Annotated in this window: 45 protein-coding genes and 1 pseudogene (1 of these 46 running past the window's edge); 18 read left to right on the top strand and 28 right to left on the bottom strand. The window is 58.8% G+C overall.

All coding sequences use genetic code 11. From position 1 onward, the window contains the following. On the top strand, positions 1-627 hold the 3' portion of the coding sequence (locus H6F59_RS00985) for a DUF4079 domain-containing protein (protein ID WP_190694414.1). It extends 63 nt beyond the left edge of the window; the window shows 627 of its 690 coding nt (coding positions 64-690); the start codon falls outside the window, past its left edge; its stop codon occupies positions 625-627. Between the two features lie 66 nt (positions 628-693). Beyond that, positions 694-3,825 carry a UPF0182 family protein gene (locus H6F59_RS00980; protein ID WP_190694412.1) on the top strand — a complete coding sequence of 1,044 codons (3,132 nt, stop codon included), beginning with the start codon at positions 694-696 and terminating at the stop codon, positions 3,823-3,825. A gap of 3 nt (positions 3,826-3,828) precedes the next feature. Here H6F59_RS00980 and H6F59_RS00975 read toward each other — a convergent pair whose 3' ends face one another. Beyond that, on the bottom strand, positions 3,829-4,266 hold the full coding sequence (locus H6F59_RS00975) for a hypothetical protein (RefSeq protein WP_190694410.1): 438 nt from the start codon (positions 4,264-4,266) through the stop codon (positions 3,829-3,831). A gap of 215 nt (positions 4,267-4,481) precedes the next feature. On the opposite strand from H6F59_RS00975, the gene H6F59_RS00970 reads away from it, so the two are divergent. Further along, positions 4,482-5,420, top strand: a complete 939-nt coding sequence (locus tag H6F59_RS00970) for a glycosyltransferase (RefSeq protein ID WP_190694408.1) — start codon at positions 4,482-4,484, stop codon at positions 5,418-5,420. Between the two features lie 68 nt (positions 5,421-5,488). Here the strand turns inward: H6F59_RS00970 and H6F59_RS00965 are convergent, their stop codons facing one another. The 4 genes from H6F59_RS00965 to H6F59_RS00950 form a co-directional block, all read right to left on the bottom strand. After that, on the bottom strand, positions 5,489-5,695 hold the full coding sequence (locus tag H6F59_RS00965; RefSeq protein WP_190524248.1) for a hypothetical protein: 207 nt from the start codon (positions 5,693-5,695) through the stop codon (positions 5,489-5,491). A gap of 366 nt (positions 5,696-6,061) precedes the next feature. Next, positions 6,062-7,057, bottom strand: a complete 996-nt coding sequence (locus tag H6F59_RS00960; RefSeq protein ID WP_242021200.1) for an SGNH/GDSL hydrolase family protein — start codon at positions 7,055-7,057, stop codon at positions 6,062-6,064. A gap of 199 nt (positions 7,058-7,256) precedes the next feature. Then, positions 7,257-10,127 carry a tetratricopeptide repeat protein gene (locus H6F59_RS00955; protein WP_190694406.1) on the bottom strand — a complete coding sequence of 957 codons (2,871 nt, stop codon included), beginning with the start codon at positions 10,125-10,127 and terminating at the stop codon, positions 7,257-7,259. A 94-nt stretch (positions 10,128-10,221) separates the two neighbouring features. Then, a complete protein-coding gene (locus tag H6F59_RS00950; protein WP_190694404.1) occupies positions 10,222-10,755 on the bottom strand; it encodes a pentapeptide repeat-containing protein in 534 nt (177 codons plus the stop codon). Positions 10,756-11,228: 473 nt separating this feature from the next. On the opposite strand from H6F59_RS00950, the gene H6F59_RS00945 reads away from it, so the two are divergent. The 4 genes from H6F59_RS00945 (at position 11,229) to H6F59_RS00930 (ending at position 19,340) form a co-directional block, all read left to right on the top strand. Then, positions 11,229-12,776, top strand: coding sequence for a SagB/ThcOx family dehydrogenase (locus tag H6F59_RS00945; RefSeq protein WP_190694402.1), 1,548 nt, complete (start codon positions 11,229-11,231; stop codon positions 12,774-12,776). A gap of 74 nt (positions 12,777-12,850) precedes the next feature. Continuing rightward, on the top strand, positions 12,851-16,774 hold the full coding sequence (locus tag H6F59_RS00940; RefSeq protein WP_190694400.1) for a PAS domain-containing protein: 3,924 nt from the start codon (positions 12,851-12,853) through the stop codon (positions 16,772-16,774). Further along, positions 16,771-17,193, top strand: coding sequence for a response regulator (locus H6F59_RS00935; protein ID WP_190694398.1), 423 nt, complete (start codon positions 16,771-16,773; stop codon positions 17,191-17,193). The genes H6F59_RS00940 and H6F59_RS00935 overlap by 4 nt, the downstream gene beginning before the upstream one ends. Beyond that, on the top strand, positions 17,190-19,340 hold the full coding sequence (locus H6F59_RS00930; RefSeq protein WP_190694395.1) for a bifunctional diguanylate cyclase/phosphodiesterase: 2,151 nt from the start codon (positions 17,190-17,192) through the stop codon (positions 19,338-19,340). Before H6F59_RS00935 ends, H6F59_RS00930 begins: the two co-directional genes overlap by 4 nt. 2 nt (positions 19,341-19,342) lie before the next feature. Here the strand turns inward: H6F59_RS00930 and H6F59_RS00925 are convergent, their stop codons facing one another. The 4 genes from H6F59_RS00925 to gcvT all read right to left on the bottom strand — a co-directional run bounded on the left by H6F59_RS00925 (position 19,343) and on the right by gcvT (position 23,716). Continuing rightward, positions 19,343-19,675, bottom strand: a complete 333-nt coding sequence (locus tag H6F59_RS00925) for a hypothetical protein (RefSeq protein ID WP_073609342.1) — start codon at positions 19,673-19,675, stop codon at positions 19,343-19,345. 153 nt (positions 19,676-19,828) lie between these two features. Next, positions 19,829-21,820: a chromosome segregation ATPase gene (locus tag H6F59_RS00920; protein ID WP_190694394.1), complete on the bottom strand. Its 1,992-nt coding sequence runs from the start codon at positions 21,818-21,820 to the stop codon at positions 19,829-19,831. Between the two features lie 114 nt (positions 21,821-21,934). Next, the gene (gene gcvH, locus H6F59_RS00915) at positions 21,935-22,327 is read right to left on the bottom strand and encodes a glycine cleavage system protein GcvH (protein WP_190694392.1); all 393 of its coding nucleotides are present in this window, start codon (positions 22,325-22,327) and stop codon (positions 21,935-21,937) included. 282 nt (positions 22,328-22,609) lie between these two features. Next, entirely contained in the window at positions 22,610-23,716 is a 1,107-nt protein-coding gene (gcvT, locus tag H6F59_RS00910) for a glycine cleavage system aminomethyltransferase GcvT (protein ID WP_190694390.1), read from the bottom strand. 215 nt (positions 23,717-23,931) lie between these two features. Between gcvT and H6F59_RS00905 the strand changes: the two genes are divergently transcribed. Further along, complete coding sequence (locus H6F59_RS00905) at positions 23,932-24,798, top strand: GGDEF domain-containing protein (RefSeq protein ID WP_190694387.1); 867 nt, start codon at positions 23,932-23,934, stop codon at positions 24,796-24,798. 7 nt (positions 24,799-24,805) lie between these two features. On the opposite strand, the gene H6F59_RS00900 is transcribed toward H6F59_RS00905, so the two are convergent. Beyond that, entirely contained in the window at positions 24,806-26,761 is a 1,956-nt protein-coding gene (locus H6F59_RS00900; RefSeq protein ID WP_190694384.1) for a hypothetical protein, read from the bottom strand. Between the two features lie 262 nt (positions 26,762-27,023). On the opposite strand from H6F59_RS00900, the gene H6F59_RS00895 reads away from it, so the two are divergent. Further along, entirely contained in the window at positions 27,024-27,737 is a 714-nt protein-coding gene (locus tag H6F59_RS00895; RefSeq protein WP_190694382.1) for a response regulator transcription factor, read from the top strand. A gap of 50 nt (positions 27,738-27,787) precedes the next feature. Here H6F59_RS00895 and H6F59_RS00890 read toward each other — a convergent pair whose 3' ends face one another. Both H6F59_RS00890 and H6F59_RS00885 read right to left on the bottom strand, forming a co-directional pair. Further along, positions 27,788-28,348 carry a hypothetical protein gene (locus H6F59_RS00890; protein ID WP_190694380.1) on the bottom strand — a complete coding sequence of 187 codons (561 nt, stop codon included), beginning with the start codon at positions 28,346-28,348 and terminating at the stop codon, positions 27,788-27,790. 8 nt (positions 28,349-28,356) lie between these two features. Then, positions 28,357-28,539 carry a hypothetical protein gene (locus H6F59_RS00885; protein WP_190694378.1) on the bottom strand — a complete coding sequence of 61 codons (183 nt, stop codon included), beginning with the start codon at positions 28,537-28,539 and terminating at the stop codon, positions 28,357-28,359. Between H6F59_RS00885 and H6F59_RS00880 the strand changes: the two genes are divergently transcribed. From H6F59_RS00880 to H6F59_RS00870, 3 genes are all read left to right on the top strand, one after another. Next, a complete protein-coding gene (locus H6F59_RS00880; protein ID WP_190694376.1) occupies positions 28,538-29,314 on the top strand; it encodes an RNA methyltransferase in 777 nt (258 codons plus the stop codon). The genes H6F59_RS00885 and H6F59_RS00880 overlap by 2 nt on opposite strands. A gap of 64 nt (positions 29,315-29,378) precedes the next feature. Beyond that, positions 29,379-31,277, top strand: a complete 1,899-nt coding sequence (locus H6F59_RS00875) for a serine hydrolase (RefSeq protein ID WP_190694373.1) — start codon at positions 29,379-29,381, stop codon at positions 31,275-31,277. A 66-nt stretch (positions 31,278-31,343) separates the two neighbouring features. Then, entirely contained in the window at positions 31,344-31,484 is a 141-nt protein-coding gene (locus H6F59_RS00870; protein ID WP_190694371.1) for a porin, read from the top strand. A 105-nt stretch (positions 31,485-31,589) separates the two neighbouring features. Here H6F59_RS00870 and H6F59_RS00865 read toward each other — a convergent pair whose 3' ends face one another. The 3 genes from H6F59_RS00865 to H6F59_RS00855 are packed head-to-tail and all read right to left on the bottom strand — an operon-like array spanning position 31,590 to position 33,254. Beyond that, positions 31,590-32,330, bottom strand: coding sequence for an SH3 domain-containing protein (locus H6F59_RS00865; protein WP_190694368.1), 741 nt, complete (start codon positions 32,328-32,330; stop codon positions 31,590-31,592). Positions 32,331-32,373: 43 nt separating this feature from the next. Next, positions 32,374-33,075 (bottom strand): class I SAM-dependent methyltransferase, encoded by a 702-nt coding sequence (locus H6F59_RS00860; RefSeq protein WP_190694366.1) that lies wholly within the window; start codon positions 33,073-33,075, stop codon positions 32,374-32,376. After that, positions 33,072-33,254: a hypothetical protein gene (locus H6F59_RS00855; protein WP_190524301.1), complete on the bottom strand. Its 183-nt coding sequence runs from the start codon at positions 33,252-33,254 to the stop codon at positions 33,072-33,074. The genes H6F59_RS00860 and H6F59_RS00855 overlap by 4 nt, the downstream gene beginning before the upstream one ends. Before the next feature lie 319 nt (positions 33,255-33,573). Here H6F59_RS00855 and H6F59_RS00850 point away from each other — a divergent pair, with 319 nt between their 5' ends. The 3 genes and pseudogenes from H6F59_RS00850 to H6F59_RS27480 all read left to right on the top strand — a co-directional run bounded on the left by H6F59_RS00850 (position 33,574) and on the right by H6F59_RS27480 (position 38,324). Next, the gene (locus H6F59_RS00850; protein ID WP_190694364.1) at positions 33,574-36,105 is read left to right on the top strand and encodes a mannose-1-phosphate guanyltransferase; all 2,532 of its coding nucleotides are present in this window, start codon (positions 33,574-33,576) and stop codon (positions 36,103-36,105) included. Continuing rightward, positions 36,102-36,569, top strand: a complete 468-nt coding sequence (locus H6F59_RS00845; protein ID WP_190694362.1) for a single-stranded DNA-binding protein — start codon at positions 36,102-36,104, stop codon at positions 36,567-36,569. The genes H6F59_RS00850 and H6F59_RS00845 overlap by 4 nt, the downstream gene beginning before the upstream one ends. Positions 36,570-37,038: 469 nt before the next feature. Beyond that, positions 37,039-38,324 (top strand): annotated as a pseudogene (locus H6F59_RS27480) (DUF3095 domain-containing protein). A 219-nt stretch (positions 38,325-38,543) separates the two neighbouring features. Here the strand turns inward: H6F59_RS27480 and H6F59_RS00835 are convergent. From H6F59_RS00835 to H6F59_RS00820, 4 genes are read right to left on the bottom strand one after another with little or no spacing between them, the layout of a single operon-like run. Beyond that, positions 38,544-39,203, bottom strand: a complete 660-nt coding sequence (locus H6F59_RS00835) for a pyridoxamine 5'-phosphate oxidase family protein (RefSeq protein WP_190694361.1) — start codon at positions 39,201-39,203, stop codon at positions 38,544-38,546. A gap of 28 nt (positions 39,204-39,231) precedes the next feature. Beyond that, complete coding sequence (locus tag H6F59_RS00830; protein WP_190694360.1) at positions 39,232-39,855, bottom strand: transglutaminase family protein; 624 nt, start codon at positions 39,853-39,855, stop codon at positions 39,232-39,234. After that, positions 39,856-40,347, bottom strand: a complete 492-nt coding sequence (locus tag H6F59_RS00825) for a GNAT family N-acetyltransferase (protein WP_190694359.1) — start codon at positions 40,345-40,347, stop codon at positions 39,856-39,858. Positions 40,348-40,385: 38 nt separating this feature from the next. Then, the gene (locus tag H6F59_RS00820; protein ID WP_190694358.1) at positions 40,386-40,829 is read right to left on the bottom strand and encodes a GNAT family N-acetyltransferase; all 444 of its coding nucleotides are present in this window, start codon (positions 40,827-40,829) and stop codon (positions 40,386-40,388) included. A 112-nt stretch (positions 40,830-40,941) separates the two neighbouring features. Between H6F59_RS00820 and H6F59_RS00815 the strand changes: the two genes are divergently transcribed. Then, on the top strand, positions 40,942-42,399 hold the full coding sequence (locus H6F59_RS00815; protein ID WP_190694357.1) for a PLP-dependent aminotransferase family protein: 1,458 nt from the start codon (positions 40,942-40,944) through the stop codon (positions 42,397-42,399). A gap of 162 nt (positions 42,400-42,561) precedes the next feature. Here H6F59_RS00815 and H6F59_RS00810 read toward each other — a convergent pair whose 3' ends face one another. Then, complete coding sequence (locus H6F59_RS00810; protein ID WP_190694355.1) at positions 42,562-43,332, bottom strand: SDR family oxidoreductase; 771 nt, start codon at positions 43,330-43,332, stop codon at positions 42,562-42,564. Between the two features lie 133 nt (positions 43,333-43,465). Here H6F59_RS00810 and H6F59_RS00805 point away from each other — a divergent pair, with 133 nt between their 5' ends. After that, a complete protein-coding gene (locus H6F59_RS00805) occupies positions 43,466-43,771 on the top strand; it encodes a hypothetical protein (RefSeq protein ID WP_190694354.1) in 306 nt (101 codons plus the stop codon). A gap of 256 nt (positions 43,772-44,027) precedes the next feature. On the opposite strand, the gene H6F59_RS00800 is transcribed toward H6F59_RS00805, so the two are convergent. From H6F59_RS00800 to H6F59_RS00775, 6 genes are all read right to left on the bottom strand, one after another. Beyond that, entirely contained in the window at positions 44,028-45,800 is a 1,773-nt protein-coding gene (locus H6F59_RS00800; RefSeq protein ID WP_190694351.1) for an ABC transporter ATP-binding protein, read from the bottom strand. A 90-nt stretch (positions 45,801-45,890) separates the two neighbouring features. Then, positions 45,891-47,669 (bottom strand): ABC transporter ATP-binding protein, encoded by a 1,779-nt coding sequence (locus H6F59_RS00795; protein WP_190694349.1) that lies wholly within the window; start codon positions 47,667-47,669, stop codon positions 45,891-45,893. A 186-nt stretch (positions 47,670-47,855) separates the two neighbouring features. Next, the gene (locus tag H6F59_RS00790) at positions 47,856-48,953 is read right to left on the bottom strand and encodes an Mrp/NBP35 family ATP-binding protein (protein ID WP_190694347.1); all 1,098 of its coding nucleotides are present in this window, start codon (positions 48,951-48,953) and stop codon (positions 47,856-47,858) included. Continuing rightward, complete coding sequence (locus H6F59_RS00785; RefSeq protein WP_190694344.1) at positions 48,946-49,923, bottom strand: HEAT repeat domain-containing protein; 978 nt, start codon at positions 49,921-49,923, stop codon at positions 48,946-48,948. The genes H6F59_RS00790 and H6F59_RS00785 overlap by 8 nt, the downstream gene beginning before the upstream one ends. Positions 49,924-50,039: 116 nt before the next feature. Then, positions 50,040-50,267: a ferredoxin family protein gene (locus H6F59_RS00780; RefSeq protein WP_017301328.1), complete on the bottom strand. Its 228-nt coding sequence runs from the start codon at positions 50,265-50,267 to the stop codon at positions 50,040-50,042. 175 nt (positions 50,268-50,442) lie between these two features. Further along, a complete protein-coding gene (locus tag H6F59_RS00775) occupies positions 50,443-52,146 on the bottom strand; it encodes a fumarate reductase/succinate dehydrogenase flavoprotein subunit (RefSeq protein WP_190694342.1) in 1,704 nt (567 codons plus the stop codon). A 431-nt stretch (positions 52,147-52,577) separates the two neighbouring features. Here H6F59_RS00775 and H6F59_RS00770 point away from each other — a divergent pair, with 431 nt between their 5' ends. Then, positions 52,578-54,620, top strand: a complete 2,043-nt coding sequence (locus tag H6F59_RS00770) for a LysR substrate-binding domain-containing protein (protein WP_190694339.1) — start codon at positions 52,578-52,580, stop codon at positions 54,618-54,620. 214 nt (positions 54,621-54,834) lie between these two features. Here the strand turns inward: H6F59_RS00770 and H6F59_RS00765 are convergent, their stop codons facing one another. Next, positions 54,835-56,109, bottom strand: a complete 1,275-nt coding sequence (locus H6F59_RS00765; RefSeq protein WP_190694337.1) for a VWA domain-containing protein — start codon at positions 56,107-56,109, stop codon at positions 54,835-54,837. Next, complete coding sequence (locus H6F59_RS00760; protein ID WP_190694335.1) at positions 56,106-56,786, bottom strand: MerR family transcriptional regulator; 681 nt, start codon at positions 56,784-56,786, stop codon at positions 56,106-56,108. Before H6F59_RS00760 ends, H6F59_RS00765 begins: the two co-directional genes overlap by 4 nt. Positions 56,787-57,671: the final 885 nt, after the last annotated feature.

Below are 57,671 nucleotides of genomic sequence, written 5' to 3'. Positions count from 1 at the left end.
CCGCTGATTGGCGTAGCCGTCTATTTTGCGGTGCAGACTCGCCAGCGGCGTTTGGCCGTTGCCGACAAAGCCAAAACCACTATTTCCCCAGTGGTGGGCAAAGAGCATGTGCGGGTTGGGCAATGGCTATCCGGGGCAGTGGTGAGTTTAGTGCTTTTGGGTTTAGCCCATCCCATTTTCAAGACCCTTTCCCAAGAAAATGTCTGGGCTGAGGACCTCTTTCGAGGGGTGTTTGTGGTGGCTATGTACGCCTTCACCCTGGGGGCTTTGGTGCTGCTGTATCGCTCCAGCAGCCGGGTTTGGCGGGGTACCTTTGCGACCCTGACCGGCATGGGGCTCTGGCTAGTGGGTATGCAGCCGGGGGTATTTCGGCGCGGTTATGAGTGGCCGGTGTCTCACTTTTACTTGGGTATGACAGCGGCCATGCTGATGATCTTCGCCCTCGCCACCCTGCCCGAGATTTACAAGTCCAAGAGCTGGCGGCTGACCCACGCGGCGCTCAACACGGTGGCAGTGCTGCTCTTCATTAGCCAGGGTATTACCGGCGTGCGCGATCTGCTCGAAATTCCGCTGCAGTGGCAAGAGCCTTTTATCTACCAGTGTGACTTTGAGAACAAGAGCTGTTGATAGCGGCTCAGCCCGGCGGCGCTACAATCTAGGCACTGCTGGGGTAGGTGTCGATCCGTAGGGCCCATGATCACTAAGGCATTTGCAAAAAGTCTGCCCCGATGGGGGTGGCTGGGTCTAGGGCTGCTAACTCTGATCTTTTTCGATGCGATTATTAATCTTCAAGCTGAGCAGCTTTGGTTTGGGGAAGTCAACTACCTAGAGGTGTTTTGGCTGCGGCTTAAGTCACAGCTGCTGCTCGGCATTATTCCTATTTTGTGCACCTTGGGCTTTACCTGGGGCAACCTGGCCCTGGCCGATCGCGCCCAGCCGATGGAGAAGCCTAGCGATCGCCGCGATCAGGCCAGCAGTTTAGGCCTCAGCGGGCTGCTGTTGCTGGGGGTCACCCTGAGCTTTTTGCTGGGCTTGCAGCTAATTTACCAGGGGCAAATTGCCGGCGATTTTTGGCAGCAGACCACCACCCTCTACGACTCCGCTACACCCCTCGCCCTATGGCCCAAGCTCCAGCTATTTAAGGTCGTTGGGCAAATTTTTATCACTCAGCCCTGGATGCTGATCGCCCTAGGCATTAGCACCGTGGCCTTTTTGCTATATCCGCGACAGCTGGGGCGACTGGCGGCAATGCTGATGAGCCTCGGCTACGGGCTGATTTTAGCCAAGCAGTGGCCAGCCTTGCTGCTTTCCCTCGACCCCGTACCCTATGGTCAGACAGAGCCGATCTTTGACCGAGACATTGCCTTTTACATCTTTCGGCTGCCGGTGCTGCGCCTGCTGGAGTTTTGGGTGATTGGCGGACTGTTTTTCACCCTGGTCAGCGTGTATCTGGTCTACTTGCTCAGAGGCCAAACCCTCAGTCAAGGGCGCTTCTATGGTTTTTCAGTCGCCCAGCAGCAGCACCTCTACAGCCTGGCCGGACTGCTGTTTTTGGCCACCAGCTTTAGTCACTGGCTAGCGCGCTACGAAGTGCTTTATGCGAGTGAAGGCGTGGTGTATGGCGCTGGCTACACCCACGTCAATGTGGTGCTGCCCGCGAACTGGCTGCTGTCGATATTCGCTCTGGGGATGGGGCTGGTCTTTTTAAGCCGAGGGCTGCTGTGGGCCCCAACCTATATCAACCCCATGCGCAGAACTTCTCCCACGGGTGCCGGCAAAGCGCCCTTGGGGTGGTGGGCAGGGATGGGGCGCACCAGTTTACTGATCAAAGGAATCTGTGGCTATTTGGCATTAACCCTGTTGGGTCTAGTGATAGCGCCTGCTGTGGTGCAAAGGCTAGTGGTGCAGCCTAACGAACTTCAGCGTGAGCGCCCCTACATTACCAACTCCATCGCCCTCACCCGCACCGCCTTTGATCTAGAGGCCATTGAGTCAGAACCCTTTGACTCTAGCGGTGATCTAAACGTCGAAGACATCCAGCAAAACGATCTCACCCTCGAAAACATTCGTCTGTGGGACCCACGGCCGCTGCTCGACAGCAACCGTCAGCTTCAGCAAATCCGCCTGTACTACGAGTTTAAAGATGCCGACTTCGATCGCTACAATATTTTGAACCAGGAGCGCCGCTCAGAGCGCCGTCAGGTAATGATCTCAGCGCGGGAACTCAACTATGAGCGGGTGCCCGAGATTGCTAAAACTTGGGTGAACGAGCACCTGGTCTATACCCACGGCTACGGCTTCACCATGAGCCCGGTGAATACCGCTGGCCCCGATGGGCTACCCACCTACTTTGTTAGCGGCATCAACAACCTGCCCAGCAGCGACCAGGTGCGTCAAAGCATTCCCATCGGTGAGCCGCGCCTGTATTTTGGGGAGCTCACCGACACCTACGTCATGACCAACACCCAACTGCTGGAGCTTGACTACCCCAGCGGCAACGAGAATGTCTATACCTCCTACCTGGGCCGGGGCGGCATTAACCTGGACAGCATTTGGCGACGGCTGTTGTTTGCTCGCTACCTGCTCGACTGGCGCATGCTGTTTACTGAAGACTTTACCGCCGATACGCGACTGCTGTTTCGCCGCAACATTGCCGATCGCGTTCGGGCGATCGCGCCTTTTCTGCGCTTTGACACCGATCCCTACCTAGTGGTCGCTGACATTGGCAACGCCTCGCGGCAATGGGGTACTGGCGTAGCTCACGGCAGCCGTCCCCCCAGCACGGTCAGCTTTGAGGGTTTTCGCGATCGCGACCCGAACCTCACCGTCGAAAACTACGATTCCCAAGACACCGAAGGCTACCTTTATTGGGTGATCGATGCCTACACCGTCAGCGGTCGGTACCCCTACTCTGACCCTAGCGACAACGATTTCAACTACATTCGCAACTCGGTCAAGGTGGTGGTCGACGCCTACAACGGGGCAATTAGCTTTTTTGTCACGGATCCCAACGACCCCATTATTCAGACCTGGGATCGGCTGCTGCCTGCCATGTTTGAGCCGCTAGAGGCCATGCCCGATAGCCTGCGCGCCCACATTCGCTACCCGCAGGATCTCTTCTCGGTACAAGCCAATTCGCTCATGACCTACCACATGACCGATCCCCAAGTGTTTTATAACCGGGAAGACCAGTGGCGCGCGCCTAATGAAATCTATGCGAACGAGGCCCAGCAGGTTGATCCCTACTACCTGATTATGAAGCTGCCCCAGGAAGACACCGAGGAGTTTGTGCTGCTGCGGTTGTTTACTCCCGATCAGCGCAACAATTTAATTGCCTGGCTAGCGGCAAGGTCGGACGGCGATCGCTACGGGCTGCGGCTGCTCTACCGCTTTCCCAAGCAGGATCTGGTGTTTGGCCCTGAGCAGATCGAGGCCCGCATCAACCAAGACCCCGAGATTTCCCAGCGCATCTCTCTCTGGGACACCCAGGGGTCCCAGGCCCAGCAGGGCAATTTGCTGGTGATTCCCATTGAACAGTCTCTGATCTACGTAGAGCCCTTGTATCTCGTGGCTGAGCAGAATCAACTGCCCACCTTGGCTCGGGTGATTTTGGTCTACAAAAACCGTATTGCCATGGCTCCCACGCTACAAGCGGTGCTGTCGGCGGTGTTTTTAGAGGAGCCCGAGCCAGCGACCCCAATTTTGCGCGAGCTGGGGGCAGAGACTCCCGAAACCGACCCGCTGCAACCGCTGCCGGGTATAGACACCCCCGCCGGAGCCCCGGCGGAAGGGGGCCTGCTGGAAGGACTGCCGGCGGAGGAGTGACCGTTATGGTCGATCTAAAAACTGCGCCAGCAGCTCTTTGGCGGGCTCAACCATCGCCCAGGTGCCATCGGCCTGGCGTCGGAGGGTGGCAAAGGCCACGGTGTTGCCGCTGCCAATAGGCTCACCCTGGGACAGGTCACCCAGCTTCACCTGGCGCAGCCCGCAGAGGCGAAACAGGTAGGCCGGCACATCGGGGCTCGATAAAATGATGCACTGGTCGGCGTTGCCTTTGGCAGGCTGCACCTGACCATCAAACGGCATAAACACTCGATTGCCCTTGAGATCGACCGTAATGTCGCCTAGGCCGCTCTGTACTGAGTATCCTGCCAGGCGATCGCCGGGCTGCAGCGCCCACTTTTGGTGCAGGGTGACGTTACGAGGGCTGGGGTCTGGGCGGGAACTGGAGCAGGCCGTAGTCAGCAGCACGAGGGCCAGAGTCATTCCCTGCCAAGGCCTCCACCCTAGTTGATGGCCGCTGTCTATCCTTGTCCTTAGCTCTGTCTTAGCGCCCATTGATCGTCGGCCATAAATACACATGAACTTTAGTTCATTTATACTGAATATGCCATTATTTTTTGGGATGGATAGGGGCATAGCCCAATCGCGTCTAGAGCAGGCCAAGGCGCTAGGATATTAGGGCCATTTGGAGGCCCGCCGTGTTTTTTAGCGTTGTTACCCCTACCTACAATCGCCAGCCCATTCTCGAAAAGTGCTTGCGTGCCCTTGAAAACCAGGTTTTTGACTCCGCCCTAATTACCGACTACGAACTGGTAGTGGTAGATGACGGCTCTACCGATGGCACGATTGAGTGGCTGCAAGCCGCTGCTGCCGAATTTCCCCATGTGCGGCTGGTGGAGCGTCACCACCAGGGGGCGGCGGCGGCCCGCAACTACGGGGTGCAGGTGGCCCAGGGGGACACTATTGTCTTTGTGGACAGCGATGTGATTATGCCGCCGGGCAGTCTCCAGGCCCATGCCCAGGCTCTAGTCGATGCCTACCAACGTTTAGGAGACGATCGCGTATTCACTGCCGGGCGCCTAGTGAACACCAGCAACTTTGAGCGGCCCACCGTCGAACCCGCCAAGGTGACGGACTTCTCCAACGCCTTTTTTGATACGGCTAACCTGGCGATCGCCCGCCACTGGCTGCTGACCGCTGGCCTGTTCGACACCGAGTTTAGCCAGTACGGCTGGGAGGATTTAGAACTGGGGGTGCGGCTCAAAAATCTGGGCGTCACTATGATCAAAGTGCCTGAAGCCGTGGGCTACCACTACCATCCACCCTTCTCCCTCGATCAAATTCCCAAGATGATCGACCAAGAAATTCAGCGCGGCCGCATGGGAGCGATCTTTTATCAAAAGCACCCCACCCGCGAGGTGCGCATGATGATTCAGATGACCTGGCTGCACCGACTGCTGTGGGGCTTGCTCACCGCGGGCGGGCGGTTGAACGAGCGCACCATGGCCCCCCTATTGCGCTGGCTGATTGCCCAAGGCAAGCCCCGGGTGGCTCTGGAACTGGCGCGGGTGTTTCTCAACTGGTATACGGTGCAGGGGGTGTATGCCGCCTATAGCGAACTTCAGCAGCAGGGATAGAGGGTGTAGGGTGCAAGGTGCAGGGTTCAGGGTCGGTCTCTAGCCTCATACCCTGGACCCTATATCTCTTACATCAGCCACATTTCAGCAGCACTGGCGATCGCCATCGCCAGCATCCCAACCGCCAGATATTGCATCAGGGGCGGCTTAGCTTGCCGCTGTCGCTCAGTAGAGCGCAGTGCACCGTAGATGTGGGGTGCTCCGATCAGAAAGAAGAACAGTTGGAGGATGTCGACCTTCCGCCGCTCCAGCGTGAAATCGGATTGGGGGTGCATCGGAAACTCTCCTTTGAGGTTGGCACTAAACGTTGGCCGTCGTGACCAGGCTCAATGTAACACAACATTAAAAAATGTTGTGTTATGTCGCAACATGATCTTCTGAGCTTTCACCCCAAGGACGGATCTATGGCAGAAGAATGAAAATAGAAGAGAAAAAATGGCTGACAGGCTTGAATTTTGGCATTTTTGGCTTTCCTAATCCAGAATTCACCTGTTGTCGCAGAAATTTGCAGTCAGCTTTGATTAAGCTCAATCGCAGAGCGGAAGTATCCGTAGCGCTGTCGTCTGGCTCTATGAGCGGCTTGACCGGTGAACCTATGAGAGTTTAGACCTAGATTGCCTGCTGCTGGAAGCAGTATTTTCTCACCACAGATCGCTCAAAGGCTCATGGGTAGATGGCAGAGCTGACTCGGAAGGACGGTTCCAAAGTTCGAGCAGGAGCTTAGCTAGAGCTTGGCTCACCCAGTCATTGCCCTCGGGGCTGAGGTGAATGTGGTCGAAGTAGAGCTGTTCGTGGGCCGTCTGCTGAAACAGGGGCAGACCGTCGAGGTAGGGAATCCCCTCATTTTGGGCAAAGGCGGTGAGGCGCTGGCGAGCCACCAATTCGTAGTCGCGGGGGCCATCGGAATCAAGCTCGCGGCGCAGGGGAGTCATGGCGATCGCCAGCCGCCCGCCCGCATCCTGCACCACCTGGTTGAGCTGGCGCAGGGCCTCTAGGTTGACCCCCACGCGATCGCCACCTTGGTCATGCAGCGCTTGCAGGGCTGGGCTGGGGGTATAGCTAAACCGACGCTGGACTACCTCCCACAGGGCTAGGGGCGGACGGCGGATGGGGTAGGCGGGGTTGCGACCCAGTTCGTAGCTGTTAGGGGCGATCGCAAACAGATCGTCAGTATTTAGCACCACCAGCACCAACTGGGCCTCAAAGGTGCCAAACCGCAGCAGATAGCCCAGCTCGTTGCGCGGCCCCCAGGAGTTGGCCGAGGCGTTGAGCACCTCCACCGTTTCTACTCCCGGTGGGTTGAGCGCAACGAGAGCCTGCTGCACCTTGACCGACAGCAGCTCGCTTTGATCGGTCCACCAGCCGCCGTTGACAATCGAGTCGCCCACCATCAGCACCCGCAGGGCATCGGTCGGTCTCTGGGGATCCACCGCTGGCCCCCGCATCGAATATTGGTTAATCTCAATGCGATTGCCCCGCCGCCGCAGGCTCTGGTTAGGAGCTAGGCGGTAGCCGGTACGGGCATCGGCGACGTAAAGAGGTGGGTTGCCCAGGCCATAGCGCACCCGCAGCAGCAGCTCGGCGATCGCGATCGCCAACACCCCAATTCCCAACGCCCAGAGCAAAATTTTGATCAAGGTTGCCCCTATTGCAGCACCACATTTTAGTCACATTCCCCAGGGTTGTGGCAGGGGATAGGGCGATCGCGCTTCACGTACGTTGGCTAGATAAATGCTGTAATGCTGATTATCCAAGAGAAATCCTGCTTACTGTTGGGCGATCGAGAACGAAAACTGGCCGTTTCAAATCACCTTCAGCGGCAGTCATTGACAAGCGCTATTCCACTAGCTCGCGGAACCAGTTGTCGCTCCACAACTCGTCAAAGGCAGGCTCGGTACGGGCTTCTTCGCGGTAGTCAGGGTCAAGGCGCACCGCCTGCTGTAGCGCTTCCATGGCATTGTCGAACTGGCGTTGAAGGGCGTAGCAGAGGGCCTTGTGATAGTGGGCCTTGGGGTAGTCAGGGTCGAGGGCGATCGCTCGATCAAAGCTCTTAATCGCATCCTCATCGCGACCCAGCTTCACCAGGGCCAACCCCCGGTTGTCCCAACCCTTGGGGGCATCGGGGTTGAAGCGGGTGGCTTTGTCAAAGCTGGCCAGAGCATCGTCGTAGCGCTCTAGCTCAATCAGCGACAGACCCCGATTGAGCCAGGCGATCGCATCGTTGGCCTGGTACTCCACCGCCTTATCAAAGGAGTTAAACGCCTCCTCGTGCTGCTGCAAAATGCCGTAGGACACGCCTCGGTTCACCCAGGCTTCGTGGTATTCGGGATGAATCTCTAACGCCCGGTCAAAGGCGGCGATCGCATCTTCGCGACGCTTAAGGCGGCTTAGCACCATGCCCCGGTTGAGCCAGGCCTTGGCGTCGTCGGGGGTGATTTCGGTAAGCTGGTCAAACACCACCAAGGCATCTTCGTGGCGGCGCAGCTCCCGCAAAATAAGCCCCTTTTGCAGCAGCGCTACGGTGTGTTTGGGCTCTAGCTCCAGGGCATGGTCGAGGGAATCGATCGCCCCCTCCAGCTGCTCTAGGGCCTGCTGGGCCGTAGCTCGGTTGAGCCACACCTGGGTGTTGACCGGCTGAATGTCGAGGGCTTTGTCGTACTCGGCCACTGCCAGGGCATAGTCGCCGTCAGCCAGGTAGCGATCGCCCCGGCCAATATATTCATCAGCGGTGAGAAACAGCTGGGGTCGGTTGGTCTCCAGCCGACCGATCTTGTCGGTAATCGTCTCGAACTGCTGCCGTGCCTCACTCATAAACGAGTCGGCCAGGTACTGGGGCGACACTTCGCCCAAGCGGCGCATAATCTCGTCTTTCTGATGTTGGGCTTCTGCCTGGATAGCCTCTAGCCGCACTTGGTAACTCTGCTGTAAATCGCCCAAACGACCCAGGCTAACCTCTCGCCCGGCCTCAATGTCGGCTTCCAAACGAGCAAAGCGCTCCGCCATTTCGGCCATTAGCCCGTCGAGCTGGGTGCGGGCCGCCGCCTCGCGCTCGGCGGTGGTGCTGCCTAGGGTAGCTAAATCTTCGCTGAGGCGAGCATCGAAGGTGTCGATTTTGTCGAGGATGCGATCGCGGCGGGTAAAAATAGTGCCGCGCACCTGATTGAGCTGCTCGGCAAAGGCCGCTTCCATCGCCCGCAGCCCGTCGAGCACCTGGAGCTGCTGCTCCCCTGCCGCCTCTTGCAGCACCCGCACCTGCTGGCGAAAGGCGTTGGCGGTGCCCTCCACATCGGCCAGCAGGGTCGATCGCTGAATCTCGGCCTCGGTGGCCATCTGGCTAAGCTGGCCCTGCAACGTCTGGGCCGTGCGCTGAAAGTCGTCGAGGGTGTTTTGTTGGCGAGAATCCACCTCGGCGCGGGTAGCCGTAAAGCGCTCCAAGGCCTCATCCGCCGCCCGGCGCAGGTCGCCCAGCAGCATATCCTGCTGCTTTTGAATATCGAGCTTCAGGCCACCAAACTGGGCCAAAAACTCGTCGGCTTGGCGGCGCAGGTCAGCCAAGATGCGGCTGCGCTGACCATCCACCTCGCCGCGCAGGTTGGCAAACCGCGAGGTGAATTCGTCGATGGAGCGCTGAATAGTTTGTAACGCTAAGTCGCGCTCGCCTAGGGCACTCACTTGCAGATCGCCCAGCTGGCGGCTGATCTCCTCAGTTTGGGTTTGCAGACGAGTGAGACTGCCCTGGCGCAGCGCCTCTAGGGCCTCGGCAATGGTGGCGGCCTGGCGCTCTACCTGGTCGCTGGCCTGGGTAGTGAGCTGCTGGCGCAGGTCGGCTAGGGCTACCATGACGCGATCGCGCTCTTCTTGCATGGCCAGGGTCATCGTGCCCATCTGGTCGGCAAAGCTGGTTTCGGCGTTGCCGATTTTTTGCAGCACCGCATCTTGATGCACTTCTACATCGCTGCGCAGTCGGTTCACATCGCGCAAAAAGCCGGTCTGATTTTCTTCGAGGGTGCGAAACACGACGTCGCGCTGAAGCTGGGTATCTTTGCGCAGGGTGGTGATTTCGTCATCGGCGGTTGCTCGCAGCCCGGTCAAGTGACCGACAAAGTTGGCCTCAGTCGACTCTAGCTTCACCTGCAAATCGCTCAGGGTCGACTGCCAGTCGTTGATCGTGCGCGCTTTGAATTCCGCCAGGTCATCCACCAGCCGGTTGAGCACCTGCTTTTTGGTAACAGCCTCTTCTTGGAAGCGATCGGTACGGCTGTCTAACTCGGCGGCTCGCTCTTTCGCCTGGTTGAGAATGTAGTCGAGGTCGCGGGTGGCCGTTTGAATTTTGGTTTCTAAATCGGTGATGTCGTTAATTTGGTTGCGCACAACAACCGAGACTTCTTGAATCACCGATCGCCGCATCAGCCACAGCATCACCACGCCAACGCTGAGCAGCAGCAGCAGCGTGCCCAGCATGACAAAGAATAGAGTGGTAGCGCGACGAAAGGCCAGATCGGCCTCGGTGCTCAGCCGTTCTAGCTCGGCGGTGGTCGCCGTCTGGGCTAGCCGCATTGGTTCCGGAGCTGAGGCAACGAGCTGAGGCTCGGCTTGTTGAGAATCTTGCGCGATCGCAGGCCGCACCACCCCGCCGCTGATCAACATCAGCGCCAGCAGCAACAGGGGTCGGGGAACATCGGCCAGGGAACGCATGGGCTGCCTCATCAGGACTGTCCTAATGGAATAGGACTAGGATACCTGATACTTCAAAGGGTTAGGGCAGGGGCCAGCAACATTTGGCTGGGGGTTTGTGGCCTTTCTAACGGCCATAGTTGTAACCATTGGGCAAAATTGTCGTGCCGTCGCAGCGGCTCTCGACTAGGTCGGCCCCCGTTGCCCGAAACAGGTTGCACCGGCTGAGATTAGCCCCGCTAAGGCTAGCTCCGCTGAGACTGGCCCCGCTGAGACTAGCTCCCTCCAGATTAGCGGCGCTGAGGTTAGCACCGCGCAGATCGGCCCCGCTGAGGTTGGCCCCGCGCAGATCGGCTTCACACAGATTGGCCCCGCGCAGATCGGCACGACCCAAGTCAGCCCCGGTCAGCAGGGCGGCTTGCAGGTCAGCCCCGTAGAGGTTGACGTCGCCCAAATGGGCTTTTACCAAGCTCGCGCCCCCCAGTTTGGCCCCGCTGAGATTGCTGTAGGGAATGTAACTCTCGTCTAGACAGCTACCCTGCAAGTCGATCTGACGCAAATCTACTTCGAACAATTCAGCCCCGGTCAAATCGATCGCTGCAAAGCATCGCTGACCGTTTCGGTATGCCGCCAGCAGGGCATCTTTTGTAAGTCGATCCATTGCTGTTGCTGAAATCAGGCCGTAAGCCTGAGTATTTGTGCTCAACTAAACGTCACCTGCCAATGTAAACGTTTACGTTTCGCAACATGAGCGCGTTAAGCTTCTCTTCAGGTTTTTAGCGCTGTGTTTGCTTGCTTGACAGGGGCTGATCTCGCTCTTTGAGCTCATTCCACTGAGCGGTTGTGTTTTGGTCGTCTAGCTCTCAGGACTCAAACCTTTGACGGTACCGATAGGCCTCAGCTGACGTAGCGTTTTCCCAGGAGCATGCCACGGACCGTTTTGAAGGCGTGCTGACCTGGTACTCAGTATCTAGCCAAGTGCTGAGTGCCCATCGGCTGATGCTCGATGGGGAGAGTCGCCGGGGGCCGCGATCCCATGCTTTTCCTGTAGGCTACACTGATCACACCTGCCCGGCGCGGCCCGCGATGGCCCTTTGGGTCGGCCTTTGATCATCGCACCCCTCCCCTCCGGCCATGCCCGACGCTCTGGTTTCCATCGCCCAGCACTATCACAGCCGTACCAAGTACGACCCCGACACTCTCGAGTCGAAGGCACGGCCCCTCGACTATAGTCGCCAGCCCACTCCTTTCAAGACCTACCGGGTGGGGACCGAGATTGACCTCAAACCCTATATAGACGAGAGCAACCCGCCGAAGCCAGACAGCGAGCGGGTCGATTGGATGCGACTGTCGCGGCTGCTGATCAACGCCTACGGGCTGACGGCCAAGTTTCCGACCGCCACGGGGCAGACTTTTTACCTGCGATCGGCCCCCTCGGCGGGAGGGCTGTATCCGGCGGAGATCTATATTATTTCGCGCGGTACTCGGCTGCTGCCAGCGGGCCTGTATAACTACCAGGCCCGCAGCCACAGCCTTTGGCGCTATTGGGATGACCACGGCTGGCAGAATTTACAGCGGGCCTGCTTTTGGCATCCGGCACTGGAGGCTACCCATTTGGCCCTGGTGGTGACGGGAGTGTTTTATCGCTCTGCCTGGCGCTACCAAGACCGCGCCTACCGCCGCATTTGCCTTGATGTGGGCCATCTATTGGGCAACCTGGAGCTGGCCTGCGCTCTGGTTGACTATCGCCCCCACCTGGTGGCCAGCTTTGCTGACGAGGCCGTGGCTGAGCTGCTCTACATCGACGCTACCCAGGAGGGGGCGTTGGCGGTGCTGCCCCTGGCCGACCTGCTGCTGGTGGAGCAAAACTTGCCCTGTGCTCAGGTAGCCTTTGCTACGTCACCCCAGACCCAGTTCCCATCGGTGCCCGATGGAGAACTGCTGAGTTACTTTCACCAGGCGACTGCTATCGCCTCCACTGCCGATGTGCCCCCGTGGGCGATGCGCCCTACCGGTGATACCCCCCAACCCGCTGACACTCTCGAAGATAAGTACAACCTGCCCTTTGGGTTGCGAGTGCCCACTACTACCGCCTCCATCGCCTGGGGACCTCAGCTAGAAGAGCTAGAGATCACGGTATTTAAGCGGCGATCGACTCGGCGCTACACCGGTGGGTCGATTTCTTTAGAAGCGTTGAGGCTATTGCTCGACTTTACTTACCAGCCTCACCATTATTCTAACCAGGGGCTTGACCTCGACCCCGATTACTGCGATCGCACCCTGGTGCATACCTTTGTGGTGGCCTGCGGAGTCGAGGGGCTCGACGATGGCTGCTACTACTACGCTCCCCGCAGCGAAGAGCTGCGCCAGGTGCGCTTTAAAAACTTCCGCCGGGAGCTGCACTACCTCTGTCTGGGGCAGGAGCTAGGCCGCGATGCCGCCGCCGTGGTGTTTCACACCGCCGACCTAGCGGGAGCGGTGGCGGCCTACGGCGATCGCGTCTACCGCTATCTGCACCTCGATGCCGGGCACCTGGGCCAGCGGCTCAATTTGGCGGCCGTCCGCCTGGGGTTAGGGGTGAGTGGCATCGGCGGCTTTTTCGACGACCAGGTCAATGAGGTGCTGGGCATTCCACCCGACGAAGCGGTGATTTATGTGACTACTCTGGGGCAGCCAGGATAGTCAGGGTAGTTTAAACAGTAGATCGATCATCCCCCAGAGTTGATTGTTGCTCTGCTCAGTTGTGGCGTTGTGCTATGGGCCAGCTTTGGTCTCAGACCCCAATTACAGAAGAAGGCCTTTTGCACCAAGAAGCGGCACCGCGTGACCCAGTGAGCCTGCTGCTACTGGTTGCGGACGGATCTGAACGCACCCGGTTTAACCCGCCCGCTGCGATCGCCCCACCCGCCTTTACCCTGATCGAGGCCGCTACGCTCACCCAAGCTTTGGACCTGTGGCTCACCGGTAGGGCAGACTGGGCCGTCCTAGACTTAGCCTGGGCCGCAGGCAGCGGGCTAACATTTTTGAGCGCCCTGGGCGAATGCCAGCAGCGTCCCCTGCCTGTGGTGGTGCTGGTTGGGCCTGGGCAGGAGCGCACTGCCCTAGAGGCAATGAAGCTCGGGGCCGCTGACTACCTCTTTACCGAGGACTTCACCCCGGAAGATCTCTGGGCCAGGTTGAAGAAAGTTGGCCTAGGATCGCAGCGAGCTTTATCCGATACCCCGGATAAAGCTCGTCAGCATTACCAAAATCTGGTCGAAAACTCCCCCGATATTATTGAGCGGTTCGATTGCGACCTGCGCCACCTCTACGTCAGCCCGGCGCTAACCAGAATTTTGGGTATGGATGCGGCCGCCTTCTTGGGCAAAACCTGCCGCGATCTCGGTTTTGACAACGCCATGGTCAACGCCTGGGAAGCGGCGGCGGCCGTGGTGCTAGCTACCGGAGAGAAGCAGTCGATTGAATTCACCACCCCGACAGCTAGCGGCTGGCGGCACTTCGAGATGGCGATCGCCCCCGAGTGGTCGGAGTCGGGACAGATCGAGTCGCTGCTGTGCATTTCGCGCGATATTAGCGATCGCGTGGTGGCCCAGCAGACCCAGCAGCGACTGCTCACCGAGGCCCAGACGGCCCAGCACGAAGCTCAGGCGGCGCGAGACGGGCTAGTCCGCGTGTTTGACCGCATCAACGACGGCATCATCGCCTTTGACCGCGATTCGCGCTGCGTGTACCTCAACCCTAGCGGCGAGCAAATCCTGGGACGATCGGCGCTAAAGATCCTTGGCAACCACGTTTGGGACGAGTTCCCTGAGGCGGTGGATACCCCCATTTACCAGGTCTATCACCGCACCATTGAGCAGCAGCAGCCCGAGTTCTTGGAGTACTACTTTCCGCCCTTAGACAGCTGGTTTGAGATGCGGCTCTATCCCGACAGCAAGGGCACCACGGTCTATTTTACGGATATTAGCGATCGCAAAGCCGCCGCCGCCAGTCGTCAAAAAACCGAGCAGCTGCGCCACGAGCTAGCGCTGCTAGAACGCATCCTAGAGTCAGTTTTGGCGGGCTATTGGGATATCGATTTCGTCGCCAACACCGCCTATATGAGCCCTAGCCTCAAGCGCATGTTTGGCTACGCCGACCACGAATTGTCTGACGCCATCGACACTTGGCAAACCCTGATTTTGCCCGAGGATTTGCCCCCCACCCTAGACAATTTCAATCAACATATTCAGAGCCACGGCGAGGTGCCTTACTACAATGAAGTGCGCTATCGCCACAAGGACGGTTCGATTGTTTGGGTGATCTGCGCTGGCCAGGTGATTGCCTGGGATGACGCCGGTCATCCCCTACAGATGGTAGGCTGCCACGTTGACATCACCCAGCTAAAGCAGACCGACGCACAGCTGAGAAAAAGTCGAGTTCATCTTCAGGAAGCTCAGCGCATTGGTAACCTGGGTAGCTGGGAGTTTGAAGTGGCCACCGATCGCATCGTCTGGTCAGAGCAGGTCTACCGCATTTTTGGCCTAGAAATAGGGGTCAGCCCCCCCAGTTTTGAGGCGTTGCAAAGCTGCTTCCATCCAGACGATCAAAACCGCCACCGCCAGACCGTAGAGGCGACCCTGACGACCCACCAGCCCTACGACGACGAATTTCGCATTGTGCGCGCCGATGGCAGCGAGGGCTACATCCACGCCAAGGGCGAAGCCTTGGTGGACAGCGCTGGCCAGCTCACCCACTTGACCGGCACCGTGCAAGACATTAGCGATCGCAAACACAGCGAGGCCGAGCGCCAGCGGGCCGAAACCCAGCTGCAAGACCTATCGCTGCGGCTGTCGCTGGCCCTAGAGTCAGGGCGCATTGGCACCTGGGGCTGGGATCTCCACCAAGCGGTCCGCTGGGATCAGCGCATGTACGAAATTTGGGGTTTCGAAGACCTGGGTCGAGCCGCTGTCTTCGACGACTGGGCTAGCCGCGTGTATGGCGGCGACTGGCCTACCGTCGAGGCAGCTATCCACCAAGCCTTGGAAGACGGCTTGCCCTACGACATCGAGTTTCGGTTTTACCGTCCTGACGGGGAGCTGCGGTGGGTACGCGCCGCAGCTATGGTGCAGCGATCGCCCGCTGGAGAAGCCCTGGCCATGGTGGGCATCAACTACGACATTACCGACCAGAAACAGGCCACCGTTGAGCTTGAGGACCTCTCAGCCCGGTTAACGCTGGCCTTAGAATCGGGGAGTTTTGGCTGTTGGGACTGGAATGTCGTCACCAATGCCATTACTTGGGATCAGCGCCTGATCGAGCTATATGACTTTGATGAGGAACGGCCTACTACTTACCAAGACTGGCGCAGTCGGGTTCACAGCGACGATCTGCAGTTGGTAGAAGCGGCCCTCCAGGCCGCCCTCGAAACTGGCGCCCCCTATGACGGTGAGTTTCGCATCTGTCGCAGGGACGGCGAACTGCGTTGGATTAAGGCCAGCGCATTGGTCTATCGCACCCCCAAGGGGCAGCCCCTGAGCATGGTAGGTATCAACTACGACATTACTGAGAAAAAGCGGGCAGAGACTCAACGGCAAGAGCTGTCCCTACGGCTGTCTTTGGCCCTAGAGTCGAGCAAATTGGGCAGCTGGGAGCTGGATCTGATGAGTGAACAGGTCAGTTGGGATCAACGCATGTATGCCATGTATAGCCTTACCCCTAGAGAGCCAGGGCTGACTCTTCAAGATTGGCGCCACTGCATTCATAGCGAAGATAGGAATTGGATGGATGTTGTCTTTGCCCGTATTCTGGAGGGCGATTCCCCGCCCACCCTTGAGTTTCGCATTGACCGGGGTAACGGCGAACTCCGCTGGATCAGAGCCACTGCCGTAGCCCAGTACGACTCTAACGGTCGACCCGTGCGCATGATTGGGACCAACGCCGACATTACCGAGGCCAAGCAGGCTGAGCAGCATCTGCTGCGCACTACCGCCCAGCTCGAAGCCTCGAACCACGAGCTCGAGGCCTTTGCCTACTCGGTCTCCCACGACCTGCGCGCTCCGCTGCGGGCGATTGACGGGTTTAGCCGCGCCCTAGTCGAAGACTACGGTGACCAGTTTGGAGAAGAGGGACGAGATTATTTCGATCGCATTCGTCACAATGTCGGCCGCATGGGGCAGCTGATTGACGATCTGCTGCGGCTGTCGCGGGTGTCGCGTCAGGCCATGACCTACCGGTCCGTTGACCTCAGTGCCCTGGTGCAGGAGCAGATCGATGAACTTCAAAGGGTGGATGCCGATCGCACCGTCACCGTCACCATTGCCCCCGCCCTCACCGTAACCGCCGACCCAACGCTGATGCGGGTGGCGATCGCCAACCTGGTGCAAAACGCCTGGAAATTTACGGCCCAGCAGCCCAGCGCCTGCATTGAGTTTGGGCTTGAAAGGCAGCAGGGTGAGCCCGTCTACTACCTGCGCGACAACGGCGCCGGGTTTGACATGGCCTACGCCGACAAGCTGTTTGGCGTGTTTCAGCGCCTGCACAACACCGACGAGTTTCCCGGCACCGGCATTGGCCTGGCGACGGTGCAGCGAGCGATTCACCGCCAGGGCGGGCGGGTTTGGGCGGAAGCTGCCGTCGAGCAGGGGGCCACCTTCTACTTCACCCTGCCGGGGGGCTTAGGAGCAGAGGTGCAGCCATGACGGCGCTGCGCCCGATTCTACTGGTGGAAGACAACCCTGACGATGAGCGCCTTACCCTGCGCGCCCTGCGCCAGGGCCACCTAGCTAACCCCATTGTGGTTGCTCGCAACGGCGAAGAGGCCTTGCGGCAGGTGTTGGACTCAACCTTGCTGCCCTGTGTGGTGCTGCTCGATCTCAAATTGCCTAAGATCGACGGGTTAGAGGTGCTGCGGCAAATCCGATCCAGCGATCGCACCCGACTGCTGCCGGTCGTCATCCTCACCTCGTCTAGCGAAGACCGGGATATCATTGAAAGCTACAGCCTGGGAGCGAACAGCTACGTTCGCAAGCCCGTCAATATTGACGAGTTTACCGAAGCCGTGCGCCAGCTCGGCCTCTATTGGGCATTGATAAGTGAGCTGCCTCCCACTCTGCCATGACTGCTGAACCCCTACGGGCGCTAATTGTAGAAGATTCTGACGACGATCTGCTGCTGCTGCTGCGCGAGCTACGGCGGGCGGGGTTCGCTCCTAGCTGGGTGCAGGTGCAAACGGCAGACGACTTTCGCGCTGCCCTGGAGGCTGAGGACTGGGATGTGGTGCTGTCTGACTATCAGCTGCCCCAGTTCAACGCCCCCGCCGCTCTGGAGATACTGCAGCAAAGCCCCTGCGATCTGCCGTTTATCGTGATCTCGGGCACCGTGGGGGAGGCCACCGCCGTCACCATGATGCGGGCCGGAGCCCACGACTACGTGATGAAAGACAATCTTTCTCGCCTGGCCGAGGCAGTGCGGCGCGAGGTGCGCGAGGCCCACAGCCGCCGCGATCGCCGGGCAGCCATGACCGAACTCGATCGCACCCGCGAGCTGCTGCACCTGGCCATCGAGGGCTCTGGCATTGGCATCTGGGATTGGCAGGTGCAAACCGGGGAAGTCTGGACCAGCGATCGCTGTGCTGCACTGATGGGCTACAGCACCGATGACCTCGGCCCGGCCCGTATCGACACCTGGCAGCGTTTTGTCCACCCCGACGACTGGCGCCACAAAAAGGTCGCTCTGCAGCGCCACTTTGAGGGCGACACCCCCGCCTACAACTGCGAGTTTCGGCTGCGCCACCGCCAGGGCCACTGGGTGTGGGTGCTCGACCGGGGCAAAGTCGTCGAGTGGGATGACGCTCGCCGCCCCCTGCGCATGAGCGGCACCTATACCGACATCACCGAGCGGCGGCTGGCCGAGGCCGAGCACCGCCGCGTGGCCGATCAGATGCTGTTTAACAGCCTTCACGATGCCCTCACCCAGCTGCCCAACCGCAACTTTTTGATGCAGCGGCTTGAACTGGCCATTCAGCGCTGCCGGCGCGGTAGCCAGCGCCAGTTTGCGGTCCTGTTCCTCGATTTAGATCACTTCAAGGTGATTAACGACAGCCTCGGCCACCTGACGGGGGATGAGGTGCTGGTGGTGGTGGCCCAGAAGCTGCGATCGCTGATTCGCACTAGTGATCTAGCCGCTCGTCTCGGGGGTGACGAGTTTGTGCTGCTGCTCGAAGACATCGACACCCTGCACGAGCCCGTGCGCATTGCCGAACGGCTGCTGCAAGAGCTGCAAGTGCCTCTGACCGTGGGCGGGCACAACGTCTTTCTCAACGCCAGCATCGGCATTGTGATGGGTGTGGGTGATTACCACAGCCCCTCCGACTCCCTGCGCGACGCCGATATTGCCATGTATCGGGCCAAGGCCCAGGGGCGAGGCCGTTACGTGGTATTTAACGAGTCAATGCACCTGCAAGCTCTACAGCGGCTCCAGCTTGAGCAGGAGCTGCGTGACGCCATTGATCGAAATCAGCTGGTACTTTACTACCAGCCCATTTTTCAGCTCAAGACCAAGGAGATCTCGGGGTTCGAGGCTCTGGTGCGGTGGCAGCACCCCACTCGCGGCTTCATTTCCCCCGACAGTTTTATCCCCATTGCTGAAGAAACCGGGCTGATTGTCCCCCTCGATCGCTGGGTCTTGACCCAAGCTACCCAGCAGCTAGCGATCTGGCACCAGCTCTACCCCCACCGGGCCGATCTGACGGTGAGCGTCAACTTTTCGGTTAAAGACCTACTGCGCGCCGATCTGCTCAGTGACCTCACCCGCATCCTGGGGCAAACCGGGCTTCAGGGCCACCACCTTAACCTCGAAATCACCGAAAGCACCCTGATCGAAGACATTCAGGCCATGGTGACAATTTTGCAGCAGCTCAAACACCACGGCTTTACCGTCACCATCGACGACTTTGGCACTGGCTATTCATCCCTCAGCTACCTGCACCAGCTTCCCGTCGACGCTCTCAAGATCGATCGCTCCTTTGTCATGGCCATGGAGGCTAACCGCCGCAACTCCGACATTGTGGAGACCATTATTACGCTGAGTAATCGCCTAGGGCTGGCTGCGATCGCCGAAGGGGTCGAAACCGAAGCCCAGCTCTGCCACCTGCAACACCTAAACTGCGAGCTAGGTCAGGGTTACTGGTTTGCCAAACCCCTGCCCGCCGAAGAGGCCGAAACCCTGCTGCTGTCGACACCCGCTAGCACTGCGGCTACACTCTAGCCCTACTCTGGAAAGAAAAAGTCGGTGGGTTCTTCGTCCTCTTCGGCGGCAATATAGCTGCGGTAATACTCCTCTAGCTCTGCCGCCCCAATGGAGCGTTCAGAGGGGTTCTCAAAAAATGTTTTCACCTTCAGGTAGCGCCGCAACCCCTCAGCCCCGGCATCGTGCTGGGTAGCCGCTTTAAAGTCGTCGGGGAAGGTGTCGCTAATCTGTAGCCACGCCTCTTCTAAAACATCCTCCACGTCTTCGTTGGGGGCGCTCTCAATTAATGCCTCTAGCCCATCGAGAATGTCAATCAGCTTGAGAATCTCTGGAATTTTCTCCGAATCAGACATTGAGCCGTGCATGGATAGCGCTAAACAACCGCGAATGCTTAGAAAAATCTTAGTGGAGTATGGACCCGATTGATCGACCTTGGGCGGGAGAATCTACCTGCTAGCAGACAGATTCTCCCGCCCAGGGTACTGCCATCGTTCATAAAAATCACCCTAGGGCATAGTCATGCCGCCCTGAGGCTCTAGGGCGGCGCGCCACTCGCGCAGGCGCAGCTGGGCTTGGGCATAGGCTTCAGTTTGGGCGGGCACGGCTTCGGCTAGGGTGATCGCCCGGCTGGGGTTGGTCACAGCTTCGGTTTCGGCTAGGCGCAAAATGTCCCAGCTCCAGCGGGTGAGAGCTTGGGTGGCCTCGGCCCGCTGGGAGCTGCTCTCGGGCACCTGCTGAGCCAGCCGTATCGCATCCACTAGGGCACCCACGGTACCCGACTGAGCCACCTGGTAGGCCTGTTGTAACAACTGCTGCCCCTGGAGCTGACCTCGCCAGGTTTGAATGTTGGCCTGGGCATCGCTGTGCAGAGCGCGGCCTGAGCCAATACGCGAGGCTACCGCCACGGCTTCAGCTAATCGACCCTGGGCGGCGAGCTGGCGAGCTTGGGCCAGCAGAGGACCGTCTTCGGCCCGCTGGAGGTCGGCCCGCCATTGGCTAATCTCTCCCTGGGCTTCGTCGTAGAGGGCGCGGCCAGAGCCAATCTGACGGGCGGTGGCGATCGCTCCAGCCAAATCCCCCACCTGGGCCTGCTGCTGCGCCTGGCTGAGAATAGGCCTATCTTCGCTGGTTTCGATCTGACTCCGCCAGCGGCTAATTTGATCCTCAGCGTCATCCCAGGCGGGGTTGGCGCTGGACACTTTTTGGGCCTCAATGATGGCGGCCTGGAGGTCGGCGATGGTGCCGGGGGTCGCCACCTGCCGGGCCCACTCTAGCTGCGATCGCCCCTCTACTTCCTCCTGCCAGCGACGCATCAGGCCTTGGGCCTTGTTGTAGAGGGGGCGATCGGCCCCAATGCTTTGGAGTCGCACAATGGCTCCCTCCAGTCCGCTAATGCCGCCCTGCCACGATAGCTGGGTGGCGTCGATCAGCGTGCGCATGTCAGCAATTTCGGCTCCCATGTTCAGCGCCGCTGGAATTGCCTCTAGCATTTGCCCCGCCGCCTCGGCATCGCGCCGCTCTAGGGCAGATTCAGCCATATCTAGCAGATCGCGCCCAAACTGGCGAATCACCGTCTGCGCCTCAGCGTAGACCGGGCTCTTGCTATCGATGCTCTGGGCGATCTTCAGTGCCTCCTGCATGGCTTTGAGCGTACCCTGACGGGCTAGCTCTTTGGCCTTGCCCAGCGTGTTGAGATCTTCGCGGGCGGCGGTAATTTTAGCGGTCAGCTCGTCGTATTTGGTGGTTTGCCAGTGGGTGTTGTCTACGTCTAGCAGCTGAATGGCTTTGGCGAAAGCATCCTGAAAGGCCAGCGCCTTGAGGTCAGCCTCAGCGGCCTGGTAGATGGTTTCAGCCTCTTTCCAGATCTGGTTCCAGTCGCTGACCTGCTGGCTGACGAGCTGGGCGGCAGCGGTGTGGTTGGGAATGCGCTGGGCGATCGCGATCGCCTCAGCTAAATCGCCCGCCTGAAACGTGTTTTCGGCCAGCGCCAAAATCTTTTCAGACCAGTCTTCAATGCGCAGGTCGATCTCGCCTCGCAGCGGGTGATCGGAAGGTAGGGATTCCAGTAGGGCGATCGCCTCTAAATAACCCTCCACCGTGGCCTGCTCGGCGTAGGCTTCGGCGCACTGCAACCGGGTCGTTGCCGACGCGGTCGGCCAAAAAATTGCCCGACAGTTAGGCAAGTTAGGAATCCGAAACAGGCTGATGGCCGACATCGCCCCCACCCCAGACACCAGTACCAGAACCCCTACCGACCAGACTGGCCAGGTTTTTGCCAGCCGCTGCACCAGGGCACGACGCGGCCGCGGCTGCACAGGAGCCGCAGGAGCCACCACGGCACCGTGATCGGTCCGCTGCCGCAGTTCGGCCAGGGGATCATAGCGAGGCGACCCTGGCTCGCGAACGGGGAGCCCCGGGGGCAGCGGCACAGGTCGAGAAGACCCATGGGTTGGCCCTGGATAAATTGGTCGCTCAGAGGTGTCTTGGTCCGAAGCCATGCCCGCTTCCTGAGAGTGGCTCGCTGCTAGCCAATGGAAGGATTAAACCCGCCCAGCTAGAGGCGCAGTGAAAGTCAGCCCTAGTATAGCCATGTCTTGAATAAACGCAATGCCTCAGCCGCCCACCTGGTCTTTGTACTCGTCGGCGGTGAGGGCGTCATCGAGATCGTCGAGGTCGGTGGCTTTGATTTTAACCAACCAGCCGTCGCCGTAGGGGTCATCGCCAATCTGCTCGGGCGCTTCAACCAGCGCCTCGTTGCGCTCTAGCACCTCGCCAGAAACCGGCGATTTCAGCTCTTCTACCGCCTTGACCGACTCCACCGTGCCAAACTTTTCACCTTTTTCGACGCTGTCACCGATCTCAGGCAGTTCCAAGAAGACAATGTCCCCCATTTGGTCGATCGCAAAGGCGGTAATCCCCACGGTGACAATGCCCTCGTCGTCATCGGCGCGGGCATATTCGTGACTGTCGAGATACTTTAGGGTTTCGGGATATTCAAATGCCATGGCGTAACCTCATATCGCCCCAGGAAGAGTAGTTTGTAGCGCAGCTACCGTGCAGAGTTGATAGATCCAGTGTCAGTGTGCCACGAGTCAGCAGTTTTGGAGCAGGGAATGGGGAGATGAGTGGATGGGTGGATGGGTAGGGAGTGGGGGGTGAAGGGGTAGTGAGTGGAGATGGGAAGAGAGTTCTAAAAGCATTCAAAACTCAACATTCAACATTCAAACTTTCCTTCCTCACCTCCCCCACCGCCTCATCTCCCTTACCTTCCCCACCCCCTCACTTCCTCACTTCGCCCGATAAAACGGCCGCTTCACCACCGTCGCTGCCTGGGGTTCACCGCGCACTTCGACCTCAAGGGCCTGCCCCACCTTAGCCAGGGGAGCGGCGACATAGGCCAGGGCAATGGGGATATTGAGCGTAGGGGCGAGGGTGCCGCTGGTGACGGTGCCGACGCGATCGCCCTGGTAGATCACCGGGTAATCGTGGCGGGCGATGTGGCGGCCCGCCATGGCCAAGCCTACCAGGCGGTGGCTGACACCCTCGGCTCGCTGCTGCTCAAGCACCGAGCGCCCGATAAAATCCCCCTTTTCGTCTAGGTGCACCAGCCAACCTAAGCCCGCCTCCAGTGGACTGGTAGTGTCATCGATGTCTTGGCCGTAGAGGGCCATGGCGGCCTCCAATCGCAGGGTATCGCGCGCCCCGAGGCCGCAGGGGGCAGCACCGGTCTCGATCAGGGTCTGCCATAGGGCCAGGGCGATGTCGGGGTCAGTCATAATTTCAAAGCCGTCTTCACCGGTATAGCCGGTGCGGGCAACCCAGGCCAACTGCCCCAGTAGGGCCGTGTCTCGGTGGGCAAAGCGGCCCAGAGCATTCAAGTCGAGGGCTGCATGGGGCTGGAGCAGGGCGGCGGCGGCAGGCCCCTGGATGGAGATTAGGGCGCGATCGCGCGATTCATCTACCAGCTCTATCCCTGTACCCGCCAGATGCTCCAGCAGCCAGGTTTTATCCTTGTCGGTGGTGGCAGCATTGACAATCAGCGCCACAGTCTCCAAACCCGTCCCTGAGCCAGCGGGCGATGACTTGAGGTAGACGATCAAATCGTCGACAATACCGCCTTTGGGGTTGAGCAGCACGGTGTACTGGGCCTGGCCCTGGGTAAGTCGCCCCAGGTTAGAGGGCACTAAGGTTTGTAAGGCAGCAATTACGCCCGGCCCTCGCAGCTCAAACTTGCCCATATGAGAGATGTCGAATAGCCCAGCCCGCTGCCGTACTGCCTGGTGCTCTTGCTTGATGCCGCTAAACTGCACAGGCATAGACCAGCCAGCAAACTCAGTCATGCGCGCCTTTTGCTCGACGCAGGCAGAATAGAGAGGCGTTTGCAATAATGTCATGGGGGGAATTCTAGGGGCATCCAGTAGTGTACTGAGAAAATCCCTGACTGATTAGGGCTTTATACCCTTGCCGCCCCAGAGTCTTTTGGTAAAGGTATGAAGGTCTGTGGTTACACAATGTTGCCGTGCCGTTTTGCGCAGTGGTGGCATGGCATTAGCGGTAAGCCCAACTACCTACCGCAGGTGTAACGCCTGTTCCCTTAATTGTGTTTCCCATGATTGCTCTTATGCCCCACGGGTCGTGTTTCCTGTGGGATCTCCAGCTGACGTCTCTGCATGTGGTTAGTGACTTAGCCGTAGCAATAGCCTACTTTTCGATTCCGCTGCTGCTGCTGCTGAACCGACAGCACATCGACACCCAGATTCGGCCGGTGCTGCTGCTCTTTGCGGCCTTTATTTTTAGCTGTGGCATTGGCCACTGCCTGCGTGTGTGGAACATCTGGCACACCAACTACTGGCTCGAAGGCGCTTGGACCTGGATTACCGCCATGATTAGCCTCTACACTGCCTGGGAACTCAAAGGGTTGGTGCCGCAGCTGCTCAACACCCACAAGGACCTGGTCACCATTCGGGCGCTGGTAGAGCAAGATCCCCTCACCGGCATTGCCAACCGTCGGGGGCTAGAGGCCGCCCTAACGGCCCTAGTCTATCAGCCCGGGGCAACGGGGCACACCCTCATGCTGCTCGACCTCGACGGGTTCAAAGACATTAACGACACCTACGGCCACAGCGTAGGCGACCAGCTGCTTCAGGCCGTCGGGCAGGTGCTCAGTCGCCAGATTCGCACCACTGACCTGGCTGCCCGTATCGGCGGTGACGAGTTTGCCCTGCTCATGGTGGGTTGCCTGCCCGAAGAAGCCTTAGATAAGGCCGAGGTCATTCGCCAAGAGATTTTGCAGATCACTATGCCCCAGCTCCAGCCTCCCAGCCGTTGCCCACTGGTCTCGGTCAGCATTGGCATCAGCGGCTTTACCTCTGACCAGGGCGTTACCCAGAGCTATCAACTGGCCGACGCGGCCCTCTACGCGGCTAAGTACAACGGCAAAAACCAGATTAAGGTAGCCTCTCCCGTGGTTGCATAGATTTGCCCTAATTTCTGATAAACCCACCCAGGTCGGGCCGGTAACGAGCCACAAACCCACCCTGGGCGTCGTATACGGCCACCTGACGGTCAACTTGGTGACTGGCGGTAATAATCTGCTCAATCAGCTTTTGGGAGTTGGAGTTGAGCTGATTGGTAAAGGCAAAGGTGCCGTCCGCTGCCGGTGGGGTAATGGCCTGGCGCAGGGGCTCGGCGTACTGGCTAGAGAGCACCACGCGAATCTGGCTGGCATCTTCACGCACCGTGCAGGGAGTGGCGGAAAACTCGCAGAGCTGGGCTAGGTTGGTGGTTAGCGTTTGCAGCGCCACGGCGGTGCGGAGGCGATTTTGGGCGTTGGCCAAGGCCGGCTGGTAGGTTTCCAGCAGCACCCCGCCCTCCGCCGCCAAGATGGTGTCAGCGGGAATTTGCCGAGCGCTGGCCACCGCCTGACGCCACTGGGTCACCGCTAGGGTCCACTGGCCCTTGGCCTCGGCAGCGGCGGCGCTGCGGGCAGCCTGCACCGCCTGGTGATAGTTTTGGGCGCCGGCCTCTTCCAAGGTAGAGCGGCTGCTGGCGCGGTTGAGCTGCCCCTGGTAATCCTTAATCTGAGCCTGGGCTTCGTCATAGACCACGGTGCCCTGGGGAATCAGCGACAGTCCGTTGATGGCAGCCTGCCACTCCTTGGCGGCCAGTTGCCAACCTGCCAGGGAGTTGGCGGTTTCCATGCGTTGACGAGCCAGCTCGCCAGTTTGAATGGCGGTGTTAAAGTTGGCCTCGGCCTCCTCTTCGGCCACGATGCGGCGGCCGATAGCGCTGTAGTTGGCCCGATATTCGCGCAGCTTTTGCTGGCTGTAGTCAAAGGCTGGGCTGTCGACAGAAACGGTGCTGAGCCGGTCGATCGCCTGCTGCCAGAGCAGGTGCACCTTAACCCATCGCTCCACAGGGTGGGGCGGCGATTGGCTCAGGTTAGCCGCCTCATTGGCCAACGCCTGGGCGCGAACAATGGCGTTGAGGAAGACAATGTTGCCCTCGTAGCGCGCCAGGTCGCTCTGGGCTGTGTCGTAGTAGGTCGACCAGGTGGGAATGGGGGTGAGCATATCGATCGCCGTTTGGAGGTCGGCCTGGGCCGTGGCCAGGTCGTCGCCGGTCGGATTGCCGATCAGAGTAGCTTGGGCCAGCTCATAGTATTCGGTGGCCTCAGCAAGGCGATCGCAGCTCCCAACTACACAGGGGCGCGACAGGGCATAGGCAAAGGCCCCGCTGCCCACCAAAATTAGCCCCGCTAGGCCATAGCTCCAGTAGTCCCGCAGCGATCGCAGCCCGTGGCGAGCCCAACTCCGGCTGCGCTGTCCCCACCCTGGCCCTGCGGGGGGCTGCACCGCCGCATCGGGCAGCGCTAGGGCCGCATCACTAAATCTAATTCCAGAAGAATCCGTTCTGGCGTTGGCCTCGGCAGCACTGACGTTGGGGTCAACGGCTCCAACGTCAGCCAGCTCAAAGGCCCCCAGATCGTCGGGGCGGCCACCGGCGGCAGCATCAATCTCAAGATCATCCGCCTCGACTTCAACAGCCGTATCGATCGCAGGGGGGGCAGCGGTTGCCGGAAAAATCGCCTGTACCGCATCCTGGGGGTGCCAGGTGAACGTGTGCATCGCATAGGGCTGAGCGACCGACTTGAGTTTGAGATAAACCCGCACCGCTAGAGCATCGACCGCTGCCCAGTCGGCATCCGGCAACCCCACCGTTGGCACCAGCTCCCGAAACGCTGACTCCAGATCCTTCAGTAAAGCCCTAGGTGCATCCGCCTCCGGGGCCTTGTGCTCCGCCAGCAGCAGCAGCCGCCCCGCCCGCTCTGAACAGTCGAGGGTCAGCCCAGGGTGGAGTTTCGTCTTTTTGAGGTAGGTGGCAAAGGCCCGCTGCAGCGGTTCAAAGCCCGTGTGGGTGGAGGGTGATAGTGAGGTCATAGCGTACCGATGGATATTGCCCCAAGCTGTAGTGCTCCAAAGCGTGAACGACCAGACCGAACAACCCAGGCGGAGAACCCCAGGTTGTTTAAAATGCTCCCAAGCCTAGGCTTAACCCTGAGTTGTACTGTTGCGGCTGCTCCCAACGCCCAGTCTGTGGTCTAGCCCAAGGACTAACCCAAGTGGGGCAGGGACTTCCTTAGTGAGTATGCTAGTGCAAGGTTGATATTCTGGGACAAGATATCTGGGGTGATAGATCGCGGTGCTGATTCTAATTGTGGAAGACGAAGCCGAAATTGCCCGCCTGATTCGGCTTTACCTCGAAAAAGAGGGTTTTACCTGTGAAGTCTGTGACGACGGCGAAACTGCCCTGCGCTACCAGCAGACTCTCCAGCCCGATCTGATGATTCTCGACGTCATGCTGCCCAAGCTCGACGGTCTGGAGGTGTGCGCCCGCGTGCGCCAGGGGCCCGGGGCCAAAGACCCCTACATTCTCATGCTCACCGCCCGGGGTGAAGAAATTGATCGCATTATTGGTCTGTCTACTGGGGCCGACGACTATCTAGTCAAGCCCTTTAGCCCCAGGGAACTGGTGGCCCGGGTACGAGCCCTGCTGCGCCGCAGCCTGCGCCACAGCCAGGAGGCCCCCGCACAGACCTACCGCACGGCTCACTTTAGCCTCGACCTCGACCAGCGCACCGCCCATCGCCAGCTTGACTCTGGTGACTTAGAACTGCTCGATCTCACCCCTTTAGAATTTGACCTGCTGTCCACCTTCATGAGCTACCCCGGCCGGGTCTGGAGCCGCCACCACCTGATCGAAAAACTCTGGGGCGAGGACTTCTTTGGCGACGAGCGCGTCGTCGATACCCACATTGCCCGCCTGCGTAAAAAGGTTGAACCCGACTCGTCGCAGCCTACCTTTGTCAAAACTGTGACCGGCGTGGGCTATCGGTTTGAGGATGAGACAGCCTAGGGAAGGGGATGGCGGGGCGAGGGATGCGTGGCCAGGGCGTCTAGAGGCATTTAGAGGCATTTGTGCAGGCTCATGCCCATGAGGTGGGCATCAATGTTGGGATCGCTGGTGGTCAGGCTGAGGTGCAGGCGACCGTCAGTTACGGTGGTGGGGTAAGGCCCATAGCGCGCCCAACCTCGAAACGGCAGATAGCCAATTCCTTGAGCGACCGACCGACCGGCCACCCGCAGCTCTAGGGTGTGCCAGTGGGTTTGGTAGTTTTCCATCATCCACAGGTAGAGGTCGTAGCTGTCGTTGGGCAAGGGTTGCTCAATTTCTAGAATTTGTTTTTTGAAAATAACGGAGTTCAGCATGGCGCGCGTTCCCCGGCGGGCGTAGGGTTTGGGGACGAGGTAGCTGTTGGCGGCAGTGGCTCCCGGCGTAACTAGCCCCGCCGCCAGAGCCTCTGTGTAGGATTGCCAGCGATCGCCCCCGATCGCCACCGCCTCACCACCCAAGTTGATGCCCTTGACGAACGCCCCCGACAGCAGGGCAGGCTCCTGGGCGGGCTTAACCCAGTCGCGCAGGGTCAAATAGGGTTCGAACAACAGCACTTTTAAAGGGTTAACCATGGGATGGCCTAGCTCACGCAGATCACCCCTAATCCTACTGACGGGTCGGGCAGGGCAGGCCAACAAGCGCCGTCGGTGGATAGAATTTCACCGTTCTCTGAGTTCTCCCAATCTCGGCTGGTCGACCCGTTGTCAACCGGTCGCCAGCCGCTACTATGGGGGACTGCCAACACTACAGACATTTCAGCCATGGGCATTTGGCAGCTCGATCACATTCGCATCGTCTTGGTCGAGCCAGCAGGGCCGCTGAACGTAGGTGCCGCCGCGCGGGTTATGAAGAACATGGGTCTGCGCCAGCTGGTGCTGGTCAATCCTCAGTGTGACCCGGCCTCGGAGGAGGCCCAGCGCATGGCGGTGCACGGCGGCGATGTGCTGGCGGCGGCGACTACGGTGTTGAGTCTGCCTGAGGCGATCGAGGGGTGTGAGCGGGCGATCGCCACCACCGGCCGCCTGCACCGTCAAGATCAGCCCCTAGAGCTGCCGGAGACCGCTCTGCCCTGGCTGCTGCCCCCTACGCCAGTCAAGAGTTTTGCCGCCGCCCTGATTTTTGGCCCCGAAGACCGGGGACTGAGCAACGACGAGCTGATCTATGCCCAGCGCTGGGTGCGCATTCCGGCCAGCGACAGCTATCCGTCGTTAAATCTGGCCCAAGCGGTGGCGGTTTGTGCCTACTTGCTCCATCGGGTGGCAATGGCTGAGGCGCTAGGGGCAGCGTTTCCGGCCGTGGGGGTGGCGGCGACGACGGGGCATTTGGCCCCTCTGGAGCAGATAGAGGGCTTTTATCAAGATTTGGAAATCGTTTTGCTGAAAATCGGTTATCTTTACCCCCATACCGCCGCAAGCCGCATGGCTAAACTGCGGCGATTGCTGCATCGAGCCGGTCCCGATCGCCAAGAATTGGCTATGCTTAGGGGCGTTTTGCGGCAGATCAACTGGGCAGCCAGCCAGGCTCCCAAGAACGACTAATCCTCGATCGCAGCGACAGACGGGTGAACGGGCACACAGGGCGAAAGGCACAGGGCGAAAGACAATGGCACAGTACGACGATCCTCGCAATCCATTTTCGGCAGGCCGTCCTCCGGCGGGCTCGCCCTGGGGAGAGTCGAACCCCGGGCCTAGCCCTGGTCGCGACGGGCTTCAGCTGCCGGGCGAAGCTGACTCCGGCGGCTGGGGCAACGACGGGCAGCAGCGCCCGTCGCCCGAGGCCCGCCGTCGCAACCAGTGGCGGCAGCACCAGCAGCTTGCCCCCGACTTTGGCTCAGCCCCAGTGGAGCCCGACGAGCCGGTCATTCGCTCCACCGCTCGCAACGCTTCGTTGCCAACCTTCCGCCGGGGTCCAGCCCAGCCCCAGCCCAGCAGCCCCAAGCCCGCTGCCCCCAAGGGGCGGATCTTTGAGCCTCGCCCGGCTCGCGTGGTTCAGGCGGCTCCGCCGAGCCCGCCTCGCCCTGGTGCCCCGCCGCTGCAAATGCACCCCCACAGCATTCACCCCAGCACCTTGAATCCCAACGGTGCGATCGCCCCAGCGGGAGGGCAGACCGTCGCCAGAGCCCTGCCCCCCAACGTCACCCCCCTACGTCCTCAGTCTCGGCGCGCGGCGATCGCCCCCACTGCTCCCCTAACCCAGCGGGCTGGCCTATCGGCCCCTGGTGTGCTGGAAGAGGCGGCTAGCCCTGGCGGCGCAGGCGACAGTTCGTTGCCGCCCCGACGATCGCGGGCGGCGACGGCCCGGCGACGGCTGGCTAACCCGCCCCTGCCGCTGCTCTACCTGATTCGGTTGATTATTTTGGGTGTGGGAGTAGCGGCGATCGCCGGCACCCTGCTATCGGTGCTCAGTCCCAGCAACGTGGCCGCCCCTGGAGAAGCTACCCCCGCCGCCGCCCAGGCTAAGCCCGGTCGCGCCGCTGGTGGTTCTCTGGTGCAGGGCACCGCTGCCACCGTGGCCGATCTGCGCCTGACCGGCGAAATTTCTCATCTCAAGGGCGAGCTTGAGCAGCTGGCCACCCTGACTCCGGGTCTCACCCCGGTCAGCTTTGCTGTCGACCTTGATTCGGGCCAGTATATTGACCTGGGCGGAGCCGAACCCGTTGCCTCGGCTAGCACCATTAAGGTGCCAATTTTGGTGGCCTTTTTGCAGCAGGTCGACGCGGGCACTCTAGCCCTTAACCAATCCATGGCCCTGCAAGAGGAGTACATGGCGAACGGCTCAGGCACCCTGCGCGGTGAAGCGGTGGGCACCGAATACACCGCCCTAGACATCGCCACTCGCATGATTGTGACCAGCGACAACACCGCCACTAACATGATGATTGCCTCCCTGGGAGGCATTGAGGCGCTCAACCAGACCTTTACCGCCTGGGGGCTAGAGCACACCGTGCTGCGCAACGCTCTGCCTGACCTAGACGGCACCAACACCACCAGCGCCAAAGACCTGACTCTGCTGATGGCCCTGATTGACCAGGGGGGGCTGCTGACGCCCAGGTCGCGCGATCGCCTATTCAGCATCATGCAGCGCACCGAGAATGAAAGCCTGATTCCCTCTGGCATTCGCGATGGCTCACTGCTAGCCAACAAAACCGGCGATATCGAGGCCATGCTGGGCGATGTGGCCCTAGTCGATGTGCCCAACGGCAAGCGCTACGCCCTAGCCGTACTGGTGCAGCGCCCCTCCAACGACGGCCGCGCCAGCGAGCTCATCCGCCGCATGACCGAAACCATCCACGCCGAAATGGCTCAGCCTGTGGCCCCCGTTGGCGGCAGCGGCGCCACCCCCGCCCCGCTCAGCCCCCCAGGAGAATTTGAGACTGAACCTCTACCAGAGGCATTTGAGACTCAACCTCCCCAGGAATATGAAGACCCCTATTCCCCAGCTCCGGTGGATTTGGCCCCACCCGATCGGGCACCGGCGCGGGATGAGATCCCGCCGGGGTAGCATAGTTCATACAGCTTCATTAGGAGGCTTTTCAGTTTCAATTCCTATTTAATGAGACCCACCGTCATGAAGCAGTTTACTCGACTCAAAAAACTTTCTTTAGTAGCCGTTTCTGCCCTGGCCCTGACTGCCGCTGTAGGCAGCATTGCCGCCGCCGCTCCCTGTCTGATACCTACCCTCGACTGCTCAATTTTCAACTGCGACTAAGCTAGCAGTGGCCTAAGCGCTAAACCTAGATAGCTCAGATAGCCTGAGACCTCTACAGTCCCAGGCTGTCAGCAGTTGTAAGCCCGCGATCGCGCAAAACCTGCCTCAGTACAAAAACCGCTCGTGGCGAATCACGTCTTCGCCTTCGAGCTGGTCGTAGCTACCGCCGTTCACCTGGTACACCGCTAGGGCCTGATCGCTAACGTGGTATTGCTGGTTGCCGTCGATGGCAATGTAGGTACCCTGGCTATCGCGCACGTCGGTGGTAGTGAGGGTTTTGTTGTTGGTTTTGTTGGTGCCGATGTAGCTCAGCCCCTGGGGAGTTTGGCACAGGTGAATATTAAAGGATTTAGTTTCAAAAAACGCCTCCGGTCGGTTGTCTCCGCAGGGGCCAGTGGTGATTTCTTCAACGGTGGGAGACGGCGCAGCAACCTGGGCGCTGGTGTCGATAAAGTCGCCTCGTACCCAGCCCTCGGCTTCGGATTGAGCAAACTTGACGTAGTACCAACTCAGGCCCCCTTCGCCCTCGGCCAGGCGCAGCAGCGTCACCACGTCGCCGCCAAGGCCATAGCCTCGCGAGTCAGATTGGGTGGTGGGCTGCGATCGCAGATTCACTTGTGATCCCTCCCCCTGGGTCACCAGCTGAGCGGTGCGAATGGGGTCAATGGGCGTCGAACGATAGCCGCCATCCTCCGCTAGTGCCGCAGCATCGGTTGCAGCCGTAGGCGTGCTCTCGGCTGCAACCGATGCTGCGTCGGAGACCTCAGCGCCCCGATTGCAGCTACCCAGTAGCGCTAACAGCAGCAGTCCTAGCCCCAGTTTGGCGTTTCCCGAACCCAAGCCCATGCGCGACCTCTCGACCAAATGTCGCCGCTAATGGTAGCGCAAACTAAGCGTCCCACTTCACCTTAAAGAGGCGAAACAGCTCATAGTCTTTGGTAGAAACAACCCGTGCGCCTTCGGCTTTGACTAGGGCAGGCCAGCGATCGAGGTCTTCTAAATACACCTCGGCTCCTAAGTAGGTTTCGAGAATGGCCCAGGGTTCGGCCAGCTCGGCTTCGGGGTTGATGGCGTCGAACAAAAACCAGCCGCCGGGCTTGAGGACCTTTTTCACCTGTTGCAGCACCGTGGCCCAATAGTCGGCGGGGTAGTAGCAGCTGACGCCCGTGGCGATCGCCATGTCGAAAGTGTGAGGCTCATACTCCAGCCGGTGGGCGGGGCCTTGGGTGACGCCCTTAAACAGCTTCGAGTTGAGCTGAGGGCCGCGAGCGGTTAGCGCAGCGCAAGCCACCGAGCTAATTTCGTGGCCCTGAAACAGTGCCTCCCATTCTCGCCAGGGGTAGATCAAAAAGCTGATGCCGCAGCCGATATCCAGGCAGCGATCGCGCTTGCGGGGCTTGACCGACTCCCAGAAGGGTGTCGAAATACGCGGCGTCAGCGTACCGGCAATCCAGTCTTGGAACACCGCCATTTCTTCTACCTCGGGGGGTAGGTCGAATGCCTTGCCGCCAAACTCGTGGTCGTAGCGTCGGGCCACAGCCTGCACCTGGGCGCCCCACGGGGAGGGGTCGGCGGCGGGCAGGCGGCTCATCCTTTCAGAGCCCGGCTAAAGTTCTGGCGGTACGACTTGTTAAGGGCCAAAAACAGCGGCCACAGCAGAGTGAACTTAACCCTGCCATCGGTAAAGTTGGTGCGGTTGAACCCTGTCCAAAACTTAAAAGCGCCGCCGCCATAGATAACGGCTAACAAAAGCGCGATCAATGTACCCATAGTCACTGCTCCTTTCTACCCGGTTCACCTATGCTTCTACAATACCAACGTTGCTCCTGGTTGCCCGCCATTGCCTCACTTTTTCAAACGTTTGCTCCCAAGACGCGGCGCGAGAGAACGGTCGTGGCAGGGCGAAACAGATCTCACTCGCGGTAAAGCATAGATCGTGTACATTTACTCTAATCTATCTTTGAGTAGATCAATGGCGGAGTAATGTTATGGATATCCCTGTCGATGGTTGTGTTCGGTGTTTGGTTGAGAGCCCTAGCTAGAGCTGGGGCAACCCCATCAGGAATGTTTACGCAGCAAGGAGACTCTAATGCGCGCAGTGCTAATGGCCGGTGGTTCAGGAACCCGTTTACGGCCTCTAACCTGTGACTTGCCCAAGCCCATGGTGCCGATCCTTAACCGCCCCATCGCCGAACACATCGTCAATCTGCTCAAGCGCCACGGCATTGATGAGGTGATCGCCACCCTCTTTTACCTGCCCGATGTGATGCGCAACTACTTTAGCGATGGCCGCGATTTTGGCGTGCAGATGACCTACGCCGTCGAAGAAGACCAGCCCTTAGGTACGGCGGGCTGCGTCAAGAATATTGCCGACCTGCTCACCGACACGTTTTTGGTGATTAGCGGCGACAGCGTCACCGACTTTGACCTCAGTGCGGCGATCGCGTTTCACCGGCAAAAGGGCGCTAAAGCTACTCTGGTGCTGACTCGGGTGCCCAACCCGATCGAGTTTGGCGTGGTGATCACCGACGAAGAGGGGCGCATCAAGCGGTTTTTAGAAAAGCCCTCCACCAGCGAAATTTTTTCTGACACGGTGAATACTGGCACCTATATTTTCGAACCCGAGGTGCTCGACTACCTGCCCGACAACGAAGAGTCTGACTTCTCCAAGGATCTGTTTCCCCTGCTGTTGGAGAAGGGGGAACCCATGTACGGCTACGTGGCTAGCGGCTACTGGTGTGATGTCGGCCACCTGGAGGCCTACCGCGAGGCCCAATACGACGCCCTGTACCGCAAAGTGGTGGTCAATTATGCATACCCTGAGACATCTCCCGGCGTATGGATCGGTGACAATACCCAGATAGATCCAACGGTTCAGATTCAGCCGCCGGTGATGATTGGCAACAACTGCCGCATCGGTGCCCGCACGGTGCTCGAACCGGGCACCGTGATTGGTGACAACATCACCATCGGTTGCGATGCCGACCTCAAGCGACCGATTGTCTGGAATGGCGCGATTGTGGGCGATGAAGTGCACCTGCGGGCCTGCACCATTGCCCGAGGGGCGCGGGTTGACCGCCGCTCCCACGTGCTGGAAGGGGCGGTGATCGGTCCTTTGTCTTCGGTGGGCGAAGAGGCGCAAATCAGCCCTGGCGTGCGAGTCTGGCCGAGCAAGCAAATCGAGTCAGGTGCAACGTTGAACATCAACCTTATCTGGGGCAACACGGCGCAGCGCAATCTGTTTGGCCAGCGGGGGGTGGCTGGGCTAGCTAACATCGACATCACCCCCGAGTTTGCGGTCAAGCTGGGGGCGGCCTACGGCTCTACCCTCAAGCCCGGCTCCCAGGTTACGGTGTCGCGCGATCAGCGCAGCATCTCACGCATGGTGTCGCGATCGCTGATCGCGGGCCTGATGTCCGTTGGCATCAATATCCAAAACCTTGAGGCGACGGCAATTCCGGTGGCCCGCAGCATGCTGGCGGCGATGGGCGTTGCCGGAGGCATTCACGTGCGGCTGCACCCCGATCGCCCCGACTACGTGCTGATTGAATTCTTTGACGAGAAGGGCATCGATATCTCTAAGGGCAAAGAGAAGAAAATCGAGGGTGCCTACTTTAAGGAAGATTTGCGGCGATCGCCCGTCCACGAAATCGGCACCGTCACCAACCCCACCGATGTCGTCTCCACCTACACCACCGCCTTTGAGAAGCACCTCAATATTCAGGCCGTGACCAATAGCCAGGCCAAGGTGGTGATCGACTACCTCTACGCTGTGGCCGGGGCAGTGCTGCCCCAGATTCTTGGCAAGTTTGATTGCGACGCAGTGGTGCTCAACGCCAGCCTGCGTCAGGTTGCCCTCTCCAACGACGAGCGCGAGGTCATGCTCAGCCAGCTTGGTCAGGTGGTGCAAGCGCTGCGGGCCACCTTTGGAGCCCAGGTGTCGGCCAACGGCGAACAGCTGATTTTGGTCGATGAGGTGGGCACCCGCATTCGCGGCGAAGTGCTGACCTCGCTGATGGCCCACATGATGCTGACTACCAACCCCCGCGGCACCATTGTGGTGCCGGTGCACACCTCAGGAGCGATCGAGCACATTGCCCGCCGCCACGACGGGCGCGTGATTCGCACCAAGGCCAATCCCACGGCCCTGATGGAAGCCTGTCAGAGCAACCCCAACGTGGTGCTGGGCGGCAGCGGCGAAATGGGCTTTATCTTCCCCGAGCTGCACCCCGGCTTTGACGCCATGTTCTGCATTGCCAAGCTGATTGAGATTTTGAGCCTACAGCAGCGATCGCTCGGCCAGATTTGGTCAGACCTGCCCCGTATGGCCTACCGCATGCAAACCCTGCGCTGCCCCTGGACGGTGAAAGGTGCTCTGATGCGCTATTTGGTAGAAGATAACCCGCCCGAGCGTCTAGAGCTGATCGACGGCGTTAAAATCTTAGGTGACAACCCCGACGATTGGGTGCTGGTGCTGCCCGACGCGGGCGAGCCCCTGGTACATATCTACGGCAACAGCCAGAGCCGCGAATGGCTCGACTGCACCCTGGCCAAATACCAGCAGCACGTCCAAACCTTCATTGAGAAAGAACAGGGGATCAAGGAGCCCATGCCGCTATGAACAATTGCCTACTAATGGCCGAGATCGTGCAGTCGCCCCAGCTGCGCTACACCTCCGACAATCAAACTCCCGTGGCCGAGTTTGTGGTGCAGTTTCCAGGATTAAAAGAGGGCGACCCCTCCTCGCAGATGAAGGTGGTCGGCTGGGGCAACCTAGCCCAAGACATTCAGGCCCAGTACCATGCGGGCCAGCGAGTGCTGCTAGAAGGCCGCCTAGCCATGAACGTGGTCGATAGCCCCCAGGGCTACAAAGAAAAGCAGGTCGAAATGACCGTGCAGCGCATCTACGCAGTGGGTGAGCTCAACACCATGCCCATGGCCCCTCCGGCTGCCGTTGCAGTTCCTGTAGCCACGCCTAGTCCGGCGGCCTCCCGTCCGGCAGCCGCTCGTCCGGCAGCCCCGGCGGCTCCAGCAACCCCACCGCCGTCCACCCCTGCCCCCAGCTACGACGACATTCCTTTTTAGTTCGCATAAAAGGGAATGTATAAAGTTGCTGGGTAAAAGCAAAAGCACCGATACACCTTGAGTCAAGGTTTTAGAAAGTCGTCTACAGAATGTAAAGCTGTAGACGACTTTTTTCGGTATAAATTTTGTGCATACTTTTTGTAAAGTTATAGCCTCAAAAACGTTATGAGCGAAGATTTAACGAAGGTATTTATAAAAGTTAGATTTTTGTCACGATTTAGGGTTCGCTCTGTGGTATTGAGCCATTGCTCAGCCATTTGACGACCAATTGCCAATCTTGTTGGATGGAGATAGCCTAGCAATTTCTAGCTTCAATAAATTTGTTCTGTTTTGACTCAACTTGGTGACCAATGCGCTTGTGCGTGAAGGGAAAAGAGGTGTTTTTGTTGTATATCTGGGCACACTTAACTAGTCAATCCAACAGAGCGCCTTTCTGGAACTTCTGTTCACACAGCATCTGCTCAAAAGTATGTCTACAGAACGTTTCTATGCCAACCTTCCTGCCATAGACAATTTGCTCAGTGCGATTGATGCCAACAATCTGCTGCCAGTACCAAGTGACTGGTACATCATCATCGCGGATGTTAGGGGTTCTACGGAGGCCATTGAGGCCGGTCGCTATAAAGAAGTCAATCTCTTAGGCGCTTCTTCTATTGCAGCGGTACTCAACGCTGTCAAACCGTTGGAGATTCCCTATGTTTTTGGCGGAGATGGGGCTTCTCTTCTAATTCCCCCTACTGTGTTAGAGAAGGTAAAGTCGCCTCTGCTAGCCCTGCAACAGCTAGCCCAAAGGGAATTTAACCTTGAGCTACGGGTGGGAATTGTTCCAGTGACAACGGCTAGCCAAGCAGAGTTTGAGGTGAAGCTGGCAAAGCTCAAGGTGGCAGAGCAGTATCACCAGGCTGTTTTTGTCGGCGGGGGATTAAACTACGCAACGGAATTAGTGAAATCTTCTGAAACGGCTGGTCGCTATCAAATCAGTGATGCCAAAATTTCCGAGGCGAATCTGGCAGGATTGGAGTGTCGCTGGCAAGATATTGCCAGCAGGTATGGGAAACGGTTACGCTGCTGGTGCTAGCAACCGCCCATAGCCCAGCGGCAAATAATGCCTTGTATCACGATGTGCTTGAGAAGATCCAAGAGATCTATGGCACTGAGGATGACTTTCATCCAGTTGGGCTACAGAATCTCAATCTATCCCTAAAAACTGAGAAACTGCTTCCCCAAGCCAAGCTGCGATCGCAGCCTTCCAACTGGCTATCTCGCTGGCGCTATATCTGGAGCCTTAAGATCGATAACATTTTGGGTTCGATCTATATGCGGTTTAATCTTAAAGCTGGCGGTGTCAACTGGGGCTCGTATAAGCAGTTGGTTCAGGCTGCCAGTGACTACAAAAAATTTGATGACATGTTGCGGATGATCATCTCAGGCGATACCAATCAGCGAGAAAAGCTGACCGACTACCTTGAGACTCAATCGCGCGAAGGCAATCTTGTCTATGGCATACATGTTTCAGATCGAGCTTTGATGACGTGTCTGGTATTTGAGCGCAGTGGGCATGAAGTTCACTTTGTCGATGGGGCTGATGGCGGCTACGCTTTGGCTGCTAAGCCGCTGAAGGAAAAACTAAAGCGCAAAGCAGCTAACTGGCAAGCCTATACCCGCATGGTAGGGCTTCGTGAAAAGCTATCTAGCCAAGGACAAAACTCAAATCTTAGCTCACAAGAAAAGGGTGAGGCAGCCTGTATTGATTAGGCTGTGATTACATACAGTGCCTTCTTGTTTGTTGTAGAGATGAATCGATGTTTTGGAAGAGAGAAATCTTGACCTGGTAGCTCTTTTTGCCTAGAAATAGCTGAATATATTTAAATTTTGTGTAGGGGTTAAAGAAGGTAAGAAAAAGGGCGTGAAGCGAATACTATGTGGGAACAATACCGATTCTTGATCACGCCCAAAAGCTAATTTATCAACACATCATCCCCGCCGATAGCGCTGGGCGTAGTCAGGAATAGCGACTTTCGGCGAGCACTGGGGATCGGTAATAGGGGCAGCGGCGGTGACCGCTAGGGGAATTTCCCCTGCCCAGACCGGTAGGGCATAGTCGGCAGCGGCATCGAGGGGCGGACCGATGCGCACTTTGACCGAGGCCTCGGCAATGGGCAGGGCCAGCACCAGGGTACCCACCAATTCTGAGGTGGTGGGCGGGCGCACTTCATCCCAACGGCCAGGTACAACGTGGTCGGTAAAAGCTTTAAGCGCCGTCAGTTTTTCGTTGGCATCGTCTACCCGGGTGGCGGTGCCAAACAGCACCACCGAGCGGTAATTCATCGAGTGGTGAAACGCCGATCGCGCCAACACCAGCCCGTCGAGCAGGGTGACGGTGAGGCAGACCTCCACCCCTTGCTCCAGCGTGGTCAACAGGCGACTGGCGGGGGAGCCGTGGATGTAGACCCGATCGCCCATGCGACCGTAGGCGGTGGGGATGACAAAGGGTTGTCCCTGAGCAACAAAGCCTAAGTGGCAGACTAGCCCTTCATCGAGAATGGCGTGGGCCTGGGGGCGATCGTAGCTGGCCCGTTGGGGAAGGCGCTTGACTTGAGTGCGGGGGGTGGGGGAGAAGGATTCTGGGGACATAGGAATGGATGGGTAAGGGGTGGATGGGCTAGAGGACGGCGGGCAGGTGGGCAATTAGATCGGCGGCGGTGGGGTGGGTTTGTAGGGCGGTGACGACTAGAGGGTTGGGTTGGGTGTAGATGGTGGGATAGTCAACTTCACCGAGGTGGGGGCGGATGGGGAAGGCGAGCTGTTCGCGATCGCTGTCAAACTCGGCCTGCACCCCAGGCTTATTGCCCCGCGCATCGAGCCGCACCCAGCGGTCTAGCTCGGCTAGGTAGACGGCGTTGAGGCCGTGCAGGGTATAGCGGGTGGGCTGGGCGTCGTCAAACACGAGCCGCTGGTAGCAAAACCCGGTGGGGATGCCGCAGTGGCGCAGTAGGGCCGCCAGCAGATGGGCCTTGGCAAAGCAGAAGCCGTGGCCCTGGGCCAGCACTTCGGAGGCGGTGCAGGTGACGAGTTCGGCTTGGATGTCATAGGTGTGGGCGATCGCATCGCGCACCCACTCGTAGACAAGCTTGATCTGCTCTACGGGTGAAGTGGCCGCTGTGGTGAGCGATCGCGCCCGATCAGCAATGACCGGGTGCTCACTATCCACTACCGTCGATGGCGCCTGATAGTCGGCCAGCCTAGCCGACTCAGAAATTAGAGCAATCGGTAAGGCAATCGACATCTAGCCCTCCTGGGATACGAGATTGAGTTCCATCAGATTGCTCTCGCTAAAGCCCAGCTTTTGGTAGAGCGACCGCGCCTGGGGGGCGGCATTGAGCACGGCTTTGGTGCAGCCGATTTCTTGGAGATATTCCACCATTAGCTGGGTCAGCCGGGTGGCAACTCCCTGATTGCGGTAGGCAGGCTCCACATAAACGCCCCAGATGTAACCGTACTGGCGATGGGTGGGTGACAAAACTGGGGGATACAGCCCGGTAAAGCGCTGTCCACTGACCGAGCCCACAATGTTTCCCTCAGCCTCAGCGACAAAGGCTTGGTAGTTGAGGGTGCGCCGGGCCTGATCGATAAACTCCAGCCCTATGGTGAGCCAGTCGGGTTGAATGTCGTTTTCATCCACGCCTAGGTCGCACCACATGCGGTAGAAATGCTGGGCAATTATGGCATCTTCTGCAGGACTGCTAATTCGAATAGTGATGGGGATTGACATTGACATAATTTTTGCGCGTCAGTCAGGATTTCTCAAAACACAAATCATGTCAGCGACAATGTGTAGTGATAGAACGCCTCGTCTCGGCAGTAACCCTGCGATTCATAGAGGGATTGAGCCGAGGTATTAGAAATTTGCGTTGATAGAACAATCCGGGCTGCATCAGTTGCTTGCGCAAATTCTGCTGCTGCATTCAGCAACAGCCCTGCCGTTCCTTTGCGCCTATAAGCTTCTTCTACAAACAAGTCATTTAAGATCCAAACCCGCTTCATCGATACAGACGAAAACGTGGGATAAAGCTGCGTAAATCCGACAATTTTCTCGCCATGACAGGCCACAAATATCGCTGAACTGTTTTCCTGAATACGCTTGCTGATGAATGTTTTTGCTGCTTCGAAATCTGGCGAGGCTTGGTAAAAAACTCGATAGTGGTCAAACAGTTTTGCCACTGCTTCAAGATGCTCAAACCCAGCTTGAAAAACGTTCATTTTTTCTTTTCTGAAAGCTTTGCTTAGAATAGAGGCAAAATTGGAGAGCCACAAGAGCCAATTTTGGCTAAACCGGCCAGTCCACTTTGCTCGTTCCTATGGGTTCACCCCGATGGATTTTGCCATCGCCCTCGACTCCCACAGCCCAGACCCCGTCTACCAGCAGATTTACGCCGCTTTGCGGGCTGGAATTCTCAAGGGACGGCTGGCTCCGCGTCAGCGCTTGCCCTCGACCCGTGCCCTGGCCCAAAGCCTGGGAGTATCGCGGGCCACGGTGACCCAGAGCTATGACCAGCTGCTGAGCGAGGGATATCTGCAAACGGTGACGGGCTCTGGAACCTATGTTTGCGACCAGCTGCCCGACGATCTGCTGCAATCGCCTCCCCTAACCGCTATCCCAGTCAGGCCGATCCCCACTGTGCCGCTGTCGGCCTACGGTCGTCGCCTAGAGCAGATTGACCCTGGCCCCAGCCCTGAACCCGCCGTAGCTCTAAGCTTTCGTTATGGCCGCCCGGCCCTCGATCGCTTCCCGTTAGAGCTGTGGCGGCAGCTATTGTCTCGCCACTGTCGCCGCACCGAATGGCTCGACTATGCCGCCGACCCGATGGGGCATAGGCCGCTGCGAGAGGCGATCGCCGCCTACCTGGCCCAGGCCCGCGCTGTGCACTGCCACCCCGATCAAATTTTGATCACTAACGGCACCCAGCAGGCGCTTTCTCTCGCCACACGTCTGCTGCTATTGCCCGGCGATACGGTGGCCTTGGAAGAACCCAGCTACCTCAGCGCCCGCCGCGTTCTGGCCAGCCAGGGGGCAACGCTGCACCCGATCGCTGTAGATGGGGCAGGCATGGATGTGGCGGCACTGGCTGCCGCCTCCGGCCCGATTCGCCTGGTGTATGTCACCCCGTCGCACCAGTTTCCGACCGGGGCGGTGCTGTCTCTGCCGCGCCGATTGGCCCTGCTGGCCTGGGCAGAGCAGAGCGGCAGCCTGATTTTTGAAGACGACTACGACAGCGAGTATCGCTATGGGGGTCGCCCCATCCCGGCACTGCAGGGGTTGGGGGATGGGCAGTCGGTGTTGTACGTGGGCACGTTTTCGAAGGTGCTGTTTCCGTCGCTGCGGGTGGGCTACATGGTGCTGCCCCCGGCCCTGGTGGCGGTGTTTAGCCGCGCCAAGTGGCTAGCCGATCGCCAGGGGCCGACCCTAGAGCAGGCGGTGCTGGCCGACTTCATCACCCAGGGCCACCTAGAGCGCCACATTCGTCGCATGCGGGGCATCTATGACAGGCGGCGGCAAGCGCTGGTTGTGGCCCTGGCTGAGCACTGGGGAGATCGCGCCACCGTGCTGGGCGAAAATGCCGGACTGCACGTGATGGTGCGCTTTGCGACTAATATCCCCGACGACGTACTGATAGCGAAAGCAGCTGAGGTGGGCGTTGGGCTCATTGCCGCCAGCCCCCAATACCTCGGCCCTAGCCCAGGGCACGAGTTTATCTTTAGCTACAGCGAACTGGAGGAGGATGCGATCGCTCTGGGTCTCGAACGCTTGGCCGGCCTAAACCTGATCTAGCGGCGTTGCTGAATCCTGGGATGAACCTACCCGATCCGCCCTCTCCCTAGCCCTCTCCCAAGGGGCGAGGGAACAGGACTCCGGCTCCCTTCTCCTTTGGAAGAAGGGTTAGGAATGAAGGCAATTCATGTCTATATTCAGCAACGCCGATCGAGCCCTGGCCTACTCCTCGTAGATCATCTTGCGGCCCATGCCGCCATCGACCACGATGTTTTGCCCCGTGATAAAACCGGCTTTATCTGACAGCAAAAAGTAGGTCATGTCGGCAATATCTTGAGCATGACCCACGCGCCCTACGGGGTGCTGGGCGTGGTCAGTCGGGCTCAGGTGCGACTCTTGGGGCGGATGTTTCAGCGCGCTGACATCGATCCAGCCGGGGCTAATGCAGTTGACGCGAACTTCCGGGCCGAGGCTCATGGCCAGGGCGTGGGTCAGCGCCACGACGCCTCCTTTAGAGGCGGCATAGGCTTCGGAGTTGGGTTCAGACTGAAGGGCGCGAACCGAAGAAATGTTGACGATCGCACCCCGGGCAGCGCGCAGATGGCGGACGGTATGCTTAACCATCAGAAAGTAGCCGGTCAGGTTGGTGCCAATCCAGCGATTCCAGTCTTCCAGAGCTAGATCTTCGACGGGGCCGCTGTAGGGATGGGCGATGCCCGCATTGTTGATCAGCGCGTTGAGGTGGCCAAACCAATCCACCGCAGCTCCGACACAGCGCGCCACCTCATGCTCCTGAGATACATTGCAGGGCAAAAAGATAAACGACTCGTGAAACTGGGGCAGAGTGTCTTGCAGGGCAGCGCCGGCGGCCATATTCATATCGGCAACTGCAACGCGCCAACCCTGATTAAGCAGGAGTTGAGTGATGCCAAGGCCAATCCCTTGGGCGCCTCCGGTTACCAGAGCTACGGGGGTCTGCTCGACCTGACTCATCGGCGCACCTCAGATGGATTGGACGGAGCACTGGGCAATCTAGGGTGTCCTCCGCCCAGGCAGCGCGGTCTTTACTCTAACAAACCCTATGCGCCGAAAAACCGCTCTAATGGTTCTTTTTACCCTGACAGTTATGTTGATCATCGGCGTAATACTCGGGTTTATGCCCGCGCTCATGTCGTCGATGATGTTTGCTGACCCCAAGGTTCTCGAAAGCCCTGCCGCAGTGACCCTAGTGATCAGCGTTGTCACCTTTCCGATTATTTGCATAGTGGCGGTGCTGCTGAGCTGGTTGGTTTTTTTGCTGCCGGTGTTCGCCCATTTGCGCTATCGCTACCTGTTGGCCTGCGGGCTCACCACCCTACCCCTGATCAATCTAGCCACTGCGGCAGCCACCCTAGGCTGGCTCTTCTACTTCAACGACGGCCTTTCTTGGTGAAGTCTGAGTTAGAGCAGCCCAAAACATCAGGCTTCAAGTTCTCTTTGGTGGGCGTTGCTGAATTAGTGCCCTCTCCCTAGCCCTCTCCCCTCGGGAGAGGGGACAAGAGATTGGTTCTCTTCTCTCTCATGAGAAGGATTGGGAACTGGGGACTTTTAACCCCTTTTTATAACGCTTGCGGCTTCCCGCAGGGTAAAGGGGGCAGGGGAGATCAGTAGGTGACTAAAGCCGCAGCAAATCACTTTCAAACGCTCCCTCAATCCGTGCCCAGTTGCAGGCTGTAGAGGTTGGCGTAGATGCCCTGACGGGCTATTAGCTCGGCGTGGGTGCCCCGCTCGACAATGTCGCCCTGCTGAATCACCAGCACCTGGTCGGCCTGGGTGACGGTGCTGAGGCGGTGAGCAATCACAAAGCTGGTGCGGTTGTGCAGGAGGCGGGCGATCGCCTCCTGCACCAGCCCCTCCGTACGCGTATCAATGCTGCTGGTCGCCTCATCGAGCAGCAAGATGCGCGGGTCAATCAGCACCGCGCGGGCAATGCTCACCAGCTGCCGCTGCCCCTGGCTCAGGGGTGCGCCGCGTTCTCCCAGTCGGGTGCTATAGCCTTGGGGCAGCGAGGTGATGAACTCATGCACATTCGCCGCCTGGGCCGCCGCTTCGATGTCGGCCTGGCTGGCGTGGGGGGCACCAAAGGCAATATTTTCGGCCACGGTGCCGGTAAAGAGCAAATTGTCTTGCAGCACAATGCCAATCTGGCGGCGCAGGCTGGCCTGGGTGACGCTGCGCACGTCTACCCCGTCGATGCGCACCGCCCCCTCCGACACATCGTAAAATCGCATGATCAGGTTGATAATCGTGCTCTTGCCCGCCCCGGTTGGCCCCACCAGAGCGACCATCTGCCCCGGCTGGGCGCAGAGGTTGACCTCCTTTAGCACCCGCTGGTTGGGAGTGTAGCCAAACCCGACCGACTCAAACCACACCTCGCCTTTGATCGGCGGCATCTCAGTAGCGTTGAGGGCATCTTGCAGGGTAGCAGGCTCGTCGAGCAGCAGAAAGATGCGATCGAGCCCCGCCAGCGCCGACTGCGCCTGGGTATAAAACTGGCTGAGAATCTGGATCGGCCGAAAGAACTGCTGCACGTAGAGCACAAAGGCTGTCACCGTGCCCACCGTCATCACCCCCGTCACCGCCAGATAGCCGCCGTAGGCCGTCACCCCCGCCGTCGCCAGAGTATTGAGCAAGTCAATGGAGGGCAAAAACGCCGCCGTCACCGCCACCGCCTGCACGTTGGCCTTGCGGTTCGCCGCGTTGAGGCTGTCAAACTCTTCAATATTGAGCTGGGTGCGGTTAAACGCCTGAGCCTCCTTGACACTGCCAATGTCCTCTTCCAGCTTGGCCGACAGGTCGCCAATGGTCTGCCGAGTGAGGCGAAAGCGGCTTCTCGCCCAGCGCGAGAAAAACCCGGTGGTAAAAATCATCAGCGGCACCACCAGATTGCTTAGCAGCCCCAGCTGCAAATTGATCGAGAGCATGGCGATGATGATGCCCAGCAGGCTAAAGGTCTGACCCAGCACCTGGGGAATGGTGAGGCCAAAGGCTTGGTTGACGGTGTTGACATCGTTGAGCAGACGACTCATCAAGTCGCCCGCCTCGCTGCGATCGAAGAAGCTCACCGGCAAACTTTGGATCTTGTCGAAAATATCCTGCCGCAGCTGCCCCAGCAGCCGCTGCACGATCGCACCCATCCGCCAGATCTGCCCCCGGATCGCCCACACCCCAACGAGATAAATCACCGTCAGCGCCGCCAGCATCCACAGCAGCCCCGGCAAGTTACCCTGCAAAATCAGGTTGTCGATCGCCCAACCGATCAGCAGTGGCCCGATCGCCTGGGTCGTGGCCCCAATGGCAACCAGCAACAGTGCGATCGGCAGATCTTGTCGGTAGGGCGCAAAGTAGCGCAAGAACCGCCCCATGGTCGAGAGCTTGGGCTTAGCATCGAGTGGAGACTGAGCGGCTGTAGCGAGGGTCATCTGTAGTCGTTTCTCGATTCTGGAGGTCAAAGGCAATTTTAGAATTTAGATCGAAGAGCCTTAATGCCTAGTTAGCTAACCGCAAGAAAACTAGGTAAGAGCCGGAGCAGCACCCACCTGGGATTCTAAAATTGCGCCGTAGAGCGAGCTATGGGCCATCAAATATTCGTGGGTGCCCTGAGCCACTAGGCAGCCCTTATCCATCAGCAGAATGCGATCGGCGGTGCGGACCGTGCTGATCCGCTGAGCTACTACAAAGGCGGTACAGGTGCGGCGGCGCATCAGGTCGTCGAGGGCAGTCTGAATTTGGGCGGCGGTTTGGGCATCGACGGCGGAGGTGCTGTCGTCGAGAATTAACACCTTGTAGTCGGTCAGCAGGGTGCGGGCGATCGCAATTCTCTGCTTTTGCCCGCCTGAGAGCCCCACCCCACGCTCGCCCACCAACGTGTCGTAGCCCTCGGGCAGGGTCATGACAAAGTCGTGAATCTGGGCGGCTTTGGCCGCTTCGACCACTTCGCTCAGGGTGGCCCCAGCCTTGGCGTAGGTGATGTTAGAAAAAATGGTGCCCGAGAATAGAGTAGTCTCCTGAAAAACCGTGCTGATGCGCGATCGCAGACTCTCCAGCGTAAAGTCGCGCACGTCACGACCGTCGATGCGCACCGACCCAGCGGTGACATCGTAAAAGCGGGGAATCAGGTTTGTGACGGTGCTTTTGCCCGAGCCGGTCATGCCCAAAATGGCGATCAGCTCGTTGGGCTTAGTCTCAAAGGAAATGCCGTTGAGGGCCGGGGTGGTGGTGCCAGGATAGCGAAACGATACATTCTCAAAGGTGATGCGACCGGCGCAGGTGGTGAAAGGAACGGCGTTGGGGCGATCGCGAATTTCGACCTCGGCATCGAGCACCTCGTAGACCCGCTCGGCGGAGGATGAGGCCCCCGCGATCGCTGGGGCGGCAAAGCCAATCAGCAAAATCGGTTGCAAAATCAGCAGCAGATAGGCGTTAAACGCCACCAGTTCCCCCACCGAAAACTGCTCATTAATGACCGCCACGCCGCCGTAGCCCACCACCACCACAATCACCAAGTTGCTGACCAAAAAGATGAAGGGGAATGTGTTGCGAATCGCTCGAATGGTTTTCATGTTGGCGGCGACTAGCTCACCGTTCAGCTGGGTGTAGCGATCGCGCTCGGCATCCTCCCGCACAAAGGCTTTAACCACCCGCACCCCCAGCAAGTTCTCCTGCAAGACCGCGTTGAGGTCGCTGAGCTGCTCCTGCACCTGGCGAAACAGCAGGTTGTTTTGGTTAAAGAATCGCGCCATCAGCCACCCTGCCAGAGGCACCACCGTCAGGCTGATCAGCGCCAGCTGCCAGTTCATGATCAGGAGAATCGCGGCGATCGCCACCAGCGTCACCACCCCGCTAATCACCTGCACCAGGCTGGTGCTGAGGAAGGTGCGCACCTGCTCAATGTCGCTGGTGACTCGGGTGAGCAGCTGCGAGGTTTGAGACTGGTCGTGGTAGCTAAAGCTGAGGGTTTGAATCTTGCTGAAGATGCGGTTGCGCAGGTCATAGACCACGCTCTGCGACATCGCCTCAGCACAAAAACTCTGGCCAAAGTTAAACAGCCCTCGGGCTAGGGCCGCGACCACCAGCCCCGCCCCGCTTTGCAACACCACCGTCAAATTGTTTGCGGCAATGCCATCGTCGATAGCCCAACGAAACAGCTGCGGCGTCGCCGCGTAGGCCGCCACCAGCAGCAGGGCACTGATTAACGCCCCCAAGGTGAGCCAAAGGTGAGCGCGCAAACTGCTCAATACCCGCAGCAGAGGCTGTTGCGAGGAGACGTCTTGGGGCTGAGACTGAACCAATCGCCTGCTCCTAATCACACCTCAGCATTCTAAACGGTGTTTTAGGCCGCCCGGCGAGTATTGGCGTGCTGATGTCTGTAGGTCGTTTTGTGATGGAGAGATGAGGGGGATCAGGAAGATAGGGGGATGGGGAAGCTCAGAATGAATAACTAACGCCCTTCCCCCTTCCTCACCTTCCTCATCCTCTCAATCCACCGCCGCCAGCGACGACCCTGCCTTTACTCCAAAGGTCGCATTTAACCCCAGGGCAATCTGGCCAAAGATCTTGCTCAGGGGGGCATTGGGCAGCTTCACCGGCAGGGGCACGCCGGCATCGCCCTGTTCACAAATGCGGGGGTCGATGGGCACTTGGCCCCATAGCGGCACCGAAAGCTCAGTGGCGATCTGGGCACCGCCGCCGCTGCCAAAGATCGGCGTCGGTTCGCCGCAGTGGTCGCAGAGCAGGTAGCTCATATTTTCGACCAGGCCCAGCACTGGCACCCCCACCTGGCGAAACATGTGGACGCTGCGGCGCACGTCGGAGACAGCCACCTGCTGCGGCGTCGTCACCATCACCACGCCGCAGATTGGGCTTTCTTGGACGATGGTGATCTGGGCATCGCCCGTGCCGGGGGGCAGGTCGATCAGTAGGTAGTCCAATTCACCCCAGTCCACCTCGTGGAGAAACTGGGTGAGAATTTTGTGCATCACCGGGCCGCGCCAAGCCAGCGGGTGGTCGCCTTGAGCCAGCAATCCGACGGACATCAGCTTGATGCCGTGGGCCTCTAGGGGCACAAACCGCTGGCCGTTGGGAGTGTCAATCACGCGCACTTCTGAATGACCTAAACCCAGCATTTGGGGCACATTGGGGCCGTAGATGTCGGCGTCCAGCAACCCCACCTTGGCCCCAGTTTCGGCCAGGGCCGCCGCCAGGTTCACAGCCGTGGTCGATTTGCCCACGCCGCCCTTGCCGCTTGACACCGCCAGGGTGGTGCGCACCCCGGGGATGGTGCAGAGCTGGGCGTAGGCTTTTTTGCACCAGGGCAATTGCTCTAAAGTGGTTTGCACTTGCTCTTGTAGGTCGAGCTGGTGGCGGCCCACGTAGAGCCGCAGGTAGACGTAGTCATCGACCACTTGCAGATTGCGCACCATGCCCAGGCTGACCAGGTCATTGCCCAAGGTGGGCTCGTGTAGGGTTTTGAGCTGGGCAATAACCTCGGCTTTGCGGGCGATCGCCTCGGCACTGGGCGCCACTTCAGCAAGAGCTTCAGCAGCGCGGTGAAAGGGAGAGGAATGGCTAGACATTAGAGGTTTCTGGCTGGGACTTCTGGATGGCGTCAATGGCCCGCTGGGAGAAAATCCGCACGTCCATGTCGGGGTCGTTGAGGGTCTGCTGCAGGGCGGGCAGAGCGTTGGTGTCGGCCAGTTTGCCCAGGGCCGTGGCCGCATCGCGCCGCACGTCAGAGTATTCGTCGGCTAGGGACTTGATCAGCACCGGCAGAGCCTGAATATCTGGGGTTTTCTGCAAGGCGCGGGCAGTGAACTTGCGCACCTGCCACTCGGGGTCATCCATCGCCTTGACTAGGGATGCGATCGCCGCCGGGTCCGCCAAAATATCGAGCGACTGGGCCGCATTACGCCGCACCTGCCAATCCGGGTCGCTGGTCAACAGTTCACACAGCAGCGGCACCACCGCCGCATCGCTGAGGTGGCCTAGGGTGAGCGCCGTCGCTCGCCGCACCGCCTCGTTAGGATCTTTCGCCAGGGCCACGGCCGGTTCGCAGCGCACCACCTGGTTCAGGTAGCGCAGGGTGATCACCGCCGCCTCCCGTAGATCGGAGTTCTCCGATTCAAAGAAGGGCATGACATACGGCAGGGCCTGGGCATCGTGAATTTTGCGCAGCAGCACCAGCACGTTGAGCTGAGTGTGGACATTGCCCACCTGCAACACATCCAGCAGCTTCATCAGGTCGTTAGTCGAGACCAGCTCTTTGAGGGCCGACAGCGCCTCACTGCGCACATTCTCGTGGGGCGAGCTGAGGCACTCAATCAGCGGGTTGATGGCGATCGGGTTGGCAAATTCCCACAGAGCGGTGATGGCGATCTCTTGCACCATAGGGTTTTCGTCGTGGAGCGCCCCGAGCAGGGGCGCGATTGCATCTTCATCACCCAGGTGTTGCAAGGTTTTGGCCGCGACTAGGCGCTCGTTGAGATCGGGCGATCGCAGCAGCTCAACCCACTGAGCAACTTCAGGGTCCATATCGGTGGTGTACATGGGGAGGGGTTCCAGAATGACGGCAGGGTAGGGGAGTGGGAGGGTAGGAGGGTGGATGAGTGGATGAGTAGATGGGTGTTTGCTTTACTCGCCTACCCACCAACCCGCCTACCCCCCTACCTCAACAGGAAAGGAATCTGCACCGTAATCGCCCCCGTGGGGCATTCCTTCTCACAGGGCAGGCAGAACCAGCACTCGTCGTACTTCATGTAGGCTTTGCCGGTCTCGGGATTCTTAACCAGCACGTCTAGAGGGCAGACTTCAATGCAGGCGTTGCATTTCTCAAGGCATTTCGATTCATCGACGATGACAGGTACATCAACGCGTTGGGTAGTTAGGGCCATGGGGATTCTAAGTAGTAGGGATATGGATTGGTCAGGGTTGTTGCCCTCTCCCTAGCCCTCTCCCTCTGGGAGAGGGAACAAGAACGTGGCTCGGCTCCCCTCTCCTCCCGGGAGAGGGGCTGGGGGAGAGGGGTTAAGTGAGGCAATAATCAGAGAATGGTAGGCGGTGCTCACCCTACCGGACGGCAACGTCGTAAACTTCCTCGACCAGATCGACATCGACGATATAGGGCTCTACCGGACGCTTAAACAGCTCCATATGGCCGGTTTCGCCTTTCTTCAGATTGACGTGGCAGAACCATTCCTCGTTGTTCCTCTCGGGATAGTCGAGGCGGTAGTGGTAGAGACCCCAGCGGGTCTCTTTGCGGAATAGGGAGGCGCGGGCGGCCATTTCGGCACAGTCGCGGATGAAGTGCACCTCCATGCAGCGCATCAGCTCGTGAGGGTCGCGGGCACCCATGAGGCCGAGGGTTTCTTCGTAGGCGACGAATTTTTGCAGGCCGATGTCCATGTTGTGGGGCGACTTGGGCGGTTGCAGGTAGTCATTGACTAGGCGGCGCAGTTTGTACTCAATCTGGGTGTGGGGCACGCCGTCGGGCTGCTGCAGGGGCGCGTAAATGCGGGCCTGCTCAGTGGCGAGAAAGTCGGCGTCGGGTTCGACATGCTCCAGATCGCGCACGTAGTCCATGGCGTTTTCGCCCGCGATGCGGCCGTAGACAAAGGCTCCAATCATGTAGTTGTGGGGCACGCTGGCCATGTCGCCCGCCGCGTAGAGGCCGGGGACTGTGGTCTCGGCCCGCTCGTTCACCCAGACGCCCGAGGCGCTGTGGCCGCTGCACAGGCCAATTTCAGAAATGTTCATCTCGACGCCGTGGGTACGGTAGCTCTCACCTCGGCCTTCGTGGAAGCGGCCTCGGCTGGGCCGTTCGTTATCCCACAGAATGGTTTCGATTTCGTTGATGGTATCGTCGTCGAGGTGGTACATCTTCAGGTGTACCGGGCCTTTGCCGGAGTGCAGCTCTTTGTAGACCTCCAGCATCATCTGGCCGCTCCAGTAGTCGCAGTTGATAAAGCGATGGCCCTCGGCGTTGGCGGTGTAAGCTCCGAAGGGGCTGGCCACGTAGGCGCAGGCGGGGCCGTTGTAGTCTTTGATCAGCGGGTTGATCTGGAAGCACTCGATGTTGGTCAGCTCGGCCCCGGCGTGGTAGGCCATGGAGTAGCCATCGCCCGCGTTGGTGGGGTTTTCGTAGGTGCCGTAGAGGTAGCCTGAGGCGGGCAGACCCAGGCGACCGCAGGCTCCGGTGCAGAGCACGACGGCCTTGGCCTGAATCACCACTATGTTGCCGTTGCGCACGTCGAGGCCCACGGCCCCGGTGACGCGACCGTTTTGCACCATGACGCGGGTGGCCATCACCCGGTTGGTGACGTTGACCTTGTGGCGCTTGACCTGGCGGGCGAGAATTTTCTTCAGGTCTTTGCCCTCGGGCATGGGCAGCACGTACTTGCCGACCCGGTGCACCTGCTTGAGGTCATAGTTGCCCTCGGGGTCTCTTTGAAACTTGACGCCCCAGCTCTCCAGTTCTTGAATCACCTCAAAGCCCAGCCGCCCGGTTTCGTAGACGGCTTTTTGGTTGACGATGCCGTCGTTGGCGATGGTGATTTCGCGCACGTACTGCTCGGGAGTAGAGTTGCCGGGAATGACAGCGGTGTTAACTCCGTCCATGCCCATGGCGATCGCCCCACTGCGGCGAATGTTAGCTTTCTCTAAAATCAGCACGTCGCTCTCGGGGCTGGCCTGCTTTGCCTTAATGCCTGCCATCGTACCAGCGGTGCCACCGCCGACGACTAGAAAATCAGTTTTAAGATACTGAATGTTCACTTAACCACGTCCTTGGTTTAAACGGCAGTGAAATTGAAATAAACCAAATCAAGTACAGAAGTGGAGTTTTGCCGATGGAGAAACTACAGATCCCAAGCTGAACTTGATGTATCACGGTTAGCTAATGCTTAAATAAAGGCAACTAACCCTTGGCTTATGGGCCTTTGATACGTAGCTTAAAGGAGACCACTAAAGCGAATCAACGGGATTTGTAACCGTGACTACGATTTACCCATCACAGCTTTCTATACACTCATCAAAAAAATCAATGAGACTCAACTGGCTGTTCTAATAGCTGCACAAAATGGATCTTAATCAACGGATCTTGGCAAGTTATTCATATCTGCCAAGGTGAGGCAAAAGTATTATTAGGTAGAGTATTTTAGTAAATTCTTATACTAGTTTAAAAATGTTTAGGCAGGCCAGTTGAAATGGAAATTTACCAGCTAAAAGTATTTTTAGAAGTGGCTCGCTGCCTGAGTTTCACTGAAGCCGCCGACACATTAAACTTAACTCAGCCGGCAGTAAGCGCCAAAATCAAGTGCCTAGAGTCTGAGCTTGAAACCCCGCTTTTTCGGCGTTTAGGGCGACGGATAGAGCTGACTCAGGTAGGAGAATATCTGCTAGAAGAGGGGCCTAGTCTGGTAGATTTGGAAAGCCGATTGGTAGCTAAGATTGAAGAGATCAAGCAGGGGAAATTTAGCACCTTAAAAATTGGCTGCATGCCCGATATGCTGAGCAACTGGCTGCCGTCGGTGCTGTACGAATATCGCCGACTCCATCCCGATGTGCAAACTAGATGTTTGCAGTTTGATGCGGTCGAACCGCTGTATCGCGCCATTAAGACTGGCGAGGTCGATATTGGGGTCTCAGATCTGAGTTTTTCGACCTTTGATGAAATTTCAGAGGTTGCGATCGGCTCGGTTCACTATTCTCTAGTGGTGTCGAGTAGCCATCAGCTCGCTCAGCGTCCCTGGCTCAGTTTAAAGGAGTTGACTGACCAGGCTTGGGTCTTGCCGCCCGAGGGCGTTCCAGGTCGTATTGTGCTGCAAAAGCGCATGCAGGAATTGGGACTCAATCTCACCGATTTTGCCCATGTCGAAATTGTCGACGCGGCCAGTTTGATGCGCACCTATTTGCTTCAGGGGCACTACCTGGGGTTCGCCTCTGACTTTGAATTTCAGATGGAGTGTGAGGCCGGGCTGCTGCGCCGCATTCCTTTAGAAGAGTTTGCTTTGGGCACGCCCCTATTTTTGCTGATGGCCAAGCGTCTGGGTCGGGCTTTGGGCTTGGCGGGTCAACCCGCAGGCCGGGGCGGTTTGGGGCTAGAGCCAATCCGCCAGTTTGTGGCTATGGTTCAGAGCCAGGCCGCTGTCACACAGGGCAGTTCTCAAGGGCCGTCCATGCCTAAGCCGATGGACGCACCGTTGGCTGCATCCATTGATCGAAAAGTGCCCCGGTTTCAGGCTCCAAACTTTTTGGTGCGCTCTGGTTCCACCAGCGGCACCGAGACCATCAACCTCACCATTGGCACCCAAAACCGCACGATTCAAACCGTCACCGCTGGGCTAATTATTCAGCGGCTGGGTTTGCTGGAGCATTTCTTACCGCGCGAGGGCCGCTACAGCGGTGTGCAGTATCGGCTGCGCTGGTCTGACTATGGTTCGGGGGCACCGATTGTGGCCGGGCTCGAGGCTCAGCAGATCGACATTGGAGTGTTGGGCGATTACCCACTGCTGCTGAGTGCAGCGGGGGATAGCACGGCCCCAGCGGCGGGCACTCGGCTGATCAGTTTTGTTGCCAGCAACCTCGATGGCACCGGCAACGACATCATCGTGCCGCAGCATTCGACCCTCGACTGCATTGACGACTTGGCGGGGCGGGTGATTGCGGTGCCCTTTGGCTCGGCGGCTCACAGTATGGTGATGCGATCGCTCCACCACCGCCAAATTCTCAACGCCGTCACCCTCACCGCCCTCGAGCAGGCCCAGCCCCAGCGATCGGGCCGCGGCTCTGCCCAGGTGGATGGCTATGCCTACTTCGCCCCCTTCCACGAAATTGCCAAGCACAAGGGCCAGTTTCGTCGCCTGCTGCACGAAAACCTAGACGGTTTGCCCACCTTCCACGGCGTGGTGATTCGCGCCGACCTAGCCGAGCAGTATCCCGAGATCGCCGTCGCCTACCTGCGATCGCTGCTGGCCGCTCAGTATTGGTACGATACCCAGCCCATGGCCACCACGCTGGTCAGCCGCTGGGTAAATATGGACGCCGCCATTGTGGCCAAAACCCTGCGCGCTAGCACGAGCGATCGCGCCGATGTGGTTTATCTGCCCGAAACCCAGCTGCGCACTGACTGGCTCCAGGCCCACATTCGCCAGCTAGGCCAAATTGCTGGGCAAGAGCACCTGGGGCAAATCAACCTCAATCGCTGGATGCAGCCCGAGTTTTTGGAGCGGGCGATCGCGTCGCTTTAGCTTTCCCTATGCTGCCCCAGGGAAGGCTGTGCCACAGGGATCGCTTAGTCAAGGTGCGATCGCCCTAGCAGTCTGCCAAGTTAAAGGTAAGGGGCTAGATGGGTGCAGGGTTCAAGGTCTAGGGTTTAAGGCCTGTTGTGAACCGTATACCCTAAACCTTAGACCGCTAGAGCTTGTCACAATTCGCTTGGCTAAGTAAAAGCCTTGCCACCGCTTATTTAGAGTCCATCGATCGCCGGGGCTGAGACTTGCCCGAGCGCGACAGGTTGTAGGCCTGGGAATACGCCTTTTTGCGGGCTCTAGCTATGGCACCGCTCTGGTAGTCGCCTTCTAAATCCTCTAGCGTTGCCTGTTCCTCCATCAGCATGGCGCTGGGGGGCATAGCAGACATGGCGACGCGGACACGGCTGAGGGAGTCGGTGGCAGCGGTGTAGTCACCCCGGTCGGAGAACATCACGGCCTCACGGCGGGCGCGGGCCGCCATCAGCAGCGCCACCTGCTCCTGCACCTCGGCATCGGCGGGGAAGTCGCTAAACTGCTCAGCACTCACCAGGGGCAGTTCCAACCCTGCCCGTAGCACCTGCCGACTGGGCTGTTCTGCGTCATCCCAGGCCAGGCGCACCTGCATCAGTTCGCAGCTCCGGCTGAGGGCGGGCACTTGCAGCCGCACCACCACTTGAATCGGCGACCCCACCATTAGGTTGGGCAGCTTGTAGCGCTGGGTGTCGGTCTTCTCGAAGTCATTTAGCACGTCCATGACCGTGACGCCGTTGCCTGGCTTGACGCCGAGGCTGACCCGCTGGCCGAGGGTGGCAGCCAAGCCCGACAGCTCGGTTTCAAAGATAGTTGGCAGCTGATCGGCAGACTCAATGTGAAAAAAGTTGCCGTCGCCGCTGCGGGCCATGGCGGCGAGCAGGTCTTCGCTGTAGTCGTTGCCGATGCCTAGGGTAGTGGTGCTGACGCCGCGCTGGGCCAAGCCGTGCACGTCGTTGGCGATCGCATCCGGTCTAGTTTCCCCCACATTGGCCAGCCCGTCGGAGAGCACAATCACCCGGTTGAGCTGGGCGGGGTTGAGGTACTGACTGACCTGCACGCCACCCTCGACCCAACCGGCGTGGAGCGCGGTGGAGCCCCGCGAGTGGACGTGACGCAGCTTCTCTAGCAGAGTGTTTTTGTCGGTGGCCAAGGTGCTAGGCACCAGGGTTTCAATGCGGTCGTCGAAGAGTACGACGCTGATGCGATCGCAGGGCAGCAAATTCTCGACGGCAAAGCGGGCGGCCTCGCGGGCGTAGTGCATCTTTTGCCCCTGCATGGAGCCGGAGCGATCGATCACCAGGCTGAGGTTGAGCGGCACGCGATCGCTCTTGAGGGCGACAGCCGGGGGCGTAATCCGCACCAGCACGTCTAGGGTCATGGGCTGCTGAGTAACGATCGCTCCGTGGAGCGGGATTAGTTCGACGGTGGGGAACGCTGGTTTAGATTGGGTCATGGTGGTGGCCTTTGGAGTGATTGGAGTTTGGCGAGGTGGTCGGCAATCAGTTGCAGCAGGCTATCCCGCTCGTAGGCGGTAGCTGGCGCGACAAAGTCTTGCCGAACGTGGAGTTCTAACCCGTCGAGAATGTCGAGACGAGTCCAAGTCTGGGGTGGCAACGCCGCCGGCGGAAGGAGGGGTGCAGCTGGGGCTGGGGCAGGAGCCGCAGGCAGAGCCTGAAACGACGGCGGAGCAGACCGCGCTTGTGAGCGATTAGGTGAGAAGGGGGCGGGACGATCGCGAATTTGAGACAAAAACGCCAGCGCTGGGTTGGCGGCCTCAACTTTGATTTGCACACCTCCTTGCAGGATGTTTTCTAGAGCCGAGTCAGACTGGCCGCCGAGCAGGCTGCCGATGGAGCTGGTGCTGTAGCCTTCCGCCAGCAATCGGCGCAGCACCAGCAATTGCAGTAGATGTCGGTAGGTATACCGAGCTTCGCGCCCCTGCTTGAGGGGCTTGTCTAACCATCCCTGAGTGGTGTAATGGCGCACCAGCCGAGGGTTGACCGGCTCTTGCCCGCGATTACCAAAACCCTGGTCGGGCAAAAACTGCGGCAGCAGGTCGTTGGTCACCTCAACGAAGCGATCTAAGACCATCTCAGGCTGTTGCTTGGCAATCTGTTGCAACGTGCTCATAAGTTCATGATAAATACTTGCAACTTTAATTGTCAATAGCAAATTTTGTTGTAATGAATTTTGTTTGCTGAGGGTTGTGCGCTTCCATTCGAGTATTGATATCGCTCAGTAACTATGGCCACTATCAGGGCGATCGCCACAGGCTACTTCACTGACCTGCACTCTATCCATAAGACGGCATAGAAATTAGCGCGATCACGATTACTCCCAATTCCGCTAGCCCTAACTCTGGACAGAAGTTCCTTAGTTTCTACGCGGTGCCATTGCTAAACGCATTCTTAACTCCATATAAATAACGCAATCACTGCGCCGACACCACTAAAGCTCATCACTCTCAAGCTGGAAGTCCAAAGGACCATCATTAGCGTCGGTCTACAACGTAGTTCACTGTGGGTACAAGCGATGGAGAGAATGATCACAGGCAATTACCCATCCCAGCTTTACGCTGGAGGGCAATTAGGAGCCCGTCCCTAAACTCTCCCGCAAAACCAGAGGAAGTGGTTGGGTTGTCTATATCAAAATTACAGCCTGCCTTCAACGGCACCTTAAGTCCTTAACCCGTGCTTAGGTAGTTTTCCGGCCTGCTGTGGGTGCTGTTCTATTCCCAGTCCTTGCCACCAGATGTGGTGTTTTTTTGAGGTTTTTTTCGAAGAAGTTTTGAAGGGGTGCCAGGTAGCGGCCCTATAAAATGCCCAAACTCCTTGTTTTGCAAGGGGTTTGGGCCACAAGAACAAAATAGTCTTAGGGTGTTGACACCTGAGTTAAATCTAGATATATTGATAAAGCGCCTGAGGGAAGCGACTCGAACGAGTCTTTCACCGAGGGTTGAAGCGAACCTCGACAACTACATAGTCTAGAAACAAAGCCAAGGTTCCTGTCAAGGAT

Source organism: Nodosilinea sp. FACHB-141 (assembly GCF_014696135.1).
GTDB lineage: Bacteria > Cyanobacteriota > Cyanobacteriia > Phormidesmidales > Phormidesmidaceae > Nodosilinea.
Note: the sequence above shows the minus strand (reverse complement) of the source record. Positions and strands in the feature narration are given on the sequence as shown.

What these genes read in the sequence shown, in the direction of transcription:
- H6F59_RS00890 (WP_190694380.1), bottom strand. Translation starts at nt 28,348, where the DNA reads ATGGTTAACCCTTTAAAAGTGCTGTTGTTCGAACCCTATTTGACCCTG.
- H6F59_RS00790 (WP_190694347.1), bottom strand. Translation starts at nt 48,953, where the DNA reads ATGTCTAGCCATTCCTCTCCCTTTCACCGCGCTGCTGAAGCTCTTGCT.
- H6F59_RS00945 (WP_190694402.1), top strand. Translation starts at nt 11,229, where the DNA reads ATGCCCGACGCTCTGGTTTCCATCGCCCAGCACTATCACAGCCGTACC.
- H6F59_RS00935 (WP_190694398.1), top strand. Translation starts at nt 16,771, where the DNA reads ATGACGGCGCTGCGCCCGATTCTACTGGTGGAAGACAACCCTGACGAT.
- H6F59_RS00780 (WP_017301328.1), bottom strand. Translation starts at nt 50,267, where the DNA reads ATGGCCCTAACTACCCAACGCGTTGATGTACCTGTCATCGTCGATGAA.
- gcvT (WP_190694390.1), bottom strand. Translation starts at nt 23,716, where the DNA reads ATGACATTATTGCAAACGCCTCTCTATTCTGCCTGCGTCGAGCAAAAG.
- H6F59_RS00810 (WP_190694355.1), bottom strand. Translation starts at nt 43,332, where the DNA reads ATGAGTCAGGTCGAGCAGACCCCCGTAGCTCTGGTAACCGGAGGCGCC.
- H6F59_RS00820 (WP_190694358.1), bottom strand. Translation starts at nt 40,829, where the DNA reads ATGAACGTTTTTCAAGCTGGGTTTGAGCATCTTGAAGCAGTGGCAAAA.
- H6F59_RS00930 (WP_190694395.1), top strand. Translation starts at nt 17,190, where the DNA reads ATGACTGCTGAACCCCTACGGGCGCTAATTGTAGAAGATTCTGACGAC.
- H6F59_RS00830 (WP_190694360.1), bottom strand. Translation starts at nt 39,855, where the DNA reads ATGTCGATTGCCTTACCGATTGCTCTAATTTCTGAGTCGGCTAGGCTG.
- H6F59_RS00870 (WP_190694371.1), top strand. Translation starts at nt 31,344, where the DNA reads ATGAAGCAGTTTACTCGACTCAAAAAACTTTCTTTAGTAGCCGTTTCT.
- H6F59_RS00805 (WP_190694354.1), top strand. Translation starts at nt 43,466, where the DNA reads ATGTTGATCATCGGCGTAATACTCGGGTTTATGCCCGCGCTCATGTCG.
- H6F59_RS00815 (WP_190694357.1), top strand. Translation starts at nt 40,942, where the DNA reads ATGGATTTTGCCATCGCCCTCGACTCCCACAGCCCAGACCCCGTCTAC.
- H6F59_RS00770 (WP_190694339.1), top strand. Translation starts at nt 52,578, where the DNA reads ATGGAAATTTACCAGCTAAAAGTATTTTTAGAAGTGGCTCGCTGCCTG.
- H6F59_RS00885 (WP_190694378.1), bottom strand. Translation starts at nt 28,539, where the DNA reads ATGGCTGAAATGTCTGTAGTGTTGGCAGTCCCCCATAGTAGCGGCTGG.
- H6F59_RS00835 (WP_190694361.1), bottom strand. Translation starts at nt 39,203, where the DNA reads ATGTCCCCAGAATCCTTCTCCCCCACCCCCCGCACTCAAGTCAAGCGC.
- H6F59_RS00950 (WP_190694404.1), bottom strand. Translation starts at nt 10,755, where the DNA reads ATGGATCGACTTACAAAAGATGCCCTGCTGGCGGCATACCGAAACGGT.
- H6F59_RS00940 (WP_190694400.1), top strand. Translation starts at nt 12,851, where the DNA reads ATGGGCCAGCTTTGGTCTCAGACCCCAATTACAGAAGAAGGCCTTTTG.
- H6F59_RS00905 (WP_190694387.1), top strand. Translation starts at nt 23,932, where the DNA reads ATGATTGCTCTTATGCCCCACGGGTCGTGTTTCCTGTGGGATCTCCAG.
- H6F59_RS00900 (WP_190694384.1), bottom strand. Translation starts at nt 26,761, where the DNA reads ATGACCTCACTATCACCCTCCACCCACACGGGCTTTGAACCGCTGCAG.
- H6F59_RS00785 (WP_190694344.1), bottom strand. Translation starts at nt 49,923, where the DNA reads ATGTACACCACCGATATGGACCCTGAAGTTGCTCAGTGGGTTGAGCTG.
- H6F59_RS00865 (WP_190694368.1), bottom strand. Translation starts at nt 32,330, where the DNA reads ATGGGCTTGGGTTCGGGAAACGCCAAACTGGGGCTAGGACTGCTGCTG.
- H6F59_RS00765 (WP_190694337.1), bottom strand. Translation starts at nt 56,109, where the DNA reads ATGACCCAATCTAAACCAGCGTTCCCCACCGTCGAACTAATCCCGCTC.
- H6F59_RS00760 (WP_190694335.1), bottom strand. Translation starts at nt 56,786, where the DNA reads ATGAGCACGTTGCAACAGATTGCCAAGCAACAGCCTGAGATGGTCTTA.
- H6F59_RS00845 (WP_190694362.1), top strand. Translation starts at nt 36,102, where the DNA reads ATGAACAATTGCCTACTAATGGCCGAGATCGTGCAGTCGCCCCAGCTG.
- H6F59_RS00875 (WP_190694373.1), top strand. Translation starts at nt 29,379, where the DNA reads ATGGCACAGTACGACGATCCTCGCAATCCATTTTCGGCAGGCCGTCCT.
- H6F59_RS00825 (WP_190694359.1), bottom strand. Translation starts at nt 40,347, where the DNA reads ATGTCAATGTCAATCCCCATCACTATTCGAATTAGCAGTCCTGCAGAA.
- H6F59_RS00800 (WP_190694351.1), bottom strand. Translation starts at nt 45,800, where the DNA reads ATGACCCTCGCTACAGCCGCTCAGTCTCCACTCGATGCTAAGCCCAAG.
- H6F59_RS00925 (WP_073609342.1), bottom strand. Translation starts at nt 19,675, where the DNA reads ATGTCTGATTCGGAGAAAATTCCAGAGATTCTCAAGCTGATTGACATT.
- H6F59_RS00920 (WP_190694394.1), bottom strand. Translation starts at nt 21,820, where the DNA reads ATGGCTTCGGACCAAGACACCTCTGAGCGACCAATTTATCCAGGGCCA.
- H6F59_RS00880 (WP_190694376.1), top strand. Translation starts at nt 28,538, where the DNA reads ATGGGCATTTGGCAGCTCGATCACATTCGCATCGTCTTGGTCGAGCCA.
- H6F59_RS00965 (WP_190524248.1), bottom strand. Translation starts at nt 5,695, where the DNA reads ATGCACCCCCAATCCGATTTCACGCTGGAGCGGCGGAAGGTCGACATC.
- H6F59_RS00980 (WP_190694412.1), top strand. Translation starts at nt 694, where the DNA reads ATGATCACTAAGGCATTTGCAAAAAGTCTGCCCCGATGGGGGTGGCTG.
- gcvH (WP_190694392.1), bottom strand. Translation starts at nt 22,327, where the DNA reads ATGGCATTTGAATATCCCGAAACCCTAAAGTATCTCGACAGTCACGAA.
- H6F59_RS00860 (WP_190694366.1), bottom strand. Translation starts at nt 33,075, where the DNA reads ATGAGCCGCCTGCCCGCCGCCGACCCCTCCCCGTGGGGCGCCCAGGTG.
- H6F59_RS00975 (WP_190694410.1), bottom strand. Translation starts at nt 4,266, where the DNA reads ATGACTCTGGCCCTCGTGCTGCTGACTACGGCCTGCTCCAGTTCCCGC.
- H6F59_RS00850 (WP_190694364.1), top strand. Translation starts at nt 33,574, where the DNA reads ATGCGCGCAGTGCTAATGGCCGGTGGTTCAGGAACCCGTTTACGGCCT.
- H6F59_RS00955 (WP_190694406.1), bottom strand. Translation starts at nt 10,127, where the DNA reads ATGAGGCAGCCCATGCGTTCCCTGGCCGATGTTCCCCGACCCCTGTTG.
- H6F59_RS00855 (WP_190524301.1), bottom strand. Translation starts at nt 33,254, where the DNA reads ATGGGTACATTGATCGCGCTTTTGTTAGCCGTTATCTATGGCGGCGGC.